General features: G+C 55.6%; 51 protein-coding genes (1 of these 51 running past the window's edge). 16 read left to right on the forward strand and 35 right to left on the reverse strand.

What is annotated here, in order from left to right:
- Positions 1-350 precede the first annotated feature (350 nt).
- Complete coding sequence (gmhB, locus tag P346_RS08620) at positions 351-917, reverse strand: D-glycero-beta-D-manno-heptose 1,7-bisphosphate 7-phosphatase (RefSeq protein ID WP_032660564.1); 567 nt, start codon at positions 915-917, stop codon at positions 351-353.
- Between the two features lie 188 nt (positions 918-1,105).
- Here gmhB and metN point away from each other — a divergent pair, with 188 nt between their 5' ends.
- The 6 genes from metN to proS all read left to right on the forward strand — a co-directional run bounded on the left by metN (position 1,106) and on the right by proS (position 6,685).
- The gene (gene metN, locus P346_RS08615; RefSeq protein WP_023310475.1) at positions 1,106-2,137 is read left to right on the forward strand and encodes a methionine ABC transporter ATP-binding protein MetN; all 1,032 of its coding nucleotides are present in this window, start codon (positions 1,106-1,108) and stop codon (positions 2,135-2,137) included.
- Complete coding sequence (locus P346_RS08610; protein WP_014168730.1) at positions 2,130-2,783, forward strand: methionine ABC transporter permease MetI; 654 nt, start codon at positions 2,130-2,132, stop codon at positions 2,781-2,783. Before metN ends, P346_RS08610 begins: the two co-directional genes overlap by 8 nt.
- A 40-nt stretch (positions 2,784-2,823) precedes the next feature.
- The gene (metQ, locus tag P346_RS08605; protein WP_014168729.1) at positions 2,824-3,639 is read left to right on the forward strand and encodes a methionine ABC transporter substrate-binding lipoprotein MetQ; all 816 of its coding nucleotides are present in this window, start codon (positions 2,824-2,826) and stop codon (positions 3,637-3,639) included.
- A 106-nt stretch (positions 3,640-3,745) separates the two neighbouring features.
- A complete protein-coding gene (gene rcsF, locus P346_RS08600) occupies positions 3,746-4,150 on the forward strand; it encodes an Rcs stress response system protein RcsF (RefSeq protein ID WP_008501883.1) in 405 nt (134 codons plus the stop codon).
- Positions 4,147-4,854 (forward strand): tRNA (N6-threonylcarbamoyladenosine(37)-N6)-methyltransferase TrmO, encoded by a 708-nt coding sequence (tsaA, locus tag P346_RS08595; protein ID WP_032660567.1) that lies wholly within the window; start codon positions 4,147-4,149, stop codon positions 4,852-4,854. Before rcsF ends, tsaA begins: the two co-directional genes overlap by 4 nt.
- 112 nt (positions 4,855-4,966) lie before the next feature.
- Positions 4,967-6,685, forward strand: coding sequence for a proline--tRNA ligase (gene proS / locus P346_RS08590; RefSeq protein WP_032660571.1), 1,719 nt, complete (start codon positions 4,967-4,969; stop codon positions 6,683-6,685).
- A gap of 47 nt (positions 6,686-6,732) precedes the next feature.
- Here the strand turns inward: proS and nlpE are convergent, their stop codons facing one another.
- From nlpE to P346_RS08575, 3 genes are read right to left on the reverse strand one after another with little or no spacing between them, the layout of a single operon-like run.
- On the reverse strand, positions 6,733-7,431 hold the full coding sequence (gene nlpE / locus P346_RS08585) for an envelope stress response activation lipoprotein NlpE (RefSeq protein ID WP_032660574.1): 699 nt from the start codon (positions 7,429-7,431) through the stop codon (positions 6,733-6,735).
- A 34-nt stretch (positions 7,432-7,465) separates the two neighbouring features.
- Positions 7,466-7,888, reverse strand: coding sequence for an alternative ribosome rescue aminoacyl-tRNA hydrolase ArfB (arfB, locus tag P346_RS08580; protein ID WP_032660576.1), 423 nt, complete (start codon positions 7,886-7,888; stop codon positions 7,466-7,468).
- On the reverse strand, positions 7,885-8,430 hold the full coding sequence (locus P346_RS08575) for a YaeQ family protein (protein ID WP_023310470.1): 546 nt from the start codon (positions 8,428-8,430) through the stop codon (positions 7,885-7,887). The genes arfB and P346_RS08575 overlap by 4 nt, the downstream gene beginning before the upstream one ends.
- Positions 8,431-8,626: 196 nt before the next feature.
- Between P346_RS08575 and P346_RS08570 the strand changes: the two genes are divergently transcribed.
- Both P346_RS08570 and rof read left to right on the forward strand, forming a co-directional pair.
- The gene (locus tag P346_RS08570; protein WP_008501889.1) at positions 8,627-8,827 is read left to right on the forward strand and encodes a YaeP family protein; all 201 of its coding nucleotides are present in this window, start codon (positions 8,627-8,629) and stop codon (positions 8,825-8,827) included.
- On the forward strand, positions 8,814-9,074 hold the full coding sequence (rof, locus tag P346_RS08565) for a Rho-binding antiterminator (protein WP_008501890.1): 261 nt from the start codon (positions 8,814-8,816) through the stop codon (positions 9,072-9,074). Before P346_RS08570 ends, rof begins: the two co-directional genes overlap by 14 nt.
- 28 nt (positions 9,075-9,102) lie before the next feature.
- Here the strand turns inward: rof and tilS are convergent, their stop codons facing one another.
- The 20 genes from tilS to rpsB all read right to left on the reverse strand — a co-directional run bounded on the left by tilS (position 9,103) and on the right by rpsB (position 32,585).
- Positions 9,103-10,392, reverse strand: coding sequence for a tRNA lysidine(34) synthetase TilS (tilS, locus tag P346_RS08560; RefSeq protein WP_032660579.1), 1,290 nt, complete (start codon positions 10,390-10,392; stop codon positions 9,103-9,105).
- A 58-nt stretch (positions 10,393-10,450) separates the two neighbouring features.
- Positions 10,451-10,840 carry a VOC family protein gene (locus P346_RS08555; RefSeq protein ID WP_032660582.1) on the reverse strand — a complete coding sequence of 130 codons (390 nt, stop codon included), beginning with the start codon at positions 10,838-10,840 and terminating at the stop codon, positions 10,451-10,453.
- Between the two features lie 65 nt (positions 10,841-10,905).
- The gene (locus tag P346_RS08550; protein WP_032660584.1) at positions 10,906-13,038 is read right to left on the reverse strand and encodes a lysine decarboxylase LdcC; all 2,133 of its coding nucleotides are present in this window, start codon (positions 13,036-13,038) and stop codon (positions 10,906-10,908) included.
- 100 nt (positions 13,039-13,138) lie between these two features.
- Positions 13,139-14,098, reverse strand: a complete 960-nt coding sequence (gene accA / locus P346_RS08545; RefSeq protein WP_023310466.1) for an acetyl-CoA carboxylase carboxyl transferase subunit alpha — start codon at positions 14,096-14,098, stop codon at positions 13,139-13,141.
- Between the two features lie 12 nt (positions 14,099-14,110).
- Positions 14,111-17,593 carry a DNA polymerase III subunit alpha gene (dnaE, locus tag P346_RS08540; protein ID WP_029741195.1) on the reverse strand — a complete coding sequence of 1,161 codons (3,483 nt, stop codon included), beginning with the start codon at positions 17,591-17,593 and terminating at the stop codon, positions 14,111-14,113.
- 38 nt (positions 17,594-17,631) lie between these two features.
- Entirely contained in the window at positions 17,632-18,228 is a 597-nt protein-coding gene (gene rnhB / locus P346_RS08535) for a ribonuclease HII (protein WP_024907528.1), read from the reverse strand.
- Positions 18,225-19,373 (reverse strand): lipid-A-disaccharide synthase, encoded by a 1,149-nt coding sequence (gene lpxB, locus P346_RS08530; protein ID WP_023334578.1) that lies wholly within the window; start codon positions 19,371-19,373, stop codon positions 18,225-18,227. The genes rnhB and lpxB overlap by 4 nt, the downstream gene beginning before the upstream one ends.
- Entirely contained in the window at positions 19,373-20,161 is a 789-nt protein-coding gene (gene lpxA / locus P346_RS08525; RefSeq protein ID WP_023310462.1) for an acyl-ACP--UDP-N-acetylglucosamine O-acyltransferase, read from the reverse strand. Before lpxA ends, lpxB begins: the two co-directional genes overlap by 1 nt.
- 3 nt (positions 20,162-20,164) lie before the next feature.
- Complete coding sequence (gene fabZ / locus P346_RS08520; RefSeq protein WP_010426706.1) at positions 20,165-20,620, reverse strand: 3-hydroxyacyl-ACP dehydratase FabZ; 456 nt, start codon at positions 20,618-20,620, stop codon at positions 20,165-20,167.
- Between the two features lie 102 nt (positions 20,621-20,722).
- The gene (gene lpxD / locus P346_RS08515) at positions 20,723-21,748 is read right to left on the reverse strand and encodes a UDP-3-O-(3-hydroxymyristoyl)glucosamine N-acyltransferase (protein WP_029741199.1); all 1,026 of its coding nucleotides are present in this window, start codon (positions 21,746-21,748) and stop codon (positions 20,723-20,725) included.
- 3 nt (positions 21,749-21,751) lie between these two features.
- Positions 21,752-22,246, reverse strand: a complete 495-nt coding sequence (gene skp, locus P346_RS08510; RefSeq protein ID WP_029741200.1) for a molecular chaperone Skp — start codon at positions 22,244-22,246, stop codon at positions 21,752-21,754.
- Between the two features lie 122 nt (positions 22,247-22,368).
- Positions 22,369-24,786: an outer membrane protein assembly factor BamA gene (bamA, locus tag P346_RS08505; protein ID WP_032660588.1), complete on the reverse strand. Its 2,418-nt coding sequence runs from the start codon at positions 24,784-24,786 to the stop codon at positions 22,369-22,371.
- Between the two features lie 29 nt (positions 24,787-24,815).
- The gene (gene rseP, locus P346_RS08500; RefSeq protein ID WP_023310458.1) at positions 24,816-26,168 is read right to left on the reverse strand and encodes a sigma E protease regulator RseP; all 1,353 of its coding nucleotides are present in this window, start codon (positions 26,166-26,168) and stop codon (positions 24,816-24,818) included.
- Between the two features lie 11 nt (positions 26,169-26,179).
- Positions 26,180-27,037, reverse strand: a complete 858-nt coding sequence (gene cdsA / locus P346_RS08495; protein ID WP_032660590.1) for a phosphatidate cytidylyltransferase — start codon at positions 27,035-27,037, stop codon at positions 26,180-26,182.
- Positions 27,038-27,049: 12 nt separating this feature from the next.
- Positions 27,050-27,808, reverse strand: a complete 759-nt coding sequence (ispU, locus tag P346_RS08490; protein WP_024907522.1) for a (2E,6E)-farnesyl-diphosphate-specific ditrans,polycis-undecaprenyl-diphosphate synthase — start codon at positions 27,806-27,808, stop codon at positions 27,050-27,052.
- A 186-nt stretch (positions 27,809-27,994) separates the two neighbouring features.
- Positions 27,995-29,194 carry a 1-deoxy-D-xylulose-5-phosphate reductoisomerase gene (ispC, locus tag P346_RS08485; RefSeq protein ID WP_032660592.1) on the reverse strand — a complete coding sequence of 400 codons (1,200 nt, stop codon included), beginning with the start codon at positions 29,192-29,194 and terminating at the stop codon, positions 27,995-27,997.
- A 95-nt stretch (positions 29,195-29,289) separates the two neighbouring features.
- Positions 29,290-29,847, reverse strand: coding sequence for a ribosome recycling factor (frr, locus tag P346_RS08480; RefSeq protein WP_003856180.1), 558 nt, complete (start codon positions 29,845-29,847; stop codon positions 29,290-29,292).
- Between the two features lie 167 nt (positions 29,848-30,014).
- Positions 30,015-30,740, reverse strand: coding sequence for a UMP kinase (gene pyrH / locus P346_RS08475; protein WP_008501910.1), 726 nt, complete (start codon positions 30,738-30,740; stop codon positions 30,015-30,017).
- Between the two features lie 150 nt (positions 30,741-30,890).
- A complete protein-coding gene (gene tsf / locus P346_RS08470) occupies positions 30,891-31,742 on the reverse strand; it encodes a translation elongation factor Ts (protein WP_014882627.1) in 852 nt (283 codons plus the stop codon).
- A 117-nt stretch (positions 31,743-31,859) separates the two neighbouring features.
- Positions 31,860-32,585: a 30S ribosomal protein S2 gene (gene rpsB, locus P346_RS08465; RefSeq protein ID WP_003856207.1), complete on the reverse strand. Its 726-nt coding sequence runs from the start codon at positions 32,583-32,585 to the stop codon at positions 31,860-31,862.
- A 321-nt stretch (positions 32,586-32,906) separates the two neighbouring features.
- Here rpsB and map point away from each other — a divergent pair, with 321 nt between their 5' ends.
- From map to P346_RS08445, 4 genes are all read left to right on the forward strand, one after another.
- Positions 32,907-33,701, forward strand: a complete 795-nt coding sequence (gene map / locus P346_RS08460) for a type I methionyl aminopeptidase (protein WP_029741203.1) — start codon at positions 32,907-32,909, stop codon at positions 33,699-33,701.
- A gap of 63 nt (positions 33,702-33,764) precedes the next feature.
- A complete protein-coding gene (gene glnD, locus P346_RS08455; protein WP_029741204.1) occupies positions 33,765-36,440 on the forward strand; it encodes a bifunctional uridylyltransferase/uridylyl-removing protein GlnD in 2,676 nt (891 codons plus the stop codon).
- Positions 36,441-36,472: 32 nt separating this feature from the next.
- On the forward strand, positions 36,473-37,297 hold the full coding sequence (gene dapD / locus P346_RS08450; protein WP_008501915.1) for a 2,3,4,5-tetrahydropyridine-2,6-dicarboxylate N-succinyltransferase: 825 nt from the start codon (positions 36,473-36,475) through the stop codon (positions 37,295-37,297).
- A 111-nt stretch (positions 37,298-37,408) separates the two neighbouring features.
- Positions 37,409-37,795 (forward strand): DUF3461 family protein, encoded by a 387-nt coding sequence (locus P346_RS08445; protein ID WP_014168696.1) that lies wholly within the window; start codon positions 37,409-37,411, stop codon positions 37,793-37,795.
- Between the two features lie 73 nt (positions 37,796-37,868).
- On the opposite strand, the gene cdaR is transcribed toward P346_RS08445, so the two are convergent.
- From cdaR to dgt, 3 genes are all read right to left on the reverse strand, one after another.
- The gene (cdaR, locus tag P346_RS08440) at positions 37,869-39,026 is read right to left on the reverse strand and encodes a DNA-binding transcriptional regulator CdaR (protein WP_023310452.1); all 1,158 of its coding nucleotides are present in this window, start codon (positions 39,024-39,026) and stop codon (positions 37,869-37,871) included.
- A gap of 146 nt (positions 39,027-39,172) precedes the next feature.
- Positions 39,173-40,609 (reverse strand): serine endoprotease DegP, encoded by a 1,437-nt coding sequence (gene degP, locus P346_RS08435; RefSeq protein ID WP_032660596.1) that lies wholly within the window; start codon positions 40,607-40,609, stop codon positions 39,173-39,175.
- 131 nt (positions 40,610-40,740) lie between these two features.
- On the reverse strand, positions 40,741-42,255 hold the full coding sequence (gene dgt / locus P346_RS08430) for a dGTPase (RefSeq protein WP_032660599.1): 1,515 nt from the start codon (positions 42,253-42,255) through the stop codon (positions 40,741-40,743).
- Between the two features lie 82 nt (positions 42,256-42,337).
- Here dgt and mtnN point away from each other — a divergent pair, with 82 nt between their 5' ends.
- The 3 genes from mtnN to P346_RS08415 are packed head-to-tail and all read left to right on the forward strand — an operon-like array spanning position 42,338 to position 44,480.
- Positions 42,338-43,036 (forward strand): 5'-methylthioadenosine/S-adenosylhomocysteine nucleosidase, encoded by a 699-nt coding sequence (gene mtnN / locus P346_RS08425; RefSeq protein ID WP_014882620.1) that lies wholly within the window; start codon positions 42,338-42,340, stop codon positions 43,034-43,036.
- A complete protein-coding gene (gene btuF / locus P346_RS08420; RefSeq protein ID WP_032660600.1) occupies positions 43,029-43,829 on the forward strand; it encodes a vitamin B12 ABC transporter substrate-binding protein BtuF in 801 nt (266 codons plus the stop codon). The genes mtnN and btuF overlap by 8 nt, the downstream gene beginning before the upstream one ends.
- Positions 43,830-43,856: 27 nt before the next feature.
- On the forward strand, positions 43,857-44,480 hold the full coding sequence (locus tag P346_RS08415; RefSeq protein WP_023334566.1) for a TRIC cation channel family protein: 624 nt from the start codon (positions 43,857-43,859) through the stop codon (positions 44,478-44,480).
- 65 nt (positions 44,481-44,545) lie between these two features.
- On the opposite strand, the gene erpA is transcribed toward P346_RS08415, so the two are convergent.
- Positions 44,546-44,893, reverse strand: a complete 348-nt coding sequence (gene erpA, locus P346_RS08410; RefSeq protein ID WP_023310446.1) for an iron-sulfur cluster insertion protein ErpA — start codon at positions 44,891-44,893, stop codon at positions 44,546-44,548.
- A gap of 79 nt (positions 44,894-44,972) precedes the next feature.
- Entirely contained in the window at positions 44,973-46,373 is a 1,401-nt protein-coding gene (clcA, locus tag P346_RS08405; RefSeq protein WP_032660603.1) for a H(+)/Cl(-) exchange transporter ClcA, read from the reverse strand.
- 177 nt (positions 46,374-46,550) lie between these two features.
- Between clcA and hemL the strand changes: the two genes are divergently transcribed.
- On the forward strand, positions 46,551-47,831 hold the full coding sequence (gene hemL / locus P346_RS08400) for a glutamate-1-semialdehyde 2,1-aminomutase (protein WP_023310444.1): 1,281 nt from the start codon (positions 46,551-46,553) through the stop codon (positions 47,829-47,831).
- An 84-nt stretch (positions 47,832-47,915) separates the two neighbouring features.
- On the opposite strand, the gene fhuB is transcribed toward hemL, so the two are convergent.
- The 6 genes from fhuB to hrpB form a co-directional block, all read right to left on the reverse strand.
- A complete protein-coding gene (gene fhuB, locus P346_RS08395; RefSeq protein WP_032660604.1) occupies positions 47,916-49,898 on the reverse strand; it encodes a Fe(3+)-hydroxamate ABC transporter permease FhuB in 1,983 nt (660 codons plus the stop codon).
- Positions 49,895-50,785 (reverse strand): Fe(3+)-hydroxamate ABC transporter substrate-binding protein FhuD, encoded by an 891-nt coding sequence (fhuD, locus tag P346_RS08390; RefSeq protein WP_032660607.1) that lies wholly within the window; start codon positions 50,783-50,785, stop codon positions 49,895-49,897. Before fhuD ends, fhuB begins: the two co-directional genes overlap by 4 nt.
- Positions 50,785-51,582, reverse strand: coding sequence for a Fe3+-hydroxamate ABC transporter ATP-binding protein FhuC (gene fhuC, locus P346_RS08385; protein ID WP_032660609.1), 798 nt, complete (start codon positions 51,580-51,582; stop codon positions 50,785-50,787). Before fhuC ends, fhuD begins: the two co-directional genes overlap by 1 nt.
- A 50-nt stretch (positions 51,583-51,632) precedes the next feature.
- On the reverse strand, positions 51,633-53,882 hold the full coding sequence (fhuA, locus tag P346_RS08380; protein WP_032660612.1) for a ferrichrome porin FhuA: 2,250 nt from the start codon (positions 53,880-53,882) through the stop codon (positions 51,633-51,635).
- A gap of 235 nt (positions 53,883-54,117) precedes the next feature.
- The gene (gene mrcB / locus P346_RS08375) at positions 54,118-56,643 is read right to left on the reverse strand and encodes a bifunctional glycosyl transferase/transpeptidase (protein ID WP_032660614.1); all 2,526 of its coding nucleotides are present in this window, start codon (positions 56,641-56,643) and stop codon (positions 54,118-54,120) included.
- A gap of 172 nt (positions 56,644-56,815) precedes the next feature.
- Positions 56,816-57,671: the final stretch of an ATP-dependent helicase HrpB gene (hrpB, locus tag P346_RS08370; RefSeq protein WP_032660617.1), read on the reverse strand. 1,574 nt of this gene lie beyond the right edge of the window; only the last 856 of its 2,430 coding nucleotides appear in the window; its start codon lies beyond the right edge, outside the window — the gene reads right to left on this strand; its stop codon occupies positions 56,816-56,818.

Here is a 57,671-nt window from a genome sequence, read left to right on the forward strand (position 1 = left end):
TAAACTTCGTAATGAATTACGTATGTTCACTCAGAGACTTGGTATTCATTTTTCGTCCGAGGACGTTAAGAATCCATGTCACTTTGAGTGCCCACACAGATTGTCTGATAAATTGTTAAAGAGCAGTTGCAACGCGGCTTTCGCTCACCGTTGCGAGGTGGCGTATATTACGCTTTCCTCTTTCAGAGTCAACCCGTTATTTCAGGATTTTTTCTCTTCAACCGACCGGGTTGTCTGTGAAGTGATTCACATCCGCCGTGTCGATGGAGGCGCATTATAGGGAGCCGCCGAGGAATGACAAGCGGAAAAATGCATTTTTATTTCAACCGCTCACCTTTTCACCAAAAAGGCTATTTTTGGTGCTTTTTAATCTCTTTTGGCAGGTCGGCCAGACTATTAATCACCCAATCCGCTGCATTTTCTGCTTCTGCCGTCACTGGCTTACCGGTGCGAACTAATATTTTGGTTCCTACACCCGCTGCCGCTGCCGCCTGCATATCTTCCAGTTTATCGCCCACCATATAAGAAGCAGACATATCGATGTGCAGGAACTCCTGCGCAGAGATGAACATCCCCGGATGCGGCTTACGGCAGTCACAGGTCTGGCGATACGCTTCTACCGTTCCCTGCGGGTGGTGCGGACAATAGTAGATGCCGTCGAGATCCACACCGCGGTCTGCCAGCGACCAATCCATCCATTCCGTCAGCGTCTCGAACTGCGCTTCGGTGAATTTACCGCGTGCAATACCGGACTGGTTCGTCACAACCACCAGCGCATAACCCATCTCTTTCAGCTGGCGCATGGCATCTATTACGCCCTCGATAAACTCGAACTCATCAATCTCATGGACATAACCGTGATCCACATTAATAGTGCCGTCACGATCGAGAAAAATTGCGGGTACTGATTTTGCCACCGGTTTGCTCCTGAAAAAGGCATGTTCGACTAGTATCTCATGAATCGCAGCGCAATAAAGTGCTCATCGTACAGAGTTGGATTGATTTAGACGTCTGGATGCCTTAACATCCGTTTTGTTTACGGTCATCACCCGTATCTGGCAGAAGAAAATGCCACGGCTAACTTACATACGATAAAAATAATCTAATGATTAAACTTTCCAATATCACCAAAGTGTTCCAGCAGGGGAACCGAACCATTCAGGCGCTGAACAACGTCAGCCTGCATGTTCCTGCTGGTCAAATTTATGGCGTCATTGGCGCATCGGGTGCAGGTAAAAGCACGCTGATTCGTTGTGTTAACCTGCTTGAGCGCCCAACCCAGGGCAGCGTAGAAGTTGGCGGCCAGGAACTTACCGCCCTCTCAGAGAAAGAACTCACCAAAGCGCGTCGTCAGATTGGCATGATCTTCCAGCACTTTAACCTGCTGGCCTCCCGCACCGTGTTCGGCAACGTTGCCTTACCGCTTGAGCTGGATAACACGCCAAAAGAAGAAGTGAAGCGCCGCGTCACCGAGCTGCTCGACCTCGTGGGTCTGGGCGACAAACATGATAGCTACCCGGCAAATCTGTCCGGTGGGCAAAAACAGCGTGTGGCCATTGCCCGCGCGCTGGCAAGCAATCCTAAGGTACTGCTGTGTGATGAAGCCACCAGCGCACTGGATCCGGCAACCACGCGTTCGATTCTGGAACTGCTGAAAGACATTAACCGTCGCCTGGGCCTGACGATCCTCCTTATTACACATGAGATGGACGTGGTGAAACGCATCTGCGACTGCGTGGCGGTCATCAGCAACGGTGAGCTGATCGAGCAGGACACGGTAAGTGAAGTATTCTCTCATCCGAAGACGCCGCTGGCGCAGCAGTTCATCCAGTCCACGCTGCATCTGGATATCCCGGAAGATTATCTGGAGCGTTTGAAAACCGAACCCGCAGCAGACAGCGTCCCGATGCTGCGCATGGAGTTCACCGGTCAGTCCGTTGACGCTCCCCTGCTTTCCGAAACCGCGCGTCGCTTTAACGTGAACAACAACATCATCAGCGCGCAGATGGATTACGCCGGTGGCGTGAAGTTCGGCATTATGCTGACAGAAATGCACGGCACACAAGAAGAAACCCAGGCCGCGATTGCCTGGCTGCAAGAACACCATGTAAAAGTAGAGGTACTGGGTTATGTCTGAGCCGATGATGTGGCTGCTGGTTCGCGGCGTTTGGGAAACGCTGGCAATGACCTTTGTCTCTGGCTTCTTTGGTTTTGTGATTGGCCTGCCGGTCGGCGTACTGCTGTACGTGACGCGTCCGGGTCAAATCATTGAGAACGCGAAGCTGTACCGTACGCTCTCTGCGCTGGTGAACATCTTCCGTTCTATCCCCTTCATTATTCTGCTGGTGTGGATGATTCCGTTTACCCGCGTGATCGTCGGAACGTCTATCGGTCTGCAGGCGGCCATTGTTCCGCTGACCGTAGGCGCAGCGCCGTTTATCGCTCGTATGGTGGAAAACGCCCTGCTGGAAATCCCGACAGGTCTGATAGAAGCTTCCCGCGCGATGGGCGCAACGCCGATGCAGATCGTGCGCAAAGTCCTGCTCCCGGAAGCACTGCCAGGCCTGGTGAACGCGGCAACCATCACGCTCATCACGCTGGTCGGTTATTCCGCAATGGGTGGCGCAGTTGGCGCCGGCGGTTTAGGGCAGATTGGTTACCAGTACGGCTATATTGGATATAACGCTACCGTGATGAATACCGTTCTGGTATTGCTGGTTGTTCTGGTTTATTTAATCCAGTTCTCCGGCGATCGCATCGTCCGGACCGTTACTCACAAATAACGTTACACACAACACAAACTCTACGAGTTAAGGATAAAACATGGCGTTTAAATTAAAGACCTTTGCAGCAGTAGGCGCGCTGATCGGCTCTCTGGCACTGGTGGGTTGCGGTCAGGACGAAAAAGATCCAAACCACATTAAAGTGGGCGTTATCGTGGGTGCAGAACAACAGGTTGCTGAGGTTGCTCAGAAAGTGGCGAAAGAGAAGTATGGCCTGGACGTTGAGCTGGTGACCTTCAACGATTATGTCCTGCCGAACGAAGCGCTGAGCAAAGGCGATATCGACGCTAACGCCTTCCAGCATAAGCCATACCTGGACCAGCAGATCAAAGATCGCGGCTATAAACTGGTGGGCGTTGGTAACACCTTCGTTTATCCAATTGCCGGTTACTCTAAGAAAATTAAATCGCTGGACGAGCTGCAGCCGGGCTCTCAGGTTGCCGTGCCTAACGACCCAACCAACCTTGGCCGTTCCCTGCTGCTGCTGCAGAAAGTGGGCCTGATCAAACTGAAAGACGGTGTTGGCCTGCTGCCAACCGTTCTGGATGTCACCGAGAACCCGAAAAATCTGAAAATTGTTGAACTGGAAGCACCGCAGCTGCCACGTTCTCTGGACGATGCGCAGATTGCCCTGGCCGTTATCAACACCACTTACGCCAGCCAGATTGGCCTGACGCCAGCCAAAGACGGTATCTTCGTAGAAGATAAAGACTCCCCGTACGTTAACCTGATCGTGACTCGCGAAGACAACAAGGACGCGGAAAACGTGAAGAAATTCGTTCAGGCTTATCAGTCTGATGAAGTTTACCAGGAAGCCAACAAAGTGTTTAACGGCGGCGCTGTTAAAGGCTGGTAATCTCACCTCAGTGTAATATCATCAGGACGGGCTTATGCCCGTCTTGTCATTTGTGCAGTCAACTGATTCAATATCTGACGTTTTGATTATCCATTGAGGAACTATTATGCGTGCTTTACCGATCTGTCTTTTAGCACTCATGCTGAGCGGCTGTTCTATGCTAAGCAGATCTCCCGTTGAACCTGTTCAAAGCACGGCAACCCCGCCAAAAACCGAGCCTGCGAAACCGAAAGTGGTTCGCCCTGCGCCGGTTCGCATTATCACGAAAGCAGACGAACTCGTCGGTAAACCGTTCCGTGAACTGGGCGAAGTGAGCGGCGAATCCTGTCAGGCGACCAATCAGGACTCACCACCGAATATTCCGACAGCGCGTAAACGTATGCAGATTAATGCCGCAAAAATGAAAGCCAACGCGGTCCTGCTGCACAGCTGTGAAGTTACCAGCGGCACGCCGGGCTGCTATCGTCAGGCGGTTTGCATCGGTTCTGCGCTGAACATCACGGCGAAATGAGTGCATTTCAGTTCGAGCAGATAGGCGTTATCCACTCTCCTTATAAAGAGAAGTTCGCCGTCCCCCGCCAGCCCGGTCTTGTGACCAGCGGAAGCGGTGAGCTTCACCTGATTGCGCCTTACAATCAGGCTGATGCGGTACGCGGGCTCGAGGCTTTCAGCCATTTATGGGTGGTGTTCGTGTTTCACCAGACGATGGAAGGCGGCTGGCGTCCGACCGTGCGCCCTCCTCGTCTTGGCGGAAATGCGAGAATGGGCGTGTTTGCGACTCGCTCGACCTTTCGCCCAAACCCGGTTGGCATGTCGCTGGTTGAACTGAAAGGCATACGCTGCCAGAAAGATCGGGTGATACTGGAGTTAGGTAGCCTGGACCTGGTAGACGGCACGCCGGTAATCGACATCAAACCCTATTTGCCCTTCGCCGAAGCGCTCCCGGACGCGCGTGCAAGTTATGCTCAGGACGCGCCGCAGGCGGATATGCCTGTTTATTTTACGCCAGAGATAACCGCGCAGCTCGGTCAGCTGGAGAAACGCTATCCTCGCTTACGGGATTTCATCACTGAAGTTCTGGCACAGGACCCTCGTCCGGCCTACCGTAAAGATGAGGAAGAAGGAAAAACGTACGCCGTCTGGCTGCTCGATTTCAACGTTCGCTGGCGCGTCACCGGGGCAGGTTTTGAAGTGTTTGCCCTTGAACCCAGGTAATTTTGTTCTCCTCTCTTTTGGCATCTTTGCCACACTGGTAAACTAAACCACTTTTTTTGTGTCAGGCTGGTGTTTCAGCCTGTTCCAATCGTCGAAATGGAACCGTAACAACATGCGTACTAGCCAATATCTGCTCTCCACTCTGAAGGAGACGCCTGCCGACGCCGAAGTGATCAGCCATCAGCTGATGTTGCGCGCCGGGATGATCCGCAAGCTGGCCTCCGGGTTATATACCTGGCTGCCGACCGGCGTGCGCGTCCTGAAAAAAGTCGAAAACATCGTGCGTGAAGAGATGAACAACGCCGGTGCTATCGAGGTGTCCATGCCTGTGGTTCAGCCCGCTGACCTGTGGCAGGAGAGCGGCCGTTGGGAACAGTATGGTCCTGAACTGCTGCGCTTCGTCGATCGCGGCGAGCGTCCGTTCGTTCTCGGCCCAACGCATGAAGAAGTTATTACCGACCTGATTCGTAATGAGCTGAGCTCTTACAAACAGCTGCCGCTGAACTTCTTCCAGATCCAGACCAAGTTCCGTGACGAAGTTCGCCCACGCTTCGGCGTTATGCGCTCTCGCGAATTCCTGATGAAAGATGCCTACTCTTTCCATACCTCTCAGGAATCACTGCAAGAGACTTACGACGCAATGTACGCGGCGTACAGCAAAATCTTCTCCCGCATGGGTCTGGATTTCCGTGCTGTGCAGGCTGATACCGGCTCCATCGGCGGTAGCGCCTCCCATGAGTTCCAGGTCCTGGCGCAAAGCGGTGAAGACGATGTGATCTTCTCTGACTCTTCAGACTACGCGGCGAACATCGAATTTGCAGAAGCGCTGGCGCCAAAAGAACCACGCGGCGCGGCAACGCAAGAGATGACGCTGGTTGATACGCCAAACGCGAAAACCATTGCCGAGCTGGTTGAGCAGTTCAATCTGCCCGTCGAAAAAACCGTGAAAACGCTGCTGGTGAAATCCACCGAAGGTAGCGCTTACCCGCTGGTTGCCCTGCTGGTGCGTGGCGATCATGAGCTGAACGAAGTGAAAGCAGAGAAGCTGCCGCAGGTAGCCAGCCCGCTGACCTTCGCAACGGAAGCGGAAATCCGCGCCGTGGTGAATGCGGGTCCAGGTTCACTGGGTCCAGTCAACCTGCCGGTGCCGGTTGTTATTGACCGCACGGTTGCTGCAATGAGCGACTTCTCTGCAGGTGCGAACATCGACGGTAAACATTACTTCGGCATCAACTGGGATCGCGACGTGGCGACGCCGGAAGTGGCTGACATCCGTAACGTGGTTGCAGGCGATCCAAGCCCGGACGGTCAGGGTACCCTGATGATTAAGCGCGGCATCGAAGTCGGTCACATCTTCCAGCTGGGCGATAAATACTCTCGCGCGCTGAACGCGGCTGTTCAGGGTGAAGATGGCCGTAACCAGATCCTGACCATGGGCTGCTACGGTATCGGGGTGACGCGCGTGGTGGCTGCAGCAATTGAGCAGAACTACGACGAACGAGGCATCGTCTGGCCGGACAATATCGCGCCATTCCAGGTTGCGATCCTGCCTATGAACATGCACAAGTCTTACCGCGTCCAGGAGCTGGCCGAGAAGCTGTATGCCGAGCTGCGCGCGCAGGGTATCGAAGTGCTGATGGATGACCGTAAAGAGCGTCCAGGCGTAATGTTCGCCGATATGGAACTGATCGGTATCCCGCACACCGTCGTCATCGGCGACCGTAACCTCGACAGCGATGAGATTGAATACAAATACCGTCGCAGCGGCGAAAAACAGATGATCAAGACCGGTGACATTCTTGATCACCTGGTGAAAGCCATCAAAGGCTAAACAAAAAACCCCGCTCAGGCGGGGTTTTTTAATGGCTCAGCGTCGGCTTATTTACTGTTACAGTCTTTACCCGCGACAAACTTCGCGTCTTTATCTGCCACCAGCGTTTTCACCATCTCCCCGCTATCCGGGTTTGGCTCCAGCGTAAAGTGACCGTCAACTGTCAGCAGTACCGGCTTGCTGTCATTACCGCGTGCCACTGCGTAATCACGTTCAAGCTGCGCATTGTTTGCCACGCTGACCTTCCTGCCGGTTGCGCAGTCGGTAAAGATCGCCGCATCCGCCATATAGAAGTACATCCCCCGCATCGCCATCGGCGTGGCAGGCAGAGCCGCTTTTACCGGCGCAAGCGTGTAGTTGAACTGGGATTCAATCGGGTTGCCTTCGCGGTCAAGCATCTCCATCCCCTCACCTTTGGCACGGAAAAAGGTTTTCTCACCGGTGGTATCCGTCAGGACCAGCTTCTCCGCCGTACGTGCCCATGTTCCATAAGTTGCAAAAGAAGAAGGCTCTTTAGCGCCCTGATAGCGCTGATTCATCACCCAGGTGCCATCTTTTTGCAGGAACAGAGACGTTTCAATGCCTTCGCAGTCCGCGCAAGGCAATACGCCACGCCAGCTTTGCTGCATCGGTTTTAATTCTTCCGTTTGCGTGGGTTGTAAAACCTGCGTTTCGGAGCGGTTGTTACACCCAAAAAGCGCAAACAGCGTACTCGCTGCCAGCGCTGACCATAATACTTTTTTCACAATGAATTCCTTATGAAAAGTGTGTTCCCTATCGTCACTCTGTCGGGCGACGAACTTTACTGCGTAGTGCTTTCACTGTGGATTTTTGGGCCTTCGAGGACAACCGACGCTCTTTCGATGCGCGGGTTGGCCGCGTTGCCCGGCGGCTTTTTTGTACTGCCGTTAGCTCTTTGATGACCGCTACCAGCCTGGCTACCGCCGCTTCCCGGTTGAGCTCCTGGCTGCGGTACTCCTGGGCTTTGATCACTATCACACCATCGCTGGTGATCAGGTGATGGCTGGCGGCAAGCAGGCTTTCTTTATAATACTCTGGCAGGCTTGAGGCCCGAATGTCAAAACGCAAATGGATAGCCGTCGACGCCTTGTTGACGTGCTGCCCGCCAGCCCCCTGCGCACGGATGGCAGTGATCTCCAGCTCGTTGTCAGGGATGCTGACGTTTCGGGACAAGACGATCATGACGCGGGTTGCCACGCCGTTAAATGAATTTCCAGATTATTCTGAGAATCAGAGAGCCAGATGGCGCCGTCCTGAATCGTCGCCTGCAAAACCATGGTCCGGCTGGCGAACTCGCTCAACTGCGCCAGCTGCTCATCGTCCAGATACCAGACCGTGAGATTTTTAAACTGTCCGCACTTGCTCTTGTTTTGCTGCCACCAGATCTCCGCAGCGCGCTGATTATACGCGAATAAGGCCACTTCAGCGGACTGGGTGCAGGCCTTCTTAATTCTGCGCTCGTCAGGCAGGCCGAGTTCGATCCACAAATCGATACCCAGATGATCGTTGCGCAGCCAGGCTTCAGGCTCGTCTTCTGCGCTTAACCCACGGGTAAACTGCAGACGCTCGTCGGCATACTTAATCCACGCCAGCAGGCGCAGCATCATGCGCTCCTGGGTTTCGGAGGGGTGGCGTGCCAGAGTAAGCGACGCGTCGAGGAACTGGTTGCGATCCAGATCGGCCACATTGACCACTGCTTTATAAATTGTCGCTTTCAGCGCCATGAGAGAACTCCATTCGAATCAGGCGCACATTGTAGCGAAAACCGCGGCAAAAGGCTGTTACAGGGTGTTAAATACACCGCTATCAAGGCTCTGATATTGCTTAAATGAGTATGGTATAGTCACCTTGCTAAACCGAGTTTATCTTCGTAGGCTTAATGATATCTCACAGTAAGTCAGTGCGCTGGCGGGAGGGGATGTGAATAATTATTGTGAGTTAATTCGCAAACGGTATGCGGAAATCGCCAGCGGAGATCTGGGGTATGTCCCGGACGCGTTGGGCTGTGTATTGAAGGTGCTTAATGAAGTGGCCTCTGATGAGAGCCTTTCAGAGTCGGTCAGGGAAAAAGCAGCGTATGCTGCGGCGAATTTACTGGTGAGCGATTATGTCGATGAATGATACTTATCAACCCATCAATTGTGATGACTATGACAACCTCGAACTCGCCTGCCAGCATCATTTATTACTGACGCTGGAGCTAAAAGATGGCGAAGTGTTGAAGGCAAAAGCCAGCGATCTGGTTTCACGAAAGAATGTGGAATACCTGATAGTGGAAGACGCCGGTGCGACGCGTGAGCTGCGTCTGGACAAAATAGCCAGCTTCAGCCACCCGCAAATCGGCACCGTCGTGGTGAGCGAATCCTGATGACACTAACGGGCAGCCTGGCTGCCCGTTACGCTTTTTGCCACTCAAAACTGCCCCCCTCTTCTGACCACCCCTCTTCCGTGATGAACCCCCCTGCCGCAGCGATAAGCGTTTCACCGTAGAACAGTAGCGGCGTGGTATCGCGCAGCCACGGCGGCACGTTACACTCCTGCCATATTTTCTTCAGCTTCCGTCCCCCGTTGCGCCCGACGATATGCAGCATGCCGCCAGCCTTAAAGCGCACGGTGACCGGTTCGCCGGGCTTCGGCAGCCGCACATGACCAGACGGCAGGAGAGAGACGCGTCCTGCCTCACAGGGCAATATCAGGGGCGCGTCAGGAGAAAGCCAGTCGAGCACCACATCGGTCAGCGAGGGCATGGATTTAATCCACCACAGCTTCCCTTTATAGCGTCTAACCTCAAAACCGTTCAGATGGACGCACGGGGAGGCATCATCCCGCGCCAGAGCGACTTCGTCCCAGATACGGATCAGCATTGTCCGCGACGGCATCGCGGCGCGATGAAAGGCCAGCCAGCGCCGTAGCAGCGCGGCGCGACGTACCGGGCTCATCGCTTTCATCGGTGCGATCGCCAGTGCCCCTTCTGCAGAAATCAGCCCTGCCAGCTCGTCGCTCAACAGCTCATCCAGCAACGATTCCTGTTCCGCACACAGCATGGCGCTTCTTGCCGTCGCGTCGGCGAAATGCGGCCAGCGCTCGCCTAAAAGCGGGAGGACGCGCAGACGCAGGAAGTTACGGTCATAGCCGTCATCCCGGTTACTTTCATCTTCGATCCAGTTCAGCTGATGTTCTCGCGCCCAGGCTTCCAGTGAGGCACGCGTCTCGCCAAGCAGCGGACGCAGTAGCGTTGTGCCGGCAAATTCAGAACGCGCCGGCATAGCAGAAAGCCCCGCCGGCCCGCTTCCCCGCTTAAGCGCCAGCAGAAAGGTTTCACACTGGTCATCAAGATGCTGAGCTGTGACCAGCGCTTCTCCAGCACGTAATGCCCCGGCAAACGCGGCATAGCGGGCTTTCCGCGCCTGCGCCTCGATGCCCAGCCCCTCCTCCACAAGCGTGACGCGCTCAACGATGAGCGGGATCGCCCAGGCCGCACACAAGGCTTCGCAGTGCGCCACCCACGCCTCTGCGTGAGGACTTAATCCGTGGTGAATATGCATCGCCCGAAGCTGGACGTCAGGCTCCCGATCGCGCCAAAGCTTTAGACGATGCAGCAACACGGTAGAATCCAGGCCACCGCTAAACCCCACCAGCAGCTGGCGGTACGGTGAAACGGCTTTTGCGATAGCGGGTAAGGTCATAGGAGATTACACATAAAAAATGCCCGAACTGAGCGGGCATTATCACACAGGACAACCATTACTGCTGATAAAGCTCCAGCGGCAGGCCGTCCGGGTCGTTGAAAAAGGTAAAGCGCTTGTCGGTGAAGGGATCGACGCGGATCGCTTCGCACGTTACGCCGTGCTCTTCCAGATGTTTTACCGCGCTATCCAGGTCATCGACGCTGAAGGCAAGATGACGCAGGCCACAGGCTTCCGGGCGGGACGGACGTGCAGGCGGAAAAGGAAAAGAGAACAGCTCAATCACATATTGCCCGTTTAACGCCAGGTCGCCCTTCCAGGAGTCACGCTCCTCGCGGTAGGCCTCGCTCATGAGCGTAAAGCCCAGGATGTCGCAGTAAAAGGCCTTACTTTTCGCGTAGTCGGTCGCAATGATCGCAATATGATGAACCTGTTTTAAACCCAGCATAGCTTCTCCTTTTTATGATGCCTGAACGTTACAACCGAAAACCCGCGCCTGGCAAGTGGTCAACCTTATTTTAGGACTCGCACCCAGTAAACGCCGTTCTCGTCGCGCTTCGCACCGTGGATATCCGTCTCAAAACCGGGATAGTGGCGTCCTACCGAACAGAGCATCAGCAGGAAATCGAGCACGGCCCGACTCTCTTCGGTAATCATCTCTCCCGGCATCAGGAGCGGAACGCCCGGCGGGTAAGGCAAGATCATGTTGGCCGATACGCGTCCGACCAGGTTTTCCAGCTCGACGGTTTCGACCTCCCCTTTCACCTGGCGCTGCCACGCCTTGTGCGGGGTAAACTTCATCTCTGGTAATACATCGAACGCCTGAAGCATCAGACGCGGCAGATCGTGCTGACGGATCAGCCTGTGGATCCCCTGAGCCAGATCCTGAATGCGCATATTTCGATAGAAGTCAGGATCCTCCGCGTAGAGATCCGGGAGCATATTCTTCACCCGCAGGTTGAGATCGTAGGCGCGCTTAAACTCCATCAGGCCGCGCAACAGCCCCATAGCCCGGGTTTTATCAATGCCAATGCTGAACAGGAAAAGCAGGTTATAGGGACCGGTTTTCTCCACCACCACGCCACGTTCATCAAGGAATTTCGCCACCAACGCGGCCGGAATACCTTCATCGCCCATCCTGCCCTGCTCATCCATGCCCGGCGTCAGGATCGTCACTTTTACCGGGTCGAGGAACATATGGTCGATATCGGCATCCCGGAAGCCATGCCAGTCTTCGCCGGGCGAGACGGGCCAGCATTCTGCTTCATCAATCTCTTCCGGCTGCCAGATATCAAAGAACCAGCCGTCGGCTTCATCTTTCAGCCGCTGCACCTCTTTGCGGAAATGCAGCGCGCGCTCAACCGAACGGTTGATGAGGCGTTTGCCCGGATTGCCGCGCAGCATCGCCGCGGCCGTTTCAATGGAGGCCACCAGCGGATAGCTCGGTGAGGTGGTGGTATGCATCATAAAGGCTTCGTTGAACGTGTCTTCGTCATACTCGCCTTTGATGTGAATAAGCGAAGCCTGGGAAAACGCCGCCAGCATTTTATGCGTCGACTGCGTTTCGAAGAACACTTTACCCGGCACGCGTTCACCGCTCATGCCGCTTTTACCGGCGTAAATCGGGTGGAAATTGGTGTATGGCACCCATGCGGAATCGAAGTGGATCGACGGCACGTCGAGCATCTTTTTGATCCAGTTCGTGTTGTACAGCAGACCGTCATAGGTCGAGTTGGTGATCACCGCATGAACAGGCCAGCTTGCGCCAGGAGTTGCCGCGACCTTACTTTCAATGGCGTCATGAGTGAACTCCCGGCGCGGAATGCCGCCAAGAATACCGAGCGCGTTACGCGTGGGCGACAGCCAGAGCGGTACGACGTCGCTCATCATCAGCAGGTGCGCCAGGGATTTATGACAGTTACGGTCAATCAGCAAGGTGCTGCCAGCAGGCGCAGCGTACATCCCGACGATTTTGTTCGAGGTCGACGTGCCGTTGGTCACCATATAGCTCTGCTCGGCGCCAAAGGTGCGAGCGATATACTCTTCGGCTTCAAGATGCGGGCCGGTGTGATCCAGCAGAGAGCCTAATTCGGTGACTGAAATCGACACGTCCGCTTTCAGCGTGTTGCCACCGAAGAAATCATAGAACAGGCAGCCCACCGGGCTTTTTTGATAAGCCGTTCCCGCCATATGACCCGGCGTACAGAAGGTATATTTGCCCTCCTTCACGTAGGTGAAGAGCGCGCGGGTAAAGGGCGGCGTAATGTTATCGAGGTACTCACCGGTATATTGCTGAATTCGGTTCGCAATATCTTCCGCCACGCCGAGGGAATATTCAAAAAACCACAGCGCCATACGCATATCGTTGGCGCTGACGTCCATGGTTGAGTGAGTATTAATAAACGCGTACAGCGGGAGGTATTCGTTCAGCTTGTTGATATCGCTGCACAGTTCGAGATCGTATTCGTCCCAGTCGAAGATCACGCCGCAGATACGCGGGTTATGCTCGATGAACTTCAGCAGGTCGGCACTGTTGTGCGGCCAGATTAGCTGATACCCGCGCGACTGCAGGGCTTGCTCCAGCTCCTTAATTGGCTCATCTTTATAAAAGACGCCGTGCGGCCCCATAATGGCAATGATATTCATGGGCTTCCTCCTTAAAAAACATTAGCTAAGCATAGTCCGGCTAAACCGCAGGTATAAAAAAAGCCGCAACAGTGTGCGGCTTTTCAGATAATTGTGAAGCTTACGCGTAACCGTAGGTCATCAGACGCTGGTAACGGCGGTTGAGCAGATCGTCTTTGCTCAGCACGTCCAGATCCGCCAGGTCAGCCAGCAGCTGCGCTTTCAGAGAAGCCGCCATCACTTCCGGCTTACGATGCGCACCACCCAGCGGTTCCGGGATGATGGAATCGATCAGCTTAAGCTCTTTCAGGCGCGGCGCAATGATGCCCATTGCTTCTGCAGCCAGCGGCGCTTTGTCGGCGCTTTTCCACAGAATGGACGCGCAGCCTTCCGGGGAGATAACGGAATAGGTGCTGTACTGCAGCATATTCACTTTATCGCCCACGCCAATCGCCAGCGCACCGCCGGAACCACCCTCGCCGATAACGGTACAGATGACCGGCACCTTCAGACGAGACATCTCGCGCAGGTTGCGCGCGATGGCCTCAGACTGACCGCGCTCTTCCGCGCCCACGCCAGGGTACGCACCCGGGGTGTCGATGAAGGTGATGATTGGCATGTTGAAACGCTCAGCCATCTCCATCAGTCGCAGGGCTTTACGGTAGCCTTCTGGTGCTGGCATACCGAAGTTACGACGGATTTTCTCTTTGGTTTCACGACCTTTCTGATGACCAATGATCATCACCGGGCGTCCGTCCAGACGCGCGATACCGCCAACGATAGCTTTATCGTCAGCGTATGCGCGATCGCCTGCCAGTTCGTCAAATTCGTCAAACGCCAGGCGGACATAATCCAGGGTGTACGGACGCTGTGGATGGCGGGCCAGCTGGGCCACCTGCCATGCGCCGAGATCGGCAAAGATTTTGCGCGTCAGCTCTACGCTTTTCTCGCGCAGACGATGCACTTCTTCGTCGATGTTAATATCCAGTTTTTCATCCTGACGGCTTACCGCTGTCAGAGAATCGATTTTCGCTTCCAGCTCAGCAATCGGCTGTTCGAAATCAAGGAAATTCAGACTCATAGTATTCCTGTATTAGTCAAACTCCAGTTCCACCTGCTCCGAACCAATGAGGCCACGGAGATCGTTCAGTAAACGATCGCTCGGAGAGACACGCCACGTTGCACCAAAGCGCAACCGCGCGCGTGCATCCGCCCTCTGATAGTAGAGATGTACTGGAATTGTCCCCGAGCGGTGGGGTTCCAGAGACTGACGGAGTCGGTTTAAAAGCTGGTCATCAATTTGCCTGTCCGTCAGCGAGATAGCAAGCCCGCGAGCATATTTTTCCCGGGCTTCGTCAATGTCCATCACTTCGCGGGCGGTCATTTTAAGCCCCCCGCTGAAGTCATCAAAGCTGACCTGTCCGCTGACGATAAGTATGCGGTCTTTTTCCAGCAATTGCTGGTATTTATCCAGCGCGTCGGTGAACAACATCACCTCCAGACGCCCGGAACGGTCATCCAGCGTACAGATGCCGATACGATTGCCGCGCTTGGTGACCATAACCCTTGCGGCAATCACGAGCCCCGCAGCCGTGGTGATTTTACCACGTTCTGTCGGATGCATGTCTTTAAGCCTGTGGCCGCCGACATAGCGCTCAATTTCTTTGATGTACTGGTTGATCGGGTGCCCCGTCAGGTACAAGCCTAACGTCTCACGCTCTCCATCCAGTACCACCTGTTCTGGCCACGGCTGGCAGTTGGAATAAGATTGCTCGATCTGCTCTGGCTCTTCCGCCAGCACCCCGAACATATCCGCCTGACCAATGGCTTCCGCTTTTGCATGCTGATCCGCCGCTTTCAGCGCGTCACCGAGGGAATTCATCAGCGCGGCGCGGTGCGGCCCCAGCCTGTCAAACGCGCCGGACATGATCAGTTTTTCCAGCACGCGACGGTTCAGTTTTTTGGTGTCGGTACGAGCGCAAAGATCGAACAGCTCGCGGAAATACCCGCCGTTGTTACGCGCTTCGATGATCGCCTCGATCGGACCTTCGCCCACGCCTTTGATCGCGCCGATCCCGTAAACGATCTCTCCGTCGTCGTTGACGTGGAAGTGGTAAAGCCCTGAGTTAATATCCGGCGGCAGGATCTTAAGGCCCATGCGCCAGCACTCGTCCACCAGGCCAACCACCTTCTCGGTGTTGTCCATATCGGCCGTCATTACCGCCGCCATAAATTCAGCAGGATAGTGCGCTTTCAGCCACAGCGTTTGATACGACACCAAAGCATAGGCGGCGGAGTGGGATTTGTTAAATCCGTACCCGGCGAATTTCTCCACCAGGTCGAAGATTTTCATCGCCAGCTCGCCGTCAACGCCGTTTTTCTTCGCCCCGTCTTCAAAGATGGAGCGCTGCTTGGCCATCTCTTCCGGCTTTTTCTTACCCATCGCACGACGCAGCATGTCCGCGCCGCCGAGCGTATAGCCGGAAAGCACCTGAGCAATCTGCATGACCTGTTCCTGATACAGGATAATGCCGTAGGTTGGTTCCAGTACCGGCTTCAGGCTTTCATGCTGCCACTGAACGTCCGGGTAAGAAATCTCTTCGCGACCGTGCTTACGGTCGATAAAGTTATCTACCATCCCTGACTGCAGCGGGCCCGGACGGAACAGGGCGACCAGTGCGATCATATCTTCGAAGCAGTCGGGCTGCAGACGTTTAATCAGGTCTTTCATGCCGCGGGATTCAAGCTGGAAGACGGCTGTCGTCTCCGAGCGCTGCAGCATGTCGAAACTTTTCTTGTCATCCAGCGGGATGGCGGCAATGTCTATCGGCTCAAGGCCCTGCTTCTCCCGGCGCGGGTTGATCATCTTCAGCGCCCAGTCGATGATCGTCAGCGTACGCAGGCCGAGGAAGTCAAACTTCACCAGCCCGGCGTATTCCACGTCGTTCTTATCAAACTGAGTAACCGGATGCTCACCCGCTTCATCGCAGTAGAGCGGCGCGAAGTCGGTAATTTTGGTCGGCGCGATAACCACGCCCCCCGCATGCTTGCCGGCGTTACGCGTGACGCCTTCCAGCTTGCGCGCCATGTCGATCAGCGCTTTCACTTCTTCGTCAGCTTCGTAGATTTCCGGCAGCTGAGGTTCGGCTTCAAACGCTTTTGCCAGCGTCATGCCCGGATCGGGCGGCACCAGCTTAGAAATACGATCGACAAACCCGTACGGGTGGCCCAGCACGCGGCCGACGTCACGGATAACCGCCTTCGCCGCCATCGTACCGAACGTAATAATCTGCGATACCGCATCACGGCCGTACATATCGGCGACGTGCTCGATCACCTGGTCGCGTTTCTCCATGCAGAAGTCGACGTCAAAGTCGGGCATGGAAACACGTTCCGGGTTAAGGAAACGTTCGAACAGCAGGTCGAATTCCAGCGGATCGAGGTCGGTAATTTTAAGCGCATAGGCCACAAGCGATCCTGCACCGGAGCCACGCCCCGGTCCGACAGGTACGCCGTTATCCTTCGACCACTGGATAAACTCCATGACGATCAGGAAGTAGCCCGGGAAGCCCATCTGGTTGATTACCTGGAGTTCAATATCCAGGCGTTCATCGTACGGCGGACGCTTCTCTTTGCGAACGGCCTCATCCGGGAACAGGAATTCCAGACGCTCTTCAAGACCTTCTTTTGATTTCACGACCAGGAAGTCTTCCGTGGTCATATCACCCGTCGGGAACTGCGGCAGGAAGTATTCGCCGAGGCGGACGGTAACGTTACAGCGCTTGGCGATCTCCACGCTGTTTTCCAGCGCTTCAGGGATATCGGAGAAGAGTTCACACATCTCCTCCTCGCTGCGCATGTACTGCTGAGCGGAGTAATTACGCGGCCGTTTGGGATCGTCCAGCGTGAAGCCATCGTGGATAGCCACGCGAATTTCGTGGGCGTCAAAATCCCCCGGCTCGAGGAACCGCACATCGTTTGTCGCGACGACGGGCAGCCCGCGCTCTTCCGCAAGTGCGACCGCCGCGTGCAGATAGCTCTCTTCGTCCTGGCGACCGGTGCGGATCAGCTCCAGATAATAACGATCCGGGAAATACTCTTCATAGAACGAGACGCACTGATCCACCAGCGCGCTATTGCCGCGCAGCAGGCATTTGCCGACATCCCCCATACGGCCACCGGAGATCAGCAGCAGCCCTTCGTTGAGCTCTGCCAGCCAGTCCCTGTCGATCCACGGGCCCAGCGCACCATACCCGCGCTGATAGGCTTTTGAGATAAGCAGAGTGAGGTTTTGATAGCCCGTGTTGTTCATCGCCAGCACGGAGATTTGCGTCATTTCATCGCCGATCAGATCGCTCTGCACATGAAAATCCGCCCCGACGATGGGCTTTATCCCCGCGCCATGCGCCGTTCCGTAGAACTTCACCAGGCCACACAGGTTGGTAAAATCGGTGATCGCCAGCGCGGGCATGCCAAGGGAGGCCGCCTTTTTTACCAGCGGCCCGGTCTTCGCCAGCCCATCGATCATGGAGTAGTCGCTATGCACCCGCAGGTGTACGAAACGTGGTTCAGCCATCTTCAGATTCCGCGTTACTTAATTGCTTGCGTATTGATTCAGGACACCCGTCCCAGCGCGCGTTTCACCGGGCCAAAACTGCGCCGGTGGTGTTCGGTTGCGCCATGTTCAGCCAGCCTTTCCAGGTGGAAAGGTGTGGGATACCCCTTATGCTGGGCGAAACCATACTGAGGGTAAGTGAGATCCAGCGCGGCCATTTCGGCGTCACGCGTCACTTTGGCAATAATAGAAGCGGCGCTAATTTCTGCGACCCGGCTATCGCCTTTGACGACCGCCATTGAAGGCATGGGCAGTGCCGGACAGCGGTTTCCGTCAATCAGGACATATTCCGGGGAAATTTTCAGGCCCGCTACCGCACGCTGCATCGCCAGCATCGTGGCATGCAAAATATTCAGCTCGTCTATTTCATGCGGTTCAGCACGTCCCAGGCTCCAGGCCAGCGCCTTCTCCTGAATCTCACTAAACAGCGCCAGACGGCGCTTTTCTGACAATTTTTTAGAGTCGTTCAGCCCGATAATCGGGCGAGCCGGATCGAGGATCACCGCGGCGGTCACCACGGCTCCGACTAACGGGCCACGGCCCACTTCGTCCACGCCCGCCACAAGGCGAGTGTGAGGATAAACAAATTCCATCATTTTGCTAGCTCCAGCACCGCATCAGCCGCTTGCTCATCGGCATTACAGCGGATCAGTTGATGCAGTTCGCGGAAGGTATCGTGCATCTGGTGGCTGGTCTTACCGTTGGCGAGCAGCGGCAGTAGCGCATCGGCAAGCGCCTGCGGCTGGCACTCATCCTGCAGCAGCTCTTTCACCAGCTCGCGTCCGGCAAGCAGGTTTGGCAGGGAGACATAATCCGTTTTCACCAGACGTTTTGCCAGCCAGAAGGTGAACGGCTTCATGCGATAACCGACCACCATAGGGCATTTCGCCAGCATGCACTCCAGCGCCGCCGTACCGGAGGCCAACAGCGCGGCATCGCTCGCATACATCGCTTCCCGCCCTTTCCCGTCCAGAAGACGGACGTGAAGATCCGGGGCGACTTCCGCTTTGATGCGCTCAAACTGCTCGCGGCGTTTGGCATTTACCAGCGGAACAACCACTTCAAGATCCGGATAGGTCTGGCGAAGAATTTGCGCTGTTTTGAGGAAATCGGCGCTCAGCATCTCCACTTCTGCACCACGGCTGCCTGGCAGCAGTGCCAGACAGTGCACATCATGCGGGATGCCCAGCGCGTCGCGCGCCGCGTTTTTATCCGGATCCAATGGCATCGCATCCGCCATGGTATGACCGATAAAACGGCACGGAACATTAAATCTGTCGTAAAACGCTTTTTCGAAAGGCAGGAAAGCCAGCACCAGGTTGGTGGACCGTCCGATTTTGAAAACGCGTTTCTGTCGCCACGCCCAGACGGACGGACTGACGTAGTGAATGGTTTTAATGCCCTGCTTTTTCAGATTACCTTCGAGGGTAATGTTGAAATCAGGCGCATCGATACCGACAAACACATCGGGTTTGAGTTCGGTAAAACGACGGGTGAGATCGGCGCGGATGTGCAGCAAACGGCGTAGCCGTCCCAGCACCTCAACGATGCCCATCACGGCGAGCTCTTCCATTTCATACCAGGCTTCACAGCCTTCGGCCTGCATCAGCGGACCAGCAACGCCGACAAAGCGAGCATTGGGTACACGCGCCTTAAGCGCGCGGATGAGACCGGCACCAAGAATATCGCCGGAGGTTTCTCCGGCGACCAGGGCTATCGTAAGCGGACGACTGTCGACCATTAACGAATCAGACCCCTTGTTGAACGGTCAAAGAATTCCATGAACGCGTTCACTTCCGGGTGCTTATTCGCCAGCTCGGCAATTTCCGGCTTCGCCTCTTCCAGCGTTTTACCGCTACGGTACAGCAGTTTGTACGCGTTGCGGATGGCAGTAATCGCTTCGCGACTAAAACCACGACGCTTGAGGCCTTCGATGTTCACGCCAAACGGCGTGGCATGGTTGCCCTGCGCAATCACATACGGTGGAACGTCCTGCGCCACACCGGAGCATCCGCCTACCATCACGTGCGCACCAATGATGCAGAACTGATGGACTGCGGTCATGCCGCCAATAATTGCGAAGTCATCAACCGATACGTGTCCTGCCAGCGTTGCGTTGTTGGCAAGAATACAGCGGTCACCCACGGTACAGTCGTGCGCGATATGCGCATTAACCATAAACAGGTTATCGCTGCCCACCTTCGTCAACCCACCACCTTGTACTGTTCCACGATGAATGGTGACGCTTTCGCGAATACGGTTACGATCGCCAATTTCCAGACGGGTCGACTCACCAGCATATTTCAGATCCTGGTTAACTTCGCCGATGGAGGCGAACTGATAGATCTCGTTATTGCAGCCAATGGTCGTGTGACCATTCACGACAACGTGAGATTTCAGTACTGTACCCTCACCAATTTCGACATGGGGTCCAACAATACAAAACGGGCCAATGTGGACGTTAGCGCCAATGATGGCACCGGTTTCCACAATAGCAGTAGGATGAATAAAGGCGGATTTATCAATCACGTATCAGGACTCCCGGCTACGAGCACACATCATCGTCGCTTCGCAAACAACTTTGCCGTCAACCAGCGCTACGCCTTTGAAGCGAGTCAGGCCACGACGCGTTTTTTCAAAAGTGACTTCCATGATCATCTGATCACCAGGCACGACAGGGCGCTTAAAGCGCGCTTCATCAATACCCGCGAAGTAATACAGCTCACCTGGCTCCAGTTTGCCGACGCTTTTAAACGCCAGAATACCGGTAGCCTGAGCCATCGCTTCCAGAATCAACACACCCGGGAAGATAGGCTTACCAGGGAAGTGCCCCTGGAAGAACGGCTCGTTCACGGAAACATTTTTCACTGCGCGCAGAAAACGACCTTCTTCAAAATCCAGCACACGGTCTACCAGCAGAAACGGGTAGCGGTGCGGCAGAAGTTCTAAAATCTCTTCAATATGCAGAGTATGAGTGTCAGTAGTCAAAATACTCTTCCTGTCAAAATGTACTGATAACAATAATAACACGGCCTGCCGGTTTATTAGAAAGCCGACAGGCCGGGAAAAATAGCGTTCAACGGATGACGCTTAATCTTGTTGATCGATCTTACGCTCAAGAGACTTGAGGCGCTTGCTCATATCATCAATATTCATCACCAGAGCTGCTGTTTTACGCCATACCTTGTTGGGTTGTAGCGGAATACCTGAAGAATAGACGCCAGGTTCAGTGATAGGACGCATTACCATGCCCATTCCCGTCACGGTGACCTTGTCGCATATTTCCATATGGCCATTAATCACGCTCGCGCCGCCAATCATGCAATAACGGCCAATTTTCAGGCTGCCTGCCATGATGACGCCACCCGCAACCGCGGTATTGTCGCCAATCACAACGTTATGCGCAATCTGGCACTGGTTATCGATGATAACACCATTGCCAATGATCGTGTCGTCAAGCGCGCCACGGTCAATGGTGGTACAGGCACCGATCTCTACGCGATCGCCAATAATAACGCGACCAAGCTGCGGGATCTTAACCCAGTTACCGCGATCGTTAGCGTAACCAAAGCCGTCAGAACCAATCACGGTGCTGGACTGGACAAGGCAATTTTCGCCAATTTCAACATCATGATAAACGGACACATTGGCCCATAAACGGGTCCCGGCGCCGATTTTCGTATTTTTCCCAACGAAGCAGCCCGGGCCAATGACGACGTTATCGCCCAGAACAACGCCGGATTCGATAACCGCATTTGCGCCAACGGCGACGTTGCTACCAAGCCTGGCCGTCGCGTCAATCGCTGCACTGGCAGCAATGTCCTGGGCCGGCTGTGGCGTGGTATCGAGAATTTGAGCCATGCGTGCATACGTCAGGTAGGGGTTTTTCACTACCAGCGCGCTTACAGTGGCAAATGGAAGATCGTCCTGCGTCAGAACAACAGCTGACGCCTGGCATTGAGCCAGTTGCTCACGGTACTTAGGGCTTACCATGAAGGTAATCGTGCCAGCTTTAGCAGATTGCATGGACGCAACAGCGGTGATGACGATATCGCCATCACCGTGTAATTCTGCATCCAACTGCTGAGCTAAATCAGCCAGTCGAATTGAAGGCATTACTTATTTAACCTGTTTCAGAACATCAGCGGTGATGTCTTTAACATCGCTGCCGTTGAAAGCTACAGCGTTCGCATCAACAACCAGATCGATGTTCTGATCGGCAGCCACTGATTTAACAGCAGTCTGAATGCGAGTCACCAGCTTGCCGCGTTCTTCGTTAGAACGACGCTGACGATCCTGCTCGAAAGCCTGCGCTTTCTGAGAGAACGCCTGGCGCTGAGCCATTACGTCTTTTTCCAGCTTGCTGCGGTCGCTTGCTTTCATGGTAGAACCATCACGCTGCAGACGCTGCATTTTGGACTGAAGATCGTTTTCCATACCCTGCAGTTCGCTTGCACGGCCTTTGAATTCGTTTTCCAGAGTCGCAGAAACACCCGTTTTCTGTGCAACCTGCTGGAACAAATTACCCATGTTGACGATTGCAATTTTGTCTGCTGCCTGAGCAGAAGTTGCCATCGCTAAACCGAGACCTGCAGCTAATAACCACTTTTTCACAATTAACTCCTTACCATCCCATTGGCACCAGAAGGTACCGTTCTTTGCGTGGCAAGGCGACCGTGTTACCGATCGCCAGTTGTCAGCGCTACACTGCCAACGCATTCCTTTGCAGCGGATTATTACCAGGTTTTACCAATGTTAAACTGGAATTGCTCCGACTTATCTCCATCATATTTCTTAAACGGCTGGGCGTAGGAGAAGACCAACGGCCCCAGCGGTGACATCCATTGTAATGCGATACCGGCAGACATGCGAATATTGCTCGGATCGCTGTAGTCAGGAATGCCTTCTGCGCGCATCTGGGCAGTATTCTGCCAGTTGGTATCCCATACGGTACCGGCATCCCAGAAGAAGGACGTACGGACCGAGTTCGCGTATTTATCACTGATAAACGGCGTTGGCGTGATGAACTCCAGGCTGGCAACGGCCATGGCGTTACCGCCCACCGCGTCATTGGAGCTACAGACTTCGGACGAGGAAGTCTTATTACAGTTATCTTTGTCGTTTCCGCCGTAGTAAACCGCTTTAGGACCAATGTTGTTGGACTGGAAACCACGAACGGTGCTGGAGCCACCCGCATAGAAGTTTTCATAGAATGGCAGTTCTTTGCCACCCAGACCATCGCCATAGCCCCAACGGGTACGACCCAGAACCACCCACTTGTGATCGTCATCGATCGGGAAGTAGGACGCGGTATCCAGCGTGACCTTATAGAACTCGTTATCGGAACCCGGCACGGTAACTTTACCGTTCAGGTTGACGCGAGAACCTTCCGTTGGGAAGTAACCACGGTCAAGACGGTTATAGGTCCAGCCGTAGTTAAAGGTGAAGTCATCCGCCGCGAAGCCATTGTCATGGCCACTTTTGCTGGTTGACTGGCCGATAGAGTCCAGATAACGCCACATCGCCACCTGCGGTTGCATGTTGGACAGGTCGTTATGCACGTAGCCTAAGCCCGCACGCAGGGTGTTGTATTCGTTAACCGGGAAGCCAAGCGTACCGTCTACACCGTAACTCTTGTTGGTGTATGAAGACAGATCCGCGTCATCTGCTTTAAAGTCGTTATAGAAGATACGACCGCCCAGGCTCACACCGTCTACGGTGAAGTATGGGTTCGTCACAGAGAACTCAGAGTAGGTCTGGTAGTCGTTTTTGGTGCCGTTAATACCGACAGAGTAACCCGTACCCAGCCAGTTATCCTGCTGCACGCCGACCTGGAAGCTAACGCCGCTTTCAGTACCGTAGCCCACACCGAAGTTGAAGCTACCGGTGTTGCGCTCTTTCACTTTATAAACGACATCAACCTGATCCGGGCTGCCCGGTACGCGCTGGGTATCGGTATCCACCGTTTCAAAATAGCCCAGACGGTTCAGACGCTCTTTACCCTGATCAACGAGGTCGCTTCCCAACCATGCGCCTTCCATCTGACGCATTTCGCGGCGCAGAACGGAATCTTTGGAAGTGTCGTTACCGACGAAGCGGATCTTACGCACGTAGAAACGGTTGCCCGCATCAACATTCACGTGCAGCTTGACGGTTTTATCCGCGTCATTGATTTCCGGCTGAGTCTGTACGCGCGGATAGGCATAACCATAGCGGCCGAGCAGCTTCTTAATGCTGTCTTCCATTTTGGTTACTTTAGAACCGCTGTACAGGTCGCCCGGCTGAATTTTGGTCAGCGATTCGATTTCAGCAGAATGCCCCGCAAGGTTACCACTCACCTCAACACCAGAAAGCTTGTACTGCTCACCTTCAGTGATGTTAACCGTAATGTAGATACCTTTCTTGTCCGGAGTCAGACTGACCTGAGTCGAGTCGATGTTGAAACGTGCATAGCCACGATCGAGATAGTAGCTGCGCAGGGTTTCAAGGTCGCCCGCCAGTTTCTGTTTCTGGTATTTGCGATCGCCTACCACGTTCCACCATGGCACTTCATCGCGCAGCTGGAAGGTGGAGATCAGTTCGTCGGTGCTGAACGCGTGGTTGCCGACAATGTTGATCTGCTGGATCTTCGCAGAAACACCTTCCTGGAAGACCAGCTTCAGGTCAACACGGTTGCGCGGCAGCGGAGTGACAACCGCTTTCACGCTGGCACTGTATTTACCGACGCTGTAGTAGAAGTCTTCCAGACCTTTTTCAATGTCTGAAAGGGTTGTGCGGTCCAGGGATTCACCCACACGAACACCGGATGCTTCAAGATTCTGCTTGAGCATGTCATCTTTCACCGACTTGTTACCGGAGAAAGTGATACTGGCGATCGTCGGACGTTCTTTTACCTGTACCAGCAGCGTATCACCATCGCGCAGGACGCGGACGTCCTCAAAGTTGCCGGTGGCAAACAGAGCACGGATGGTGTTACTGATATCATCATCATTAACCGTATCGCCGGGGCGTACAGGCATACTGAGGAGGGCCGCACCAACGGCGACACGCTGGAGGCCTTCGAAATGAATGTCTTTCACTACGAACCCGTCAGCACCGTATACGGTGGCGCTGCTAAACAGCAGCGACGCTATGAGCAACTTTTTCATCGCCATCGTTATTATGCGTTCTTCCTAACACTCTCTTACAACCGAGAGAAATCATTGAAAAGTGCAAGCCCCATTAACAGCACCAGCAAAATCGAGCCAATGCGATAACTAAAGTCTTGAACTCGCTCGGATACCGGTCCGCCTTTTAGCTTTTCAATCGCTAAAAACAGCAGATGACCCCCGTCTAAAACGGGAAGCGGGAACAGGTTGATTATCCCAAGGTTCACGCTAATGAGCGCGAGGAACATGAGATAGTAAATCACCCCGAATTCCGCTGACATCCCAGCCCCCTGAGCAATCGAAATTGGCCCACTGAGGTTGTTCAGTTTCACATCACCGGTTATCAATTTCCCCAACATGTTGACCGTCAGCTTCATCAGTTGCCATGTTTTATCCGTGGCTTCAAGGATGGCGCTGAACGGCCCATACTGGCGTATTGTCTTGTACTCATCTGGCAGCGGGATCACTTTCGGCACAACGCCTGCGAACCCTTCTGCCTTTTTGCCGACCGACTTCGTATCCGGGATCAGCGTCAGCGAAAGCGGACTGCCCTGCCTTTCAACTTCCAGCGCGAGAGACGTTCCCGGATTATCGCGCACCAGAGTAACAAAGGTCATCCACTCTGTTAATGGTTGACCATCGACTTTAACGATCCTGTCGCCCGCTTGCAAACCCGCTTTGCTCGCCGCCGAATTTGCCTGTACTTCGGCTAACACCGGCTCAATCTGCGCGCCGCGTGGACGAATGCCCAGCGCAGCGACGGGATCCTCTTTGTCCGGCTCGAAACGCCAGTGACGTAAATCGAGTACTTTGTCCTGACGCGTATCTGAACCAAACGGCGATACGCTGATGGTGGTCTGCGGATCGCCAATTTTAGCTACCAGCTGCAGTCGCACGGCATCCCAATCAGGGGTTTCGATGCCATCAATCGCTTTAAGTTCCATCCCGGATGTAATTTGCGCACTTGCCGCGATGGAGTTGGGGGCAATTTCACCCACCACCGGACGTACGCCAGGGACACCGATGATAAACACCAGCCAGTAAGCGAAAATCGCAAAGATGAAGTTGGCTACCGGTCCGGCAGCAATGATGGCGGCGCGTTGTCCAACGGTTTTATTGTTGAATGCGCTGTGTCGCAGCTCAGGAGCGACAGGCTCGACGCGTTCGTCGAGCATTTTGACGTAGCCGCCCAGCGGGATAAGGGCAATGACAAATTCCGTGCCGTGGCGGTCGGTGCGCGTCCAAAGTGATTTACCAAAACCGATGGAAAATCGCTCTACGCGCACGCCACAGCGGCGAGCAACCCAGAAATGGCCAAATTCATGCACGGTAATCAGTACACCCAGTGCAACAATGAACGCCGCCAGATTCCAGAGAATGCTCAGCATAAAACCTTCCGTTAAATCGTCCCGAATACCAGTAAAAGCAAACACGCAAACACTGGAACAGCCGCTGTAAGGCTATCAATGCGATCCAGTATACCGCCATGCCCTGGAATCAGGTGTCCGCTGTCCTTAATCCCTGCTTCACGCTTAAACATACTTTCGGTTAAATCACCGAGCACGGAGGCAAGCGCAGCAAAAATCGAGCACACCAGCAGTATTGACGGTGCCACTTCAAGATTCGCCCAGACGCCGTAGCCCCAGGAGATGATCGCTGCCGTAAACAGGCCGCCGATGAATCCTTGCCAGGTTTTGCCCGGGGAAACCTTCGGTGCCAGCTTATGTTTGCCAAACAGTTTACCAAACATATAGGCCCCGGAGTCAGCCCCCCAGACCAGAATCATCACATAAAGCAGCCAGATCGCACCGCTGTAGTGGTTTTCGTCGTAGTGCCACGCTCGCAGCGCAACCATACCCCAGAAAAAAGGAATAATTGTGAGCAAGCCAAAAATCAGTCGCAGCACTTTTGAATTACGCCACAATGACGCGGAACCTGGATAAAAAAGAACCAGCAACAGCGCGGCAACCCACCAGGCCAGCGATATCCACAAGGAACCGGCAACCAGGGGCTGATGAATATCATGGTGATATTCAGGCAACGTAAACAGCATTATGGCCAGGATAAAGCCACAAAGTACCGCAAGCCATACTCGCTGAGTGCGCGAGGTAAAGCCGCTAAACTGTCCCCATTCCCACGCGGCGAGCATGCACACCACCAGCGTGACAATAGCGAATCCCACCGGGGGCAGTAAAAACAGCGCCGCAATGACAATGGGTATTAATACAAAAGCGGAAATCAGGCGATACTTCAGCAAAAGCTACCCCCATCAGGCTTTGTCGCCACCAGGCTCGGTGCCGCCGAAACGACGCTCTCGATTGGCAAAGGCATGCAGCGCACCTTCAAAGTCTTGTTCATCAAAATCGGGCCAAAGAACATCCGTAAAGTAAAGTTCGGCATAGGCAATTTGCCATATCAAAAAGTTACTTATGCGATGTTCCCCCCCTGTCCTAATTACCAAATCCACAGGTGCCTGTTCATTCATGCAGATTTGCTTGCTCAGCGCCTCTTCATCAATTTGGTCGGGTCTCAACAGCCCTTCCTGAACCTGTTCGGCCAGATGCCGAACGCCCTGGATAATATCCCAGCGTCCGCCGTAATTCGCCGCAATATTCAGCGTCAAACCGGTATTATTTTCCGTCAGCGCTTCAGCTTTGCGAATCCGTTCCTGCAAACGTGAGTTGAAACGACTGGTATCGCCAATGATACGCAGGCGGACGTTATGGCGGTGCAGGCTTTTTACTTCGCTGTCTAGCGCCCACACAAACAATTCCATCAACGCAGTCACTTCCTGCAGAGGTCGATTCCAGTTTTCACTGCTAAAAGCATAGAGCGTTAACGCATCAATGCCGTTGTTGGCGGCAAAAGAAACGGCGCGGCGAACGGATTTCGCCCCCGCTTTATGCCCAAAGGCTCGTATCTTCCCTTGTCTTTTCGCCCAGCGGCCATTGCCATCCATAATGATTGCTACATGACGGCAGCCATGAGCTGGCAAATTTTCGCTTATTGGTTGATTCGCAGACAACATAACGCGTTTTTTGTCCCTGAAAAGGATTTAACGGTACTCAGGAATACTGAAGCCTATACATAAAAAAGCCGTGTCAAACCACGGCTCACCTGACCACATTAAGTCAAATACCTGCGATCAGGTGGCGCAGACTATATCACTGAAGCCCAACGCTAACAAATAGCACGACGACTAGTGCTTGCTTTATCACCAGCTTGCGAGACGTGTCACCTGTTGGCGCGCAATATTACGCGCAGCTGCATCCACCGCCAGCACCTCTTCCACGCTTTGTGGTTCGCGCAAATCCATCATCTCCAGTACCGATAAATTAAGCGACGCGATATCGGTAAAACGAATTTGCTGATTCAGAAATGCCTCAACGGTAATTTCATTGGCTGCATTAAGTGCCGTCGTCGCCGCCTGCCCTTGGTCAAAGGCATTCATCGCAAGCTTCAGACAAGGATAGCGGTCGTAGTCTGGTTCACTGAACGTCAGGGAACTTAGCTTGCAGAAATCAAGCGGCTTCACGCCGGATTTCACTCGATTTGGCCACGCCATTGAATGGGCAATCGGCGTACGCATGTCCGGCTCGCCCAGCTGTGCCAGCACGCTGCCATCCTGATAACGCACCATCGAGTGAATCACCGATTGCGGGTGAATCAGTACTTCCATCTGTTTCGCTGACGCATTAAACAGCCAGCGCGCTTCAATGTATTCCAGACCTTTGTTCATCATGGTGGCAGAATCAACGGAAATTTTACGCCCCATCGACCAGTTCGGATGACGGCACGCCTGATCCGGTGTCATCGCACGCAGTTCAGACAGTGGCGTTTCACGAAACGGGCCACCAGACCCGGTAAGCAGAATAGACACCACGCCATTCTGCTCCAGGTCAGCGTACCCCAGGTTCTGTTGAAAAGGTTGCGGTAAACTCTGAAAAATCGCGTTGTGCTCGCTGTCGACCGGCAAAAGACGCGCGCCGCGCTGCTTCACCGCATCCATAAACAGGCGTCCGCAGGTGACCAGCGACTCTTTATTGGCCAGCAAAACATCCTTACCGGCATCAATCGCGGCAAGCGTTGGCAATAATCCTGCCGCCCCGACGATAGCCGCCATCACCTGATCCACCTCATCCAGCGCCGCCATCTCGCAGGCCGCCTGCTGGCCGCTCAGCACTTCGGTTCGGCTGCCCTTTTCACGCAGCTGTGCTTTCAGCAGACGCGCGCTCTCTTCGTCATCCATCACCGCATAGCGGGGCGCAAACTCCAGGCACTGTTCGACCATTCGCTGCACATTCTTACCGGCCACCAGCGCTGTCACGGTGTAAAGTTCAGGATTATGGCGAACGACGTCGAGAGTGTTGCAACCGATAGAGCCGGTTGAGCCGAGGAGTGTTAAATGCTTCATGAGATGCCCGAAAAAAGTTAGACCAGATAAAAGCAAAACGCCGCCAGCAAGACCCGAAGTCCCTCTGAACGGCGTTTATCAGTGTACGACAGAAATCAGAACTGCATCAGTTCCGCTTCTTTTTCTGCCAGCGCCGCATCAATTTTCTTGATGGCCGCGTCGGTCATTTTCTGAATGTCGTCCTGAGAACGACGATCGTCATCTTCGCTGATCTCTTTTTCTTTCAGCAGCGCTTTTACTTTATCGTTCGCGTCGCGACGGACGTTACGCACGGATACACGACCCTGCTCGGCTTCGCCACGAACCACTTTGATCAGATCTTTACGGCGCTCTTCCGTCAGAGGAGGCAGTGGAACACGGATGTCTGCGCCCGCAGAACTTGGGTTCAGTCCGAGGTCAGAGGCCATAATCGCTTTCTCAACGGCCGGGCTCATTGAGCGGTCGAAGACGTTGATTTTCAGCGTACGGGTATCTTCAACCGTCACGCTCGCCAGCTGGCGCAGAGGGGTTGGCGTACCGTAGTATTCTACGATGATGCCATCCAGCAGGCTTGGGGAAGCACGGCCAGTACGGATTTTGCTGATTTGGTTTTTGAACGCTTCTACGCATTTGTCCATGCGTACTTCAGCATCTTTTCTGATGTCGTTAATCACGTTACGAATCCTTGAAAACTTGTCTCAGGCAGACTATCCGCCAGCACAGCGCTACAGGTGTGCTAAGTATAGTCGCGTTTAATTCATGACAACGCCAAAGGCGTGCCCGGGTAAGATACCACTACAAAATAAAGCGGAATCTTACCTGTATTTATCGTCAACGGAAATTATTCCGTGATCAAAGTGCCTTCTTTTTCGCCCATGACCACGCGACGCAGTGCGCCAGGCTTGTTCATGTTGAAGACACGGATCGGCAGTTTGTGGTCGCGAGCCAGCGTGAAGGCGGCAAGATCCATCACTTTCAGCTCTTTATCCAGCACTTCGCTGTAGCTCAGCTGATCGTACATGGTGGCAGAAGGATCTTTTGCCGGGTCGGCAGTAAACACGCCGTCTACTTTGGTCGCTTTCAGTACCACATCGGCTTCGATCTCGATACCGCGCAGGCAGGCAGCGGAATCGGTTGTAAAGAACGGGTTACCCGTACCGGCGGAGAGGATCACCACGCGGTTGTTGCGCAGCAGGCTGATGGCTTCTGCCCAGCTGTAATTATCGCAAACGCCATTCAGCGGAATCGCGGACATCAGGCGGGCATTCACATAGGCGCGGTGCAGTGCATCACGCATTGCCAGGCCATTCATGACGGTTGCCAGCATACCCATGTGGTCGCCCACAACGCGGTTCATCCCCGCTTTCGCCAGACCAGCACCACGGAAAAGGTTGCCACCGCCAATGACCACGCCAACCTGGATACCCAGTTCGACCAGTTCTTTGATTTCCTGTGCCATGCGATCAAGGATGCTTGCGTCAATACCGAAGCCTTCCGATCCCTGCAGCGCTTCGCCACTCAGCTTAAGCAGAATGCGTTTGTACACGGGTTTTGCATTGGTAGCCATGTTTCTTTCCTGAGACTGTCAACGATTAAGATGGGGGTTAATTCTGGCGACATGATATGCCGCAAATCAGCACAGCGATACTGGAGCCTGTCTGATTTCCTGTGACGGGTGACAAAAAGAAGCCGCCCTCAGGCGGCTCCTTTTCAATCATTAAGACTGCTTGGACATTGCAGCAACTTCTGCTGCGAAGTCAGTCTCAACTTTCTCGATGCCTTCGCCCACTTCGAAGCGGATGAAGCCAGTTACGTCAGCATTGTGCTCTTTCAGCAGCTGAGCAACAGACTTGCTTGGGTCCATTACGAATGGCTGGCCAGTCAGAGAAACTTCGCCGGTGAATTTCTTCATGCGGCCTTCAACCATTTTCTCTGCGATTTCTTTTGGCTTACCAGACTGCATCGCGATGTCCAGCTGAACCTGGTACTCTTTCTCTACCACTTCAGCAGACACGTCTTCTGGCTTAACGAATTCTGGTTTGCTTGCAGCGATGTGCATAGCCAGCTGTTTAACCAGCTCTTCGTCAGCGCCTTTAGCCGCAACCAGAACACCGATACGTGCACCGTGCTGGTAAGAGCCCAGAACGTCGCCTTCCAGAGAAGATACGCGACGGATGTTGATGTTCTCACCGATTTTAGCAACCAGCGCAACACGTTCTTCTTCGAACTGTGCTTTCAGAACTTCAACGTCGGTGATTTTACCAGCAACAGCTGCGTCCAGAACTTTGTTAGCAAATGCCTGGAAACCACCATCTTTAGCAACGAAGTCAGTCTGGCAGTTAACTTCCAGAATGATGCCGTAGTTGCCGTCGATCTTAGTGATGATCACGCCGTCAGCAGCAACGTTGCCTGCTTTTTTAGCTGCTTTGATCGCACCGGATTTACGCATGTTTTCGATTGCCAGCTCGATGTCGCCGTTCGCTTCAGTCAGCGCTTTTTTGCAATCCATCATGCCTGCGCCAGTACGCTCGCGCAGCTCTTTTACCAGGGATGCGGTAATTTCAGCCATTCTTAAATCCTCGGGAGATGTGAACTGCCCGGCCGGGGGCCAAACAGTGTAAATTGAAAAAAGGGGCCGGTAATGGGCCCCTATTCATACACGGTACTAATAAGGGGTAAAACCTTATTATTCAGCTTCTACGAAGCTTTCTTCCGCCTGAGAAGCCAGATCCTGGGAACGGCCTTCACGAACGGTAGCAGCTACAGCGCTCAGGTACAGGCTAACAGCACGGATTGCGTCGTCGTTACCCGGGATAACGAAGTCAACACCGTCCGGATCGGAGTTGGTATCAACGATAGCGAATACCGGGATACCCAGGTTGTTAGCTTCTTTGATTGCGATGTGCTCGTGGTCTGCATCGATTACGAACAGCGCGTCTGGCAGGCCGCCCATATCTTTGATACCGCCCAGGCTGTTTTCCAGCTTGTCCAGTTCACGAGTGCGCATCAGCGCTTCTTTCTTAGTCAGCTTGTCGAAAGTACCGTCCTGAGACTGGGTTTCCAGATCTTTCAGGCGTTTGATGGACTGACGAACAGTTTTCCAGTTGGTCAGCATGCCGCCCAACCAGCGATGGTTCACGAAGAACTGGTCGCAGCTGTTAGCAGCATCTTTCACAGCTTCGCTTGCAGCGCGCTTAGTACCAACGAACAGAATCTTACCTTTACGGGAAGAGATCTTGTTCAGCTCAGCCAGGGCTTCGTTGAACATTGGTACAGTTTTCTCAAGGTTGATGATGTGAACTTTGTTACGTGCGCCGAAGATGAAAGGCTTCATTTTCGGGTTCCAGTAACGGGTCTGGTGACCAAAGTGAACACCAGCCTTGAGCATGTCGCGCATGGAAACAGTTGCCATGTTTAAAACCTCTATATTGAAAGTTGGGGTTATGCCTCCACGTATCCCATATTACCGACCCCGAAGGGCACCCCGGAATATGTGCCGATACGTGTGTGTTGTTACACAAAGTGAGATTTGTCGCCTCCGTCCATTCTGTGTATATGAAATGGATCGGAAGTCCGGCGCGCTTTATACCACAAAACACGACCAGAAACCAACAGTTGTTGGCGGAGTGTGCTGTTAATGATTCTCAATTTGGCACGGAGCGTGCCTGACTGATACCATTGACGACACTTAGACTAGTATTGTCGAAAAAATCGACACCGATGGACAGATTACATGGCTATCTCTATTAAGACACCTGAAGAAATTGAAAAGATGCGCGTCGCCGGTCGTCTGGCCGCGGAAGTGCTGGAAATGATCGAGCCGTTCGTGAAGCCGGGCGTCAGCACCGGTGAACTGGACCGTATCTGTAACGACTATATCGTGAACGAGCAGCACGCGGTTTCCGCCTGCCTCGGCTACCACGGTTTCCCGAAATCCGTCTGCATCTCTATTAATGAAGTGGTTTGCCACGGTATCCCGGACGATGAAAAACTGCTGAAAGATGGCGACATCGTCAACATCGACGTGACCGTCATTAAAGACGAGTACCACGGTGACACCTCAAAAATGTTCATCGTTGGCAAGCCGACTATTCTTGGCGAGCGTCTGTGCAAGGTTACCCAGGACAGCCTCTACCTGGCGCTGAAAATGGTTAAACCGGGTATTCGCCTGCGTACCATCGGTGCGGCAATCCAGAAGTTTGTGGAAGCAGAAGGTTTCTCCGTGGTGCGCGAGTACTGCGGTCACGGCATTGGTCGCGTCTTCCATGAAGAACCGCAGGTCCTGCACTATGACGCAGATGACGGCGGCGTGGTGCTGCAAAAAGGCATGACCTTTACCATTGAGCCGATGGTCAACGCGGGTGACTATCGCATCCGTACAATGAAAGACGGCTGGACGGTGAAAACCAAAGACAGAAGCTTGTCTGCGCAGTACGAGCATACTATTGTGGTAACAGACAACGGCTGCGAAATTATGACGTTGCGCAAGGATGACACCATCCCGGCGATACTGACGCACGATGAATGATAAAAAAGCCGGCAAATGCCGGCTTTTTTAATGGCTATAGCTTTTTCTTATGGGTGGCGCACGATGAGTAATCTTTTACCCGAACAGTATGCTAACACAGCACTTCCCACCCTCCCCGACCAGCCCGATAACCCGGGCGTCTGGCCGTCGCACGAGCTGACCTGCGCGCATATTAAAGCCCATATGGATGTTTTCCATCGCTGGCTGGGCAGCGCGTTCGACGCAGGCGTGTCGGCCGAGCAGCTCATTGAAGCGCGCACCGAATTTATCGACCAGCTGCTGCAGCGCCTGTGGATCGATTACGGGTTTGGGCAAATCAGTGATGTTGCGCTGGTTGCCGTCGGGGGCTATGGCCGCGGTGAGCTGCATCCGCTTTCCGATATCGATCTGCTGATCTTAAGCCGCAAAAAGCTGCCGGACGAACAGGCGCAAAAAATTGGCGAACTGCTGACGCTGCTCTGGGACGTAAAGCTGGAGGTCGGCCACAGCGTGCGTACCCTGGAAGAGTGTCTGCTGGAAGGGTTATCGGACCTGACCGTCGCCACCAACCTGATTGAAACCCGCCTCCTGATTGGCGACGTCGCCCTATTTCTGGAGCTGCAAAAGCACATCTTCAGCGACGGCTTCTGGCCGTCAGAAAAGTTCTTCGCCGCGAAGGTCGAGGAGCAAAACCAGCGCCACCAGCGCTACCACGGCACCAGCTATAATCTTGAGCCCGATATTAAAAGCAGCCCCGGCGGCCTTCGCGACATCCACACCCTGCAGTGGGTCGCCCGCCGCCATTTTGGCGCCACTTCGATGGACGAGATGGTCGGCTTCGGCTTTTTAACCGAGGCCGAGCGTAACGAGCTGAACGAGTGCCTGCACCTGCTGTGGCGCATCCGGTTTGCCCTGCATCTGGAAGTCACCCGCTACGATAACCGTCTGCTGTTCGACCGCCAGCTCAGCGTGGCTCAGCGCCTGAATTATCAGGGCGAAGGCAACGAGCCGGTTGAGCACATGATGAAGGATTTCTTCCGCGTCACCCGCCGGGTGACCGAGCTGAACCAGATGCTGTTGCAGCTGTTCGACGAGGCCATTCTGGCCCTGACGGCGGACGAGAAACCGCGCCCGATTGATGACGAATTCCAGCTGCGCGGCACGCTTATCGATCTGCGCGACGAAACGCTGTTCATCCGCGAGCCGGAAGCGATTCTGCGGATGTTCTATACCATGGTGCGCAACAGCACCATCACCGGGATCTACTCCACCACCCTGCGCCATCTGCGCCATGCGCGCCGTCATCTGACGCAGCCGCTGTGCTATATCCCGGAGGCGCGTTCGCTGTTCCTGAGCATGCTCCGCCACCCGGGCGCCGTCAGCCGCGGCCTGCTGCCGATGCACCGCCACAGCGTGCTGTGGGCCTATATGCCGCAGTGGTCGCACATTGTCGGGCAAATGCAGTTCGATCTGTTCCACGCCTACACGGTGGATGAACACACGATCCGCGTGATGCTCAAGCTGGAAAGCTTTGCGAAAGAAGAGACGCGCTCCCGCCACCCGCTGTGCGTGGAGCTGTGGCCGCGCCTGACTCATCCGGAACTGATCCTGATTGCCGCCCTGTTCCACGATATCGCCAAAGGTCGCGGCGGTGACCATTCGGTGCTGGGCGCGCAGGACGTGCTGAAATTTGCCGAACTGCACGGCCTGAACTCGCGTGAAACGCAGCTGGTGGCCTGGCTGGTGCGCCATCACCTGCTGATGTCGGTCACCGCGCAGCGTCGTGACATTCAGGATCCGGAAGTGATCAAGCAGTTCGCGGAAGAGGTTCAGACGGAAAACCGTCTGCGCTATCTGGTCTGCCTGACGGTGGCCGATATCTGCGCCACCAACGAGACCCTGTGGAACAGCTGGAAGCAGAGCCTGCTGCGCGAGCTGTACTTCGCCACCGAAAAACAGCTGCGTCGCGGGATGCAAAACACCCCGGACATGCGCGAACGCGTGCGCCATCACCAGCTCCAGGCGCTGGCGCTGCTGCGGATGGATAACATTGATGAAGAGGCACTGCATCAGATTTGGGCCCGCTGCCGCGCCAACTATTTTGTCCGCCATAGCCCAAACCAGCTTGCGTGGCACGCGCGGCATCTGCTCAAGCACGATCTGTCCCAGCCGATGATCCTGCTAAGCCCGCAGGCCACCCGCGGCGGGACGGAGATTTTCATCTGGAGCCCGGACCGACCTTATCTGTTTGCTGCGGTCTGCGCCGAGCTGGACAGGCGTAACCTGAGCGTTCACGACGCGCAGATTTTCACCACCCGCGACGGCATGGCGATGGACACCTTTATCGTGCTTGAGCCGGACGGCAGCCCTCTCTCGTCGGACAGGCATGAAGGGATACGTTTTGGTCTGGAACAGGCGATTACCCAGCGCAGCTGGCAGCCCCCGCAGCCGCGTCGCCAGCCGGCGAAATTGCGCCACTTTACCGTCGATACCGAGGTCAATTTCCTGCCGACCCACACCGACCGTAAATCGTTCCTGGAGCTGATCGCGCTCGACCAGCCGGGGCTGCTTGCCCGCGTCGGCCAGGTTTTTGCCGATCTGGGAATTTCGCTCCACGGCGCCCGAATTACAACGATTGGCGAGCGAGTAGAAGATTTATTTATAATCGCGACAGCGGACCGGCGTGCCCTTAATAATGACCTGCAGCTTGAAGTGCAACAACGGTTGACAGCAGCCCTCAATCCAAACGATAAAGGGTGATATGTTTTTTAGTGAAATGGAAAGAGTAAACAATGCAGCAGTTACAGAACGTTATTGAGTCCGCTTTTGAGCGTCGCGCCGAGATTACCCCGGCAAATGTGGATACCGTGACCCGTGAAGCGGTAAACCAGGTGATTTCCCTTCTGGATTCCGGCGCGCTGCGCGTTGCAGAAAAAATCGACGGTCAGTGGGTCACTCATCAATGGCTGAAGAAAGCCGTGCTGCTCTCTTTCCGTATCAACGATAACCAGGTTATCGACGGAGCTGAAAGCCGCTACTTCGATAAAGTGCCAATGAAATTCGCTGACTACGACGAAGCGCGTTTCCAGAAAGAAGGGTTCCGCGTGGTACCGCCTGCGGCGGTTCGTCAGGGCGCATTCATCGCACGCAACACCGTGCTGATGCCATCCTACGTGAACATCGGTGCCTACGTTGACGAAGGCACCATGGTTGACACCTGGGCGACAGTCGGTTCCTGCGCGCAGATCGGTAAAAACGTTCACCTGTCCGGCGGCGTGGGCATCGGTGGTGTTCTGGAGCCACTGCAGGCTAACCCGACCATCATCGAAGACAACTGCTTCATCGGCGCGCGCTCTGAAGTGGTTGAAGGCGTGATCGTTGAAGAAGGTTCCGTGATCTCCATGGGCGTTTACATCGGCCAGAGCACCCGTATTTACGACCGTGAAACCGGCGAAGTTCACTACGGTCGCGTTCCGGCGGGCTCCGTAGTGGTTTCCGGCAACCTGCCGTCAAAAGATGGCAAATACAGCCTGTACTGTGCGGTTATCGTGAAGAAAGTGGATGCGAAAACGCGCGGTAAAGTGGGCATCAATGAATTGCTGCGCACCATCGATTAATCGGGTATAACAAAAAGCGGGGGCAACCCCGCTTTTTTTATATCTGAGGGTGGCGAAAATAGATTTTTTCGTTAATTATTCAAAGGTTATGTTGAGATCAAGGGTACCGCTATGTACGATAATCTGAAAAGTCTGGGCATTACCAATCCTGATGAAATTGATCGTTACAGCCTCCGTCAGGAAGCCAATAACGATATTCTGAAAATCTATTTTCACAAGGACAAAGGAGAGTTTTTCGCCAAAAGCGTGAAGTTTAAATATCCACGCCAGCGTAAGACCGTTGTTGCTGACGGCGTAGGACAGGGATACAAAGAAGTACAGGAAATCAGCCCTAACCTGCGCTATGTGATCGATGAACTCGATCAGATCTGCCAGCGCGACCGCACCGAAGTCGATCTCAAGCGTAAGATCCTTGACGATCTGCGTCACCTTGAAAGCGTTGTAACGAATAAGATCAGCGAGATTGAAGCGGATCTTGAGAAATTAACGCGGAAATAAATAAGTCAGGTGCGGCCTGATGCCCTCACCCCGGCCCTCTCCCACTGGGAGAGGGTGAAAACCGCATACAATATTATCTCTGCTCGTCCAGCTGCAGCGCCACATACAGCAGCAGCCTGTCGTCAAAGTTTCCCAGATCCAGCCCCGTCAGCTCTGAAATGCGGTTTAACCGATACTCCAGCGTATTGCGGTGAATAAACAGCGCCTTTGAGGTCGCCAGCGGCTGGACGTTATGGCGGAACCACGCCTGCAGCGTCCGGCGCAGCAGGCCGTTGTTGTCCATGGCTTTCAGACGCGCTAATGGCCGCGCCAGCTCATTGGCCTGCCAGCCCCCGCGCAGGCTGTCGAGCAGCACCGGCAGCATCAGATCCTGATAGAAATAGCTGCGGCTCTCCGGCATCCGCTGCTTGCCCACCATCATGGTGGTGCGCGCGGTACGCCAGGAGCGGGCGATACTGCCCGGCCCGGTAAAGTAGTTGCCCAGCGCAACGCGAAAACGCAGCTGGCCATTCTCCTCCATACGGGAGATCAGCTGCTCCACGCGACGACGATGATCGTCGGCATCCCAGCGGCCGAACGCATTGAGCGCCGGTTTGAGGACCACCATTTCAGTCAGAGAAACGATCGCCACCAGGTTATCGCGCTCCGGCGTCGCCAGCGCGTTTTGCAGCTGCTGCAGCTCGGCCATCGCGCTGTCTACGCCAAGCTGGCCGCTATCGACCTCAATGACCGCCACCACGCGCGGCTGGTTCAGATCGATCCCCAGACGCTGCGCCCATTCGCTGAGCGCAGGCGTATGCTCTTCCGCCTGAATAAGATTCATCACCAGCTCTTCACGCAGGCGGCTGTCCTGGGCAAGCAGGTGCATCAGGCGCGACTGCTCCAGCATCATCTCAGCCGTCATACAGACCAGCTCACCGTATTTTCGCAGTGACTCGGGCTCGCCGGTCAGGCCAATTACCCCCACAATCTCGCCTTCAAGGCGCAGCGGTAAATTAATGCCCTGGCGTACGCCGTGCAGATGTTTCGCTACCGCATCGTCGATATCCACGACCCGCCCCTGGGAAAGCACCAGCAGCGCACCTTCGTGCAATTCCCCAATACGCTCGCGATCGCCGCTGCCAATAATGCGCCCGCGGGCATCCATCACGTTGATATTGGTATCAATGATGCGCATGGTGCGCGCCACGATATCCTGCGCCATTTTGGTATCAAGATGCCAGCCAGCCATAGAACCCTCCCGTGAGCAGAGCTCAAGCATAGGGAAGTTCAGCGACGGCTGCATTGTGCGAATGCACAAAGAGAGAGGGAGAAGTATGGAGTTGTGGCAAGAATCACAGAAAAGAGAAAGCCCCTGCGAACAGGGGCTTCAGAGGATTACTGCATCAGCAGATAAAGAGAGGAATCACCACGCTGGATATTCAGCGCCAGCACGGAAGGCTTGCTGTCGAGAATTTTGCGCAGTTCAGCGATGTTTTTCACCGGCTGCTGGTTAGCGCCCATGATCACATCGCCTTTTTTCAGGCCGATACGGGCTGCCGGTGAATTCGCTTTCACGTTATTCACCACCACGCCTTTGTCTGCGCCTTTATTGCTCATCTCGGCACCTTCAATACCGCTGAAGATGGTGCTGGAATCCACCTGATTCTGGCTGCTCTGCTGCAGCTCCAGGCTCACGTTAACCGGCTTACCGTCGCGCAGCAGGCCAAGGGTCACTTTACTGCCAATCGGCATAGAGCCCACTTCGGCACGCAGGGCGGCAAAGCTGCTGATCGGCTTACCGTTCAGGGAGGTGATAACATCCCCCGCTTTAATGCCCGCTTTCGCCGCGGAGGAGTTCGGCATCACCTGGCTGACGAATGCCCCGCGCTGGGCGTCAACTTTCATCGCCTTAGCCAGTTCGGAGTTCAGCTCAGTCCCGAGGATACCCAGCTCGCCGCGTTTCACCTGGCCATACTGGACCATCTGGGCGGTCAGGTTTTTCACCATGTTACTTGGGATAGCAAAGCCGATCCCGATGTTGCCGCCGTCCGGTGCCAGGATCGCGGTGTTGATACCGATCAGCTCACCGTTCAGGTTCACCAGCGCACCGCCGGAGTTACCGCGGTTGATCGCCGCATCCGTCTGGATAAAGTTTTCGTAGTTTTCCGCGTTCAGGCCGCTACGACCCAGCGCTGAGACGATACCCGAGGTCACGGTTTCACCCAGACCGAACGGGTTACCGATCGCCACGGTATAGTCGCCCACGCGCAGCGCGTCAGAGTCGGCAATTTTAATCGCCGTCAGGTTTTTCGGATCCTGGATCTGGATCAGCGCGATGTCGGAGCGCGGGTCTTTACCCACCACTTTCGCGTCGAACTTGCGGCCATCGCTCAGCTGAACCTTAATGCTGTTAGCGTTATCGACAACATGGTTATTGGTGACGACGTAGCCTTTCGCCGCATCAATAATTACCCCCGAGCCAAGCGCCATGAATTTCTGCTGCTGGCCGCCGCCCTGGCTGTCATCCCCGGTACCGCCGCCCTGACAGAACGGAGAGCTCTGGAATGGCGAACCGTCCTGGCAGAACGGCGAGTTGTCGCCGAAGAACTGCTGGAAGTTACGCGGCATACGCGGCGTATTGACGGTCGTGCTGCCCTCAACGTTAATACTCACCACCGATGGCATCACTTTTTCGAGCATCGGTGCCAGGCTTGGCATCTGCTGCGCGGTTGCCGACGACGACGCGGTCTCGGCTGCAGTAGCAGTCAGAGGAGACAGCGCTAAACCTAAACTCAGAGCCAGTGCACTCATTGCTAATGTGGTTTTTTTCATGTTTCTCAATCTCGATTTACAGGTAACGCAAAATTGCTGTGTAACTCAGATTCGTTTTATACCGCTTAGTTCCGGCGATAAGTTTATGGAAAAGGTAAAAATTTATTGGCCGTCTTTACAAAACTCCGGGATTATTCCACCGCCATCAGCTTGCGGTATTCATCCCAGGCATACAAATCCGTCATGCCGCTGATATAGTCCTGGATAAGACGGCAGCGATAATAATATTCCATCACCGGCCATTCGGGAGAGTTGCGTTCCAGCTTGCCAATCGCTTCAACATACGCCAGACGATGCCGGGTTGAGAGTTTCTGATAAAGCCGCGATTCGATAGGTATTCTGCGCACGCGCTCGTGTTCCACAAGCTCGCTAAATTCGTCGACCGACAGCTGGAGCAACGGGGAATAAATTTCCAGTAACCCACTGATTACCCGATAGCCCTGCAGCTCTAACTGCTCGACATCCGGATGGCTGAATACATGCCGCATCGCCACCTGTTTATAAAGCTCAAGGAGTTGACTGAAGCTGCTGTCATCTTCCAGCAGCGCGTGGTTGAATTCCCCGCTGAAAATGAGCGGCAAATTATCAATAAAACGCGACGCCGCATACGGCACCAGTTTATTTAATGTATTGACCCGCAAATACATAAAGAACTGGTCTTCCGTACTGCGGCTTAATGTATTTGAGCGCGATTTTTCCCAGGCATTTTCGACAACCTGCGCAAACAGCGAGCCTTTTTCATGGGCACCCCAGGCCGCATGAAGATGCTGATAAAGCTCCTCGACGCTGAAGATTCTTTTCTCAACGGCATCTTCCAGATCGGCCACGCAATAGGAAATATCATCGGCGGCTTCCATAATCCAGGTCAATGGAAAGCGGCCGTTTGGCGTCAATGAAAGTTCTTTACGTAGCCGTTCAATATAGGCCTCTTCGGAAAGGTAATAGCCCGGTTTTTTCATTAAATAACTGTGGGACGCGGACGTCTCCCCCATCCACCACGCGGGGCGGGTATATTTCAGAATGCAGCCGACCTGGGCCCAGGTCAGGTTCATGCGCATCAGGGAATGAACCAGCCGGATCCCCTGCGCGTTGCCCTCGAAGTGACACAAATCCTGGCGCACTTTGCGGCGCAGATCGTTCAGCCGCTCTTCACCTTCACGCAGGCGTAAATCGCGTACGATGCAGCGGTCATCGCTGAGGGGCTGGCTTACCGCATCTGAAGGATAAAGCCGCTGCTTAAACCAGTCATTGATAGCCGCCTCACCAAAGTGGCCGAAAGGCGGGTTGCCGATGTCATGCATCAGGCAGGCCATCTCAACAATGCTCTCGAAGGGCCCCGTCAGCTCGTCCAGACCATAGGCTTCCAGTAAACGCTGCTCTTTGAGACGGCTCAAAATCTCTTTGGCAATGTAGCGCCCAACCTGCTGCACTTCCATCGAGTGGGTTAAGCGCGTGCGCACCGCGGCGTTACGCTCCAGCGGGAACACCTGGGTCTTTTGCTGCAAGCGCCTGATAGCGGGCGAGTTAATGATCCTCCCGCGATCGCTTTCGAAGATACGCAGGATCTCATGTTCGCTCTTGTCGCCCTGCGGCGAACGGAAACGTCGGTGCCAGTTAATTTTGGTGCGAAAATCGATTGGTGCCATGTGCTCCCCCGCGTGAGAATGCGTTTCCCCTTAACCGCATGATAGACTATGCATCTTAACAAGGCACATCGCGAGTAAATCTATGAAAATCGGCATTATTGGTGCAATGGAAGAAGAAGTTACGCTGCTGCGTGACAAAATTGAGAACCGTCAGACCCTCTCTCTGGGAGGTTGTGAGATCTACACCGGCCAGCTGAACGGTGTTGACGTGGCTCTGCTGAAATCAGGCATCGGTAAAGTGGCTGCTGCGCTGGGTGCAACCCTGCTGCTTGAGCGCTGCAAGCCGGACGTGATCGTGAATACCGGCTCTGCGGGCGGCCTGGCGCCGACGCTGAAAGTGGGCGATATCGTTGTCTCCGACGAAGCGCGTTACCACGATGCCGACGTAACCGCGTTCGGTTACGAGTACGGCCAGCTCCCGGGCTGCCCTGCTGGCTTTAAAGCCGACGACAAGCTGATTGCGGCGGCTGAGACCTGCATCGCAGAACTCAACCTCAACGCGGTACGCGGTCTGATTGTCAGCGGTGATGCCTTCATCAACGGCTCCGTTGGTCTGGCGAAAATCCGTCATAACTTCCCTCAGGCGGTGGCCGTTGAGATGGAAGCGACCGCGATCGCTCATGTTTGCCATAACTTCAGCGTTCCGTTCGTGGTGGTTCGCGCCATCTCTGACGTGGCAGACCAGCAGTCACACATCAGCTTCGACGAGTTCCTGACCGTTGCGGCAAAACAGTCCACCGTGATGGTGGAACGCCTGGTGCAGAATCTGGCACGTGGCTAAACATACCGTCAGGGCGCTGGCCGCCCTGCTTCTTCTCGCACCGCTGTGCCTCTATGCGTTACCGCGCGTGATTACTCTCTCTCCCGCAAATACGGAACTGGCGTTTGCCGCCGGGATCACGCCCGTTGGCGTGAGTAGCTTTTCGGATTACCCACCGCAGGCCGCGGGTATTGAACAGGTGGCAACCTGGCAGGGGATGAACCTTGAGCGCATCGTGGCGCTTAAACCGGATCTCGTGCTGGCCTGGCGCGGCGGCAACGCCGAGCGGCAGGTCAACCAGCTCACCTCGCTTGGCATAAAAGTGATGTGGATTGATGCCGTCAGCATTGAGCAGGTCGCTCAGGCGCTGCGCGCCCTGGCACCCTATAGCCCTACGCCCAAAAAAGCCGAGGCTGCGGCGAAACAGATGCTGAGCGACTATGCCGCGCTGAAATCCCGATACGATACCCCTGTTAAAAAGCGCATCTTCCTGCAGTTTGGCAGCCAGCCGCTGTTTACCACCGGAAAAGGGTCGATTCAGAACCAGGTGCTGGAAGTCTGCGGCGGTGAAAACATCTTTGCTGCCAGCCGGGTGCCGTGGCCTCAGGTGAGCCGCGAGCAGGTCCTGGCGCGCCAGCCGCAGGCCATCGTCGTGGTCGGAAATGCGAGCGAGATTCCTAAAATTGAACAATTCTGGCAAAGGCAGCTAAAAATTCCGGTGATCCCGCTCAACAGCGACTGGTTTGAACGCGCCAGCCCGCGTATTATCCTCGCCGCAAAACAGCTCTGTGCCGCGCTGGCAGAGAGTCACTAACATAAGACCCTTTTCGAGGATTTAACGATGCTCGTTTATTGGCTGGATATTCTTGGCACAGCCGTTTTTGCTATCTCCGGCGTTCTGCTCGCCGGAAAACTACGCATGGATCCGTTTGGCGTGCTGGTGCTGGGCGTCGTGACCGCCGTCGGCGGCGGGACTATCCGCGATATGGCGCTGGCGAATGGGCCGGTGTTTTGGGTGAAAGATCCTACCGATCTGGTGGTCGCGATGGTCACCTGCCTGTTAACCATTGTGCTGGTTCGCCAGCCCCGCCGCTTACCCAAGTGGATATTGCCGGTGCTGGATGCCGTGGGTCTGGCCGTGTTTGTCGGTATCGGCGTCAATAAGGCGTTTAATGCGGGTACCGGTCCGATGGTGGCAATCTGCATGGGTGTATTAACCGGCGTGGGCGGAGGGATCATTCGCGACATTCTGGCGCGTGAAGTGCCGATGATCCTGCGTACTGAAATTTACGCGACGGCCTGCATTGTGGGCGGGATTGTTCACGCGACCGCGTACTACACCTTTGCCCTCCCGCTGGAAAATGCCGCGATGCTGGGGATGGTCGTGACGCTGGTGATACGTTTAGCGGCGATACGCTGGCACCTGAAGCTGCCGACGTTTGCGCTGGATGAGAATGGCAGGTAAATGCAAAACGGTAACCACCAGGTTACCGTTTTTAGCGTTTTGCCGGGGTGAGGGCATCAGCCCGCTTAAATACTGAACGAAGAACCACACCCGCAGGTGCTTGTCGCATTCGGGTTAGTGACCACAAAGCGCGAACCTTCCAGACCCTCGGTGTAATCCACCGAACCACCCACCAGATACTGCAGGCTCATCGGGTCAACCACCAGCGCGACGCCCTGTTTCTCGATAGTCATATCGCCATCGTTAACCTGATCGTCAAAGGTAAAACCATACTGGAAGCCGCTGCAGCCGCCACCGGTAATATAAACGCGCAGTTTCAGATCCGGATTGTCTTCGTCGGCAATCAGGACTTTCACTTTGTTGGCTGCTGCTTCGGTAAATTCGAGCGGTACAGCTACTACGTCATCACTCATCTTATGCTCCCATGAATACTGCTATTGGGTAAAATTCACCCAATTCTTTGTCTCATTATCTAATACCCTGGTAATTCATTCAAGTATTCTGCGTGGCGGCCCGTTCAGCCTCTTGTTTCGCCAGGGTACGCGCGAGGATGGTGGAGTATAGCGGTTTTCCACCCAGGAACTGGGCTAATAGTGTCGCGCCGAGACAGGTAATGATCATTGGCAAAATGAGCTGGTAATTGTCCGTCATCTCCAGCACCAGCACGATCCCGGTCAAGGGCGCACGCAGGGACGCGGCCAGCAGCGCCCCCATTCCGGCCACCGCAAAGGTCCCGGCTTCAAGGTGATAGGCGGGAAAGCCCGCTTCAGCCGCCATACCAAATGCGGTCCCGAGCAGCGTACCCAGCGCCAGCATCGGGGCAAAAATCCCCCCGGGCGCGCCGGAAGAGAAGCACAGTACCGTCGTGATAACCCGGGAGATAAACATAAACAGCAGCAGACCCACGCTGAAATTCCCTGCCGCCGCAATGGGAATCAGCCCGAACCCACCGCCTGCGGCATTCGGCTCGATAAACCCGAGTACGCCGCACATTCCGCCCAGCAGACCGCCCATCAGCACCCATTTCGTGGTGTTCCCGCCGTGAATGCGCTGGAACATATCCTGAGCACGCAGGATAAAGGTGTTAAACAGCGGCCCCACCGCGCCAAAAATCATGCCGAGGATCAGGTAAAGCCACAGGGTGTTGACCGGCGCGTTGGTGAGTTTACCCACCTCAATAACCGCGCCCTCGCCATTAAAGATGCGAAAGACGATGCTCGACATAATAACGCCCGTAAACACCGCTTTAATCGAGATCAGGTTGTAGCGAAACTGCGCGCGCATCTCTTCGATAATGAACAAAATGCCCGCCAGCGGCGCGTTAAACGCGGCGGACAGCCCCGCCGCCGCGCCGGTTGCCAGCAGCGTATGGCGCGCTTCGGCGCTTCGCATCCGAAACAGATCGCCCACCATGCGGCCGACGTTTCCCCCCAGCTGTACCGTGGGCCCTTCCCGGCCAAGCACCATTCCCGCGCCCAGAGTCCCCATGCCACCGATGAACTTAACCGGAATCACCCGCCACCAGCGCACCGGACGCAGCTCCTCCAGCGCGCCTTCAATTTCCGGGATGCCCGACCCGCCCGCCTCCGGCGCGAATTTACGCACCAGAAAATACCCCACCATGGCAAACAGCGCGGACAGCCCGAATGCCCACACCCAGACCAGCCATTCGCTGTCGGCGAAACCGGCCACGGTGCCCACTCGCCAGTTGAGTACGGCATTAACCGCTTTTTCAAACGCCACGCCAATCAGCCCCGCGAGAGTCCCCACCACGGCAGCGGCCAGCAGGATCGCCAGCGGCGTTTTATCGCGATTGAGCAGCCGCCGAATGCTGACTCGGTGCTGGGCGCGCGTAAACTGTTGTTCTTCAAAAGACGGAGAATCTGATTTCATGTCCTGTTCTTATTTGTCACACAAAAAGCCGCGAGGATTTTACCAGAGACGGCATCACCGTCTCCTGAAAATTACTTAACAAATCTTAAAGCATTGTCCGGCTAAAAATTTCATAACCTTCCCCGAATCACATAGAATAGTGGGCTTAACCATTTTATTCGAACCAGGAACGACGCCATGAGCAAGTCTGAAAACCTCTACAGTGCAGCCCGCGAGCTTATTCCGGGTGGCGTGAACTCACCCGTGCGCGCCTTCACCGGCGTGGGCGGTACGCCGCTGTTTATCGAACGTGCTGACGGCGCGTATCTGTATGATGTCGATGGCAAAGCCTATATCGATTATGTAGGTTCCTGGGGACCGATGGTGCTGGGGCACAACCACCCGGCTATTCGTAACGCGGTAATTGAAGCCGCCCAGCGCGGCCTGAGCTTCGGTGCGCCAACCGAAATGGAAGTGAAAATGGCGGAGCTGGTGACCGAACTGGTGCCGACCATGGACATGGTGCGTATGGTGAACTCCGGTACCGAAGCCACCATGAGCGCCATACGCCTGGCGCGCGGTTTTACCGGCCGCGATAAAATCATCAAATTCGAAGGCTGTTACCACGGTCATGCGGACTGCCTGCTGGTGAAAGCCGGTTCCGGCGCGCTGACGCTCGGCCAGCCGAACTCCCCGGGCGTACCGGCAGATTTCGCGAAGCACACCCTGACCTGCACCTACAACGATCTTGCTACCGTTCGCGCGGCGTTCGAGCAGTATCCGCAGGAGATCGCCTGCATCATCGTTGAGCCGGTTGCCGGCAACATGAACTGTATCCCACCGCAGCCTGACTTCCTGCCGGGCCTGCGCGCCCTGTGCGACGAGTTCGGCGCGCTGCTGATCATTGATGAAGTCATGACCGGCTTCCGCGTGGCGCTGGCGGGTGCCCAGTCTTACTACGATGTCGTGCCGGACCTGACCTGCCTCGGCAAAATCATCGGCGGCGGCATGCCGGTCGGCGCATTCGGTGGTCGTAAGGACGTGATGGAAGCCCTGGCGCCAACCGGTCCGGTTTACCAGGCGGGCACGCTCTCCGGTAACCCCATCGCCATGGCGGCGGGCTTTGCCTGCCTGACCGAAGTGGCTCAGCCTGGCATTCACGAAACACTGACCGACCTGACCACGCAGCTGGCAAACGGTCTGCTGGAAGCCGCAGAAGAGGCCGGTATCCCTCTGGTGGTTAACCACGTGGGCGGCATGTTCGGGATTTTCTTCACCGATGCGAAAACCGTGACCTGCTATCAGGACGTAGTGAAGTGCGACGTTGAACGCTTCAAGCGCTTCTTCCACCTGATGCTGGAAGAAGGCGTGTACCTGGCGCCGTCCGCGTTCGAAGCGGGCTTTATGTCCGTGGCGCACAGCGAAGAAGATATCAACAACACCATCGACGCGGCGCGCAAAGTGTTTGCGAAGCTGTAAGGGCATTGCCGGGTGGCGCTAACGCTTACCCGGCCTACGATGTTCTCCCTCTCCCAGTGGGAGAGGGCATCAGGCCGCACCTGACTACCGGCTCTGCTTTCTCAACAGATAAATAAAGTACGGCGCACCGATAAAGGTCGACAGCAGACCCGCCGGGATCTGATACGGGAACAGCACCATTCTTCCGCACCAGTCCGCAAACACCAGCATCACCCCGCCCGTCAGGGCCGACATCACGATATGCGGCATCGTCCGACGGAACCCCATCATTCTGGCAATGTGCGGCGCCATTAGCCCGACAAAACTCAGCGGTCCAATCGTCAGGGTTGCCGTCGCCGTCAGGCACGCCGCCAGCAGCAGCAGGGCCACGCGCGCAGGCGTCAGCGCCATTCCCACCGCGCGCGCGGTTTCGCCGCCGAGCGGCAGAATGGTCATCCAGCGGCGGCACAGCGGCACAAACGCCAGCAGCACGAGCATCACCATCCCGGACCAGATTGCCTGGCTGCCGGTGGCGTTGTACGTCGAGCCGGAAATCCAGGTCAGGATCTTCGCCATACGCGGATCGCCGCTGGCCTGCAGCATCATCAGCAGCATGGTAAATGCGGTGCTGAGCGCCATCCCGGCCAGCAGCATGCGGTGCGGCGAAAATCCGCCGCGACCGGCGGCAATCAGGATAATCATCAGCGTGACAGCCGCGCCGATACTGCCGGCAGGCATCAGCCAGCCAAACGCATTCCCCGGCACAAAGAACAGCATCAGCACCACGCCAAAGGCGGCGCCAGAGCTGATCCCGAGCACTTCCGGGCTTGCCATCGGGTTGCCGGTCAGACGCTGAATAATGCACCCCGCCACCGCCAGCATCACCCCTGCGATCAGTGCAGCGAAGATACGCGGCCAGCGCCACTGCAGCAGTTCATTGAGTAAATCCCCCGTCGCCCAGTGCCAGCCCGAGGCATCGCGTCCGAATGAGAGCGCCGCGAACGAGGCGATAATCAGGACCGCCAGACCGGCAAGGCTAAACCACAGCACCGACTGACGTTCAGCGTAAACTTTATCGCCCGCGTCCATCGCCGGTGCGCTCATGCTGCGCAGGCGCGGGAGCAGCCACAGCAGCAGCGGCGCCCCGATAAGCGCGGTCACCGAGCCGGTGGACACTTCCCTCCAGACCTGCGCCAGCCAGAGAACAAGCTGATCGGAAAGCCAGAGGATCAGCGCCCCAATCAGCGGCGCCAGCATCAGACGCGCCAGCAGGCGACGCGCCCCGAGCATTTTCGCCAGCAGCGGCGCAAACAGGCCGATAAACCCGATGATGCCAACCGCGTTGACCAGCAGGGCACTCAATACAATCGCCAGCGTCAGCGCCGCCAGACGAGCCAGCGACAGCGCCAGCCCCAGGTTACGCGCCACGCCATCATCCAGCCCCATGAGCGTCAGGGGGCGCAGGAGCAGCAGCGTCAGCACGACGCCGCCAGCAAGCTGCGGCCACAGGTGCAGGACAACGCTCCAGTCGGTTTGGGTGAGCGTGCCGGTACTCCACAGGAACATGCTTTGCAGCCGATCGTGATGGAACAGCACCAGCAGCTGGTTAATCGCCCCACAGTACAGGCTCACCACCAGCCCGGCCAGAATAAGCGTCACAGGAGAAAGGCGCTTGCCCCAGGCCACGCCAAAGACCAGCGCGCCCACCACGCACGCCCCCGCGAGTGCCGCAAACTGCGGGGTTAGCGCTCCCGGCAGCGCCCACAGCGTGGTGATGGTGATCCCAAGCTGCGCGCCGGTCGCGACGCCGAGCGTGGTTGGCTCTGCCAGCGGGTTACGTAAAACCTGCTGGAACAGCACGCCCACCAGCCCTAAGCCGGCCCCGACCAAAAGGGAGATCGCCAGACGCGGCAGCAGGCTGTAGTGGAACAGCATCTGCTGAATATTGTCGATATCCGGCGAGGCCAGAGCGGCCCCCCACTGCTCGCGCGGTAACGCCGCAGAGAGGTTGAACCCGGTTAATACCAGCGCAACCAGAAAAAGCAGGGATAACAGCAGCGCCGGGAAGCGGGCGATACGCGTACTCATGCTTTACCTCCCAGGGCGTTATCCAGCACGCGGGCAAAATGCATGGCCGACAGCGTCGCGCCGTAGAACCAGACCGCCGGGGCGCGCTGGAAGCGCTTCTCGCGCACAAACGGCATCGCCTGCCAGAGCGGGGTCGCCATCAGGGTTTGCATGTCGCGTTCGTTGCCGTGGTCGAAACAGAGCACGTCCACATCGCGAAACGCCGCCAGGCGGTCGATACCCACGGCGGTACTGCCCCAGAAGGTCATCTCCCCTTCCCAGGCGTTGCGAATGCCGAAGCTGTCCAGCACCTCCTGGAACAGACAGTTTTTACCGAAGACCAGCATATGGCGGGCATCCAGCAGCGTCACCATCAGCAGCGGACGATCGCCCCGGTGAGCAAAGCGCGGCTTCAGGGAGTCGATCAGGGCATCAAATTCGTCGAGATGCTTTTTGGCCTCCGCTTCGCGGTTGAGGAAGTGCGCCATCTCGTTAATCGAGTTTTTCGCCACGGCCAGCGGCTTTTTACCGTCGCTGAAAGCGAATCCACGTCCCGGCGCAATGCGCGCCAGGGTCTCCTCTGACGGGCCGTAGCCCGCGGACCAGAACAGGAACGAGGGTTTCATCTGGGTGAGCAGCTCAAGGTTTGGCTCCGTTCGCAGACCGACGTCGATCACCGAGTCCGGCAGCTTTGGCTCGTTCACCCAGAGGTTATAGTTAGGAATGTCCGCCACGCCATAGGGCGTGACGCCGAGCGCCATCATCAGTTCGACCGGCAGCCATTCCAGGGCCACAATACGGTGCGGATCGACGGCAGCGGCACGCGCCGTATTCATTTTGAACAGCAGCGGTGAGAGCGCCATCGCCGTCAGCAGGCGACGGCGGCTAATGCGTGTGTTATCGAGCATCAGTAGACAAAGCTCACCGGTGCAGCCCCGGCCGGGTGAGGCAGAATACCCATCGGAATACCGTAAATATGTTCCAGCGTTTCGCTGCGCATCAGCTCTGCCGGTGTCCCCTGGGCAATCATCTCGCCCCCGCGCAGCGCGACGAGGTAGTCACAATAGCGCGCGGCCATGTTGATATCGTGCAGGACCGCAATGACCGTCAGGCCACGCTGCTGGCTCAGGCGATGCACCAGCGCCAGGACGTCGACCTGATGGGCGATATCCAGCGCAGAGGTCGGTTCATCCAGCAGCAGGCAGCGGCTGTCCTGCGCCACCAGCATCGCGATCCACGCGCGCTGACGTTCGCCGCCGGACAGGCTATCCACCAGACGGTGCGCCAGCGGTTTTAGCCCGACCAGCGCAATCGCCTCTTCCACCTTCTCTCTGTCGGCGACGCCGAAGCGCCCAAGCGCCCCGTGCCACGGATAACGCCCAATCGCCACCAGCTCGCGCACCGTCATCCCTTCCGCCTGCGGCAGCTGCTGCGGCAGATAGGCCACTTTGCGGGCAAAGGCTTTACTGCTCCAGCTCTCCAGCGGTTGGTCATCCAGCAGAATATCGCCTTCTGAAGGCGGCTGATGGCGCCCCAGCATCTTGAGCAGCGTGGATTTACCGGAACCGTTGTGACCAATCAGGCCTGTCACTTTACCGGCCGGAAACGTCAGAGAGAGCGTATGCAGTAGCGTGCGCCCGGGTACGCGAAAGGAGAGATTATTGAGCGTAAAGGTGGTGTCGGGTTGCGTTTGAATATCCTGCATATCAGCCAACTTAGATAAAAAGGGCACGGCGAACCGTGCCCGAAGAGAGATTAGAAGCGGAAGGTCGCGGTGGCAACAACCTGACGTTCAGCACCCCAGAAGCAGCCGTAGGTATTGAAGCAGCTGGCAACGTACTCACGATCGAATAGATTGTTCACGTGCAGCGCCACGTTTGAGCCCGCCATGCCAACGCGTGCCAGATCGTATCTGACCAGCGCATCGACAACGGTGTAGCTGCCCACCTTGAAGGAGTTCGCCGGATCGCCATAGCTTGAGCCCGTGTAACGCACGCCGGTACCCAGCGTCAGACCCGACAGCGCACCGTCAAACAGGGTGTAATCGCCCCACAACGATGCCATGTGTTTTGGCACCTGAGCAGGCGTGTTGCCTTTGTAGGTGGTGTCCGTGGTGTATTCCGCATCGGTGTAGGTATAAGAACCCACCAGGTTGACGCTCGCAGAGAGGGCCGCTTTCGCTTCCAGCTCTACGCCACGCGCGCGGATTTCACCGCCCTGAACCGAGAAGAAGGAGCCCGCCGGGTCCGCCATCAGGTTGTTGGTTTTGGTCAGCTGGTACAACGCACCGGTGACGACGATCGGACGATCGTTCGGCACGTATTTCACGCCCGCTTCGTACTGTTTGCCCTTAGACGGCGAGAACAGTTTGCCCTGGGCATCGGTCTGCGAAGCCGGTTCAAACGATTCGCTGTAGCTAAAGTACGGAGTTACGCCGTTATCAAACAGATAGTTAACGCCACCGCGCCAGGTGAACTGGGTATCATCACGTTTGGAGGTGGTGTTCGTCACGCGGTTGTAGGATTCCTGATCGGCCCAGTCATAACGGCCGCCCAGGGTTACCAGCACTTTATCCCACTGCGCCTGATCCTGAACGTACAGCCCCGTCTGTTTCTGACGGTTGAGGATCTGATATGGACCGGAGGTCGCGGGATCTTTTGAGCCGAAATCAAAATCGCTGTTCACCGGATTGTAGAGATCCAGCAGCGGAACAGAGTCGTCGTAACCGAACCAGGAGTTGATGTCATTCCGCATGCGCATAAAGTCAACGCCGGTCAGCAGGACGTGGTCCACCTCGCCGGTTGAGAATTTGCTCTGCAGCTGGGTATCAACGGTAAAGTTCTGCAGCTTTTCGTTATCAACAACGTATTTACGCGCCAGATAATGGCCTTTGTCCGATGGCGCTAACGCGGCACACTGTTTGTTGCCGCTGTTTGCCGGGTCGGTACAAACGCCATAACCGTATACGCTGTTTTGCGAGGTTTTGTTCTCGGCAAAGCGCAGGTTCTGACGCACGGTAAAGGTATCGTTGAACTCGTGGTCGAAGCTGTATCCCACCATTTTCTGGTTACGGGAATAGGTATTATTCTTCGCGCCTTCGTTGAAGTTCGTCGGCAGACGATCGCCGTTCGGCAGCGGATCAACCGTTCCCTCTTTTGGCAACCAGCCGTAGTAGCCCGTTTCAGGCTCGTTCTGGAAGTAGGAGAGGAACGTGAAGGTGGTTTTATCATCAGGACGCCAGGAGAACGATGGCGCGATGGCGTAACGCTGCTCTTCCGCACGCTCCTGCTGGGCGTTATTAGAACGCGCAACGCCCGTTAAGCGGTAAGAGTAGACGCCGTCATCGTCGATCGCATCGCTAAAGTCGAACCCGGTCTGGAACAGGCTATCCGTGCCGACTTTGAACTGGATCTCTTTCAGCGGCTCGGTGGTTGGGCGCTTGCTGACCATATTCAGCAAACCGCCCGGGCTGCTTTTGCCGTACAGAACGGAAACCGGACCGCGCATGATTTCGGCGCGCTCCAGCATGTAAGGATCAATCACCGCGTCGTTATAGAAGTTCCCCTGCATTTTCATGCCGTCGAGGTAGTTATTCTGCGTCTGGCCATCGGCCGCGAAGCCGCGAATGATCAAATAGTCATAGGTGTTAGACGCGCCGCGCGTGCCTACCGCAACGCCCGGCGTGTAGCTCAGGGCTTCTTTCACCGAGCGCGGCTGATGCAGCGCCATCTCTTCGGCCGTGACCACAGAAATAGACTGCGGAACCTTTTGAATCGGGGTATCCGTTTTGGTCCCGGTCGCGGATTGCCGTGCGGCGATAGTCGCAGCAGGGCCCCAGGCACTTTCCTGTGCCGCAGGTGCTGCGGTTACCGTAATGGTTTCTTCTTTTTTCGGGGTTTCGGCCGCGTGAGCATAAGCAGACATGCCGGCAACCGCTGTGGCGACGACGACCGCGAGCTTACGCAGCGACGTGTTCATTGGCTGAGCAGTATTGGAAAGCGCCATGTTGAATCTCTGATGTGAAAGTGAATGATAACGTAAACGAGAATTATTATTATGAGCGCCAGAATAATATGCGAAACGCTGGTTGCATAGCAAGCAGTAAGCGGCCCTATGAGAATTAAGGGTTTAAGAAATCATCAAGAGAAAACGAAGGGTTAATCAGAGTTAAAGCGAGGGTTAACGAAATGAGGTTTACGGGTAAAAAAAGCCCCCTTCCAGGGAAGAGGGCTTTAAAAGGTTAGTTACCGCCGAACATGTCTTTAATCCAGCCCGCGACACCGTCGCTGTCTTTCTTCTCATTCTGCTGCTGCGGCTGTTGCTGCTGCGGCTGCTGTGGTTGAGAAGACTGGTCGAACGGGTTACCCGTTGGCTGTTCTGGCTGGCTTTGCTGGCACAGCGAGTCCGGGTTGGCCGTCCAGACCGGCAGGGTACGCATCCCGCCGCCGCAGACGAAGTTACCGGCGCTGTCCACGCCCATATCGACGATATCTTCCGGCGCGACCAGATTCAGCGGCACAGGAGACTGATTCGCCAGATAGCGCTGGTAAATCGACATCGCCCCGCTCGCCCCGTACAGCTTGGTCGGCTGGTTGTTGTCGCGGCCTACCCAGGTGATCACCACTTCACGGCCATCAATACCGGCAAACCAGGTATCGACGTTGTTGTTGGTGGTCCCGGTTTTACCCGCCAGATGCAGACCCGGATACTTCGCGCCCAGCTGACGCCCGGTGCCGCGCTGCACGACCTGCTGCATCGTCCACAGCGTCATGTAGGCGGCCTGAGCAGGAACGGCACGTTCCGCCTGTGGGAAGCTCTGATAGAGCACGGAACCATCTTCGGCAATCACTGAACGCAGGGCAGACAGCGGCGCGCGGTTGCCCCCGCTGGCAATAGTCTGGAACGCCTGCGCCACTTCGATCGGCGTCAGGTTAAGCGCACCGAGGATCATCGCCGGCACCGGGTGCAGCTGATCTTTCGGCACGCCCAGTTTTTGCCAGGTATCGACAATCGCCGGCAGTCCCAGCGACATGCCCAGGTTTACCGTTGGCACGTTCATGGAACGGGTCAACGCATCCACCAGCATGACCTGGCCGCTGAACTGTTTATCATCGTTCTGCGGTGACCAGACCTGGCCGTTAGGCTGGCGCAGGGAGATCGGCGCATCCGCAATCCAGGTATTCAGGCGATACTGATTTGGCTGGCTCAGGGCAGTGAGGTAGGTTGCCGGTTTTGCCAGAGAGCCGATTGAGCGACGCGCCTGCATGGCGCGGTTGTAGCCTGCAAACTGCGGCTCGGCACCGCCCACCATGGCGCGAACTTCACCGGAGTTACGGTCAACCACTACCATCGCGGTTTCAAGATCGCTCAGCTTACGTTGTTTCTTCAGCGCCGGAATGCCTTCCACCGCCGCTTTTTCGGCCGCATCCTGCGCCACGGAGTCAAAGGTGGTGAAGATCTTCACGCCGGAGAGATCTTTGACCTTATCGCCGAGCTTGCTTTGCAGCTCCTGACGCACCAGCTGCATAAACGCAGGCTGAGGCGAAATTACGCCGCCGCGCGGCTGAACGCCGAGAGGACGCGCGCTCAGCATGTCGTACAGCTCCTGGTCAATCACCTGCTGCTGTTGCAGCAGACGCAGAACGAGGTTACGACGCTCCAGCGCCAGTTTCGGGTTACGCCACGGGTTATAAATGGACGCCCCTTTCACCATGCCCACCAGCAGCGCCTGCTGGTCCAGGCTCAGCTCTTCTACCGGACGGCCAAAGTAATACAGGCTCGCCAGCGGGAAGCCGCGGATTTCGTTATCGCCGCTCTGACCGAGGTACACCTCGTTCATGTACAGCTCAAGGATACGATCCTTGCTGTAGCGCGCATCCATCAGCACGGCCATGTAGGCTTCGTTCGCTTTACGCCAGTAAGAGCGTTCGCTGGAGAGGAACAGGTTCTTCACCAGCTGCTGGGTCAGCGTACTCGCACCCTGCACGGTACGACCGGCAGTCAGGTTAGCCAGCACCGCACGGCCAATCGAGTAGAGGCTGATGCCATCGTGCTCGTAGAAGTGACGGTCTTCGGTTGCCAGCAGGGTATCGACCAGCAGATCCGGGAAGCCGTTACGCGCCACGAACAGGCGCTGCTCGCCGTTTGCCGACGAAAGCATGGTGATCAGACGCGGATCGAGACGGAAGAAACCGAACTGACGGTTGTTATCCATGTTCTCGATGGTGTCCAGACGATCGCCGTCAAAGGTCAGACGCGCGCGCACCTGCCCCTCTTTGCTGTCCGGGAAATCAAACGGACGACGGATCATCTCAATGCTGTTGGACTGCACGGTAAATTCGCCAGGACGGGTCATTTTAGACACCTGACGATACTGTGTGGCTTCCAGCAGTTTGACCATCTCGTTTTTGGTGATGGACATATCTGGCTCAAGGTTCACCATACGGCCATACACTGCCGCAGGTAGCTGCCAGACTTTACCGTCGATACGGCTGCGGATCTTCTGATCCAGATACACGCCGTAAATCGCCATCAGCACGACAAAAACAATAAACAGCTTCAGCAGCAGCCAGAACCAGCCGCGTTTACCCCGAGGCTTACGCCCTTTGCCTTTTCCATTACGCGGCATCGGTTCTTCATCCTCATAATCGTCTTCATAGTCATCGTCATAGTCCTCATCTCTGAGGCGACGACGGCTTACCTTTTCTTTCGCCGGACGCGTTGGTTTTCCCTTACGTCCTATTGGCTCGCGGTCATTCCCCGCCATGCTTTTTCTCCGCAACTTTCAGGCGCAAAGGCCAGATTTTCTTTTCTTTCACAGGCCTGTGAAAGAAGAAATCTCTCAAAATTTGTTTTCTCCCTCTCCCCGTGGGAGAGGGCTGGGGTGAGGGCATCAGGCCGCACTTTTCAGGCCGCACTTTTCAGGCCGCACTCCCCTTTTACGAATATTTCTTCGTTCGCCGCGTCGGCGCCGTATTCGCCGGATCGTCCGGCCAGACGTGTTTGGGATATCGCCCCTTCATCTCTTTCTGCACTTCACGGTAGCTTCCCGCCCAGAAAGCCCCCAAATCTCGGGTGATTTGTAATGGACGATGCGCAGGCGACAGCAGCTCGAGCACTAACGGCACGCGCCCTTCCGCAATGGACGGCGTGGTGGCCTCACCAAACATCTCCTGCATCCGAACCGCCAGCGCCGGCGGATTATCCTCATGATAACGGATGGCAATCCGGCTTCCGGTCGGCACAGTGTAATGCCCTGGCAGTTCACTATCCAGACGTTGACGTAATGACCAGTCCAGTAAATTCTGTAACGCGGTCTTAACATCAAGCGCCTTAAGGGCGCGCAGGGAGTGTACGCCGCTCATTTGCGGCAGTAGCCAGCGCTCAAGCGTAGCGAGCAGCGTCTCGTCATCCACCGCAGGCCAACTATATTCCGGTAGCCACTTCGCGGCGCAGTGCAGGCGAATGCGGTACTGCTCCGCTTCCGGCGTCCAGTTCAGGGCGCTCAGCCCTTTTTCCCGAATTCCGTTCAGCATCGCCTGGTGAAGCTCGTCTTCCGACGGCTTCGCCAGCGGCTTCGTTCCTAGCGTCAACTTACCAATCTGGCTGCGACGAAAGGCCTTCAGCGTGCCCTGGGCGTCATCCCATTCCACGGTATCAGATTGCTGAAGCAGCTGCGGACAGGCTCGCGTCAGGGCGTCAATCTCTACGGCAATCGCCTGCAGGATACGCGCATCCGGGGAATGGCTGCCCTGCAGCAACAGCGGAGCGATCAGCCATTCGTGACGCGTCAGC

This window comes from Enterobacter sp. DC1, assembly GCF_000568075.1.
GTDB classification, from domain to species: Bacteria; Pseudomonadota; Gammaproteobacteria; order Enterobacterales; family Enterobacteriaceae; genus Enterobacter; species Enterobacter asburiae.

Excerpts from the sequence above, each read along its gene's own strand:
- metN (WP_023310475.1), top strand. The coding sequence starts at position 1,106 with ATGATTAAACTTTCCAATATCACCAAAGTGTTCCAGCAGGGGAACCGA.
- P346_RS08610 (WP_014168730.1), top strand. The coding sequence starts at position 2,130 with ATGTCTGAGCCGATGATGTGGCTGCTGGTTCGCGGCGTTTGGGAAACG.
- metQ (WP_014168729.1), top strand. The coding sequence starts at position 2,824 with ATGGCGTTTAAATTAAAGACCTTTGCAGCAGTAGGCGCGCTGATCGGC.
- rcsF (WP_008501883.1), top strand. The coding sequence starts at position 3,746 with ATGCGTGCTTTACCGATCTGTCTTTTAGCACTCATGCTGAGCGGCTGT.
- tsaA (WP_032660567.1), top strand. The coding sequence starts at position 4,147 with ATGAGTGCATTTCAGTTCGAGCAGATAGGCGTTATCCACTCTCCTTAT.
- proS (WP_032660571.1), top strand. The coding sequence starts at position 4,967 with ATGCGTACTAGCCAATATCTGCTCTCCACTCTGAAGGAGACGCCTGCC.
- arfB (WP_032660576.1), bottom strand. The coding sequence starts at position 7,888 with ATGATCGTCTTGTCCCGAAACGTCAGCATCCCTGACAACGAGCTGGAG.
- P346_RS08575 (WP_023310470.1), bottom strand. The coding sequence starts at position 8,430 with ATGGCGCTGAAAGCGACAATTTATAAAGCAGTGGTCAATGTGGCCGAT.
- rof (WP_008501890.1), top strand. The coding sequence starts at position 8,814 with ATGTCGATGAATGATACTTATCAACCCATCAATTGTGATGACTATGAC.
- tilS (WP_032660579.1), bottom strand. The coding sequence starts at position 10,392 with ATGACCTTACCCGCTATCGCAAAAGCCGTTTCACCGTACCGCCAGCTG.
- P346_RS08555 (WP_032660582.1), bottom strand. The coding sequence starts at position 10,840 with ATGCTGGGTTTAAAACAGGTTCATCATATTGCGATCATTGCGACCGAC.
- P346_RS08550 (WP_032660584.1), bottom strand. The coding sequence starts at position 13,038 with ATGAATATCATTGCCATTATGGGGCCGCACGGCGTCTTTTATAAAGAT.
- accA (WP_023310466.1), bottom strand. The coding sequence starts at position 14,098 with ATGAGTCTGAATTTCCTTGATTTCGAACAGCCGATTGCTGAGCTGGAA.
- dnaE (WP_029741195.1), bottom strand. The coding sequence starts at position 17,593 with ATGGCTGAACCACGTTTCGTACACCTGCGGGTGCATAGCGACTACTCC.
- rnhB (WP_024907528.1), bottom strand. The coding sequence starts at position 18,228 with ATGATGGAATTTGTTTATCCTCACACTCGCCTTGTGGCGGGCGTGGAC.
- lpxB (WP_023334578.1), bottom strand. The coding sequence starts at position 19,373 with ATGGTCGACAGTCGTCCGCTTACGATAGCCCTGGTCGCCGGAGAAACC.
- lpxD (WP_029741199.1), bottom strand. The coding sequence starts at position 21,748 with ATGCCTTCAATTCGACTGGCTGATTTAGCTCAGCAGTTGGATGCAGAA.
- bamA (WP_032660588.1), bottom strand. The coding sequence starts at position 24,786 with ATGGCGATGAAAAAGTTGCTCATAGCGTCGCTGCTGTTTAGCAGCGCC.
- rseP (WP_023310458.1), bottom strand. The coding sequence starts at position 26,168 with ATGCTGAGCATTCTCTGGAATCTGGCGGCGTTCATTGTTGCACTGGGT.
- ispU (WP_024907522.1), bottom strand. The coding sequence starts at position 27,808 with ATGTTGTCTGCGAATCAACCAATAAGCGAAAATTTGCCAGCTCATGGC.
- ispC (WP_032660592.1), bottom strand. The coding sequence starts at position 29,194 with ATGAAGCATTTAACACTCCTCGGCTCAACCGGCTCTATCGGTTGCAAC.
- pyrH (WP_008501910.1), bottom strand. The coding sequence starts at position 30,740 with ATGGCTACCAATGCAAAACCCGTGTACAAACGCATTCTGCTTAAGCTG.
- tsf (WP_014882627.1), bottom strand. The coding sequence starts at position 31,742 with ATGGCTGAAATTACCGCATCCCTGGTAAAAGAGCTGCGCGAGCGTACT.
- rpsB (WP_003856207.1), bottom strand. The coding sequence starts at position 32,585 with ATGGCAACTGTTTCCATGCGCGACATGCTCAAGGCTGGTGTTCACTTT.
- map (WP_029741203.1), top strand. The coding sequence starts at position 32,907 with ATGGCTATCTCTATTAAGACACCTGAAGAAATTGAAAAGATGCGCGTC.
- glnD (WP_029741204.1), top strand. The coding sequence starts at position 33,765 with ATGAGTAATCTTTTACCCGAACAGTATGCTAACACAGCACTTCCCACC.
- dapD (WP_008501915.1), top strand. The coding sequence starts at position 36,473 with ATGCAGCAGTTACAGAACGTTATTGAGTCCGCTTTTGAGCGTCGCGCC.
- P346_RS08445 (WP_014168696.1), top strand. The coding sequence starts at position 37,409 with ATGTACGATAATCTGAAAAGTCTGGGCATTACCAATCCTGATGAAATT.
- cdaR (WP_023310452.1), bottom strand. The coding sequence starts at position 39,026 with ATGGCTGGCTGGCATCTTGATACCAAAATGGCGCAGGATATCGTGGCG.
- degP (WP_032660596.1), bottom strand. The coding sequence starts at position 40,609 with ATGAAAAAAACCACATTAGCAATGAGTGCACTGGCTCTGAGTTTAGGT.
- dgt (WP_032660599.1), bottom strand. The coding sequence starts at position 42,255 with ATGGCACCAATCGATTTTCGCACCAAAATTAACTGGCACCGACGTTTC.
- mtnN (WP_014882620.1), top strand. The coding sequence starts at position 42,338 with ATGAAAATCGGCATTATTGGTGCAATGGAAGAAGAAGTTACGCTGCTG.
- P346_RS08415 (WP_023334566.1), top strand. The coding sequence starts at position 43,857 with ATGCTCGTTTATTGGCTGGATATTCTTGGCACAGCCGTTTTTGCTATC.
- erpA (WP_023310446.1), bottom strand. The coding sequence starts at position 44,893 with ATGAGTGATGACGTAGTAGCTGTACCGCTCGAATTTACCGAAGCAGCA.
- clcA (WP_032660603.1), bottom strand. The coding sequence starts at position 46,373 with ATGAAATCAGATTCTCCGTCTTTTGAAGAACAACAGTTTACGCGCGCC.
- hemL (WP_023310444.1), top strand. The coding sequence starts at position 46,551 with ATGAGCAAGTCTGAAAACCTCTACAGTGCAGCCCGCGAGCTTATTCCG.
- fhuB (WP_032660604.1), bottom strand. The coding sequence starts at position 49,898 with ATGAGTACGCGTATCGCCCGCTTCCCGGCGCTGCTGTTATCCCTGCTT.
- fhuD (WP_032660607.1), bottom strand. The coding sequence starts at position 50,785 with ATGCTCGATAACACACGCATTAGCCGCCGTCGCCTGCTGACGGCGATG.
- fhuC (WP_032660609.1), bottom strand. The coding sequence starts at position 51,582 with ATGCAGGATATTCAAACGCAACCCGACACCACCTTTACGCTCAATAAT.
- fhuA (WP_032660612.1), bottom strand. The coding sequence starts at position 53,882 with ATGGCGCTTTCCAATACTGCTCAGCCAATGAACACGTCGCTGCGTAAG.
- mrcB (WP_032660614.1), bottom strand. The coding sequence starts at position 56,643 with ATGGCGGGGAATGACCGCGAGCCAATAGGACGTAAGGGAAAACCAACG.